The following is a 55839-nucleotide window of genomic DNA, read 5'->3' on the forward strand; positions in this document are numbered from 1 at the left end:
GGTAGGCCTCGCGGGCCGCGCGCGGGGTGAGGGCGGGGCGGCGGGCGGTGGCGGGACCGCGCGGTGCGGGGGCGGGCGTCGCGACGGCCGCCCGGGCCACCGCCCGCGCCGGTCCGTCCCGTCCGGGCCAGTCCGCCTGAGCCCGGTGCAGCCCGGCCTGACGGCTCGCGGTGTCCGTGGCGCTCGGGGCGTCCGCGGTGTCCGCCGTGTCCGCCGTGTCCACGGCATCCGGGGGGTCGGGATGCAGCACGGACCCCGGTTCGGGAAGGCGCCGTATCCACCGCCGCAGCAGGGCGAGTTCCTCCTCGGTGAAGATGCGGAACATGGGCCCCTCGGGGCCGATGAGCCGGCCCAGCAGCGGGCTGGACTCAGGCTTTCCGGGGCGGACGAGTCTGCTGCGGGCCAGCGCCGCGAGGAAGGGCGCGGGACCGGCGCCGACATCGGTGAACCACTCCGACAGCGGGCGTCCCTCCAGCCGGAAACCGGAGTGGTAGACCGCCGCCTGCCGGGCCCGGGTGTGGATCAGTCTCCAGACTCCGTAGTCGGGGTGCAGGGACAGCGCGGTCTCCTGACGCAGCCGCTCGCTCCAGGCCCGCACCTCGCGCAGCGCCCACCGGAACCCCTCCAGCAGCAGACCGGCCGTACCGTCGGGGCCCGGTACGGCACCGGGCTCGGCCGCCGCCGTCAACTGCGCCCGTACGGCGGCCCAGGACAGTTCGCGCCCGGGTGTTCCGCCGACGGCCCGCGCCGCGCCCAGGTCGAGCGTCTCGTACGTCTCGTCCTGGGCGTCCGTGGCCCGCAGCACGGCAGCGAGCGGCGGCAGCACGCCGAGGTGGCGCAGGCACAGGTCGGCTCCGAGCAAGTGGCAGCGGTAGGTGTCGGGCAGCCGGCTCATCGTCAGCAGCAGCGCGGGCAGCCGGAAGCTGAACCCGTCGACGGACTCGCTGCCCGCGAGCAGCACGCCGGGCAGCTCCTCCGCGACACCGTGGCGCCGCAGCAGCTCACGGAAGTCGCTGCCGCGATCGGCCAGCGGGAGCCCGACCCCGACGTCCGCGGCGTACAAGGTCAGGGTCCGCAGGACGGGTTCCGTCTCCGAGTTGCCGGGTGCCGACAGCCACTGCAGCCAGGCCCCGGCACTGAGCGCGAACGGGGCGCAGTTGCGCAGCACCCGGCGGACGGCCTCGTCGAGATCCTCCCCTTCGCCAGGGAGCACCGCGGCGAAGGCGTCGGTCTCCGCGGCGCTCCACCGGGCGGCTTCCGCGCACAGCGCGAGCATCTGCCGTTCAGCGGCCTCGGGGTCGGAGCGGGCGTGGACATCGGTGGACGGCAGACCCCGGCCGTCCTCCGGGGCGAGCGGATCGGGAGCGCCCGGAGACAGGGCGCGCAGGTACAGCGTGCGGTAGCGGGAGGACATGACGCAGCGGCACCTTCCCTCAGAACATCGGGTAGATGGTGTTGTCCTTGCGGCGCCGGCGGCGATTCCTGCGCTGCTTGAACAGGGCGGCGAGCTTGCGGAACACAGTGATCACCTCACGGTGGGAACGGGGGGCACCCCGATGGGAGAGTGGGCGGAGCTCGCGTTCAGGCGAGGGCGAACTCGGCGCGCAGAATGTCGGCCACGACGCGGGAACCGGTGTCCGTGTGATGCGTCTGGTCCACGAACAGCCAGGCGTCCCGCTCCGGTGAAGCCCCCAGCGCCTCGTTGACGTCGAGGAAGGGCACGCCGTGCTGCTTGCAGACGGCGGCGAGCCGCTGGGCGTAGGCGGCGTGCACGGCCGGGTCGAGGATCTGCCGGAACAGGTTCCACATCTGCGCGCGCCGGCTGTAGTTCTCCTCGATGAGCAGCCGCTCCTGCTCGGTGAGACGCTTGCCGCTCCAGGAGGCCGTGGCCTGGAGGGCGAACAGCACCCGGGCCCCGGTGGGAGCGGCGAGTTCGACGAGCCGGGCGAGATCGCGCCCGGTGGTAACGGCAGCGATGTCGATCCGCTTCTCGGGATCTGCCAGCGACCGGTCCTCCTGCCGGGTCTCCCCGCCCAGCCGCCGGGCCGCCTGGGCCAGCCGCCCCTGGGCCCACCCCGGCTGCTTGACGCCCTGTCCGAGCGCGGGCACACCGAGTTGCCGGAAGAACTCGCCGGAGAAGAAGAACTGGCCGTATCCGCTGTCCGCGGCGGGCAGCCCGCCGACCACGAGGTCGTTGAGACCGGAGTAGACGACGATGTCCCGTACGGCGGGCAGTTCCCCCCGGTGCATCAGGAAGAGCAGGGTCTCCTGCGTGGAGTTGAAGGCGGGCGCGGCGAGGTTGAGCCAGGGCCGGGCCGCCGGTGCCTGGGAGAGCAGGGACGGAATGGTGTGCGCGTCGTCCGTCGCCCCGAGCCCGAAGGCGGGCGAGGCCCCCAGCATCAGGCTCACCGGACCGTCGGGCAGCTCGCCCTTGAGCGAGAACGCCCCCCGCGCCGAGACCGAGTGGCGGAAGCCTCCGGCGTCGGTGTTGATCACGGGGGAGCGGAAGCCGGGCCGGTTGAAGAACATGACGTACGGCGTCCAGCAGATGTCGCCGGTGGCGAACTCCTCGTAGTGGCGCATGTGCGGAGTCAGTCGTTTCTGCTGTTCCACTGGTTCCCCTCCGAGCAGACGGTGAGCCTTGACCGGCGGCCGGGCCCGGATCGCGGTCCGGCCGGCCTCCCGGGGCTCAGAGACCGTGCTCGGGCCCGCTAGAGAGGTGCTCGAAGGTCGTCGGAGAAGTGGGAACGGGTACCGGGGGCGCGGCCGGAGGCCGCGGGGCGGGGACGCGGACGACGAGGACGAACCAGCCGTCGACGCTCTCGGTGCGCAGACTGCCGCCGAGCTGCCCGGCGCGCGCCGCCATGTGATCGAGCCCGCTGCCCCCGTGCTGCGACTCGGACGCGACATGGGGGCCGTCGGCGGAGGCCGGTCCGCTCACACCGTCGTTGGCCACGGTGAGTTCGAGCTGCCGCAGTGGTCCGTCGGAAGTCGTCGCCAGGCTGATCCGGCACCGGGTGGCCCGGCTGTGCCGCAGCATGTTGGTGACCGCTTCGCGCAGCACCACCGCGAGCACTTTGCCGACCCGTGGTTCGATGTGCTGGAAGTCGCCCTCGGTCGTCATCTCGATGCCCGCCGAGTCGAGCACGCGCATGCTGAGCTCGAACTCGTCGAGCAGGCGCAGGGAACGTCTGCCGTGCACCACGGTGCGTACGTCGGCGAGGGCGGCGCGGGTGATCGCCAGTGATTCGGAGAGTTCCTGGCGTGCCTGGGCGTCGTCCTTGCCGATCAGCCGGTTCGCCAGCTCGGTCTTGAGCGTGATGGCGGACAGGCTGTAGCTGAACAGGTCGTGCAGGTCCTGGGTGAACCGCACACGTTCCCGGGACACCGCCACCCAGGCGGACTCCTCGCGCCTCCAGTGCAGTTCGGTGACGAGATCGACCAGCCGGCTCAGCGCGGTGGTGATCAGACCGATGGACGCGCAGGACAGCACCATGAAGGCGGCGGTGAAGAGGTCGTCCCCGGTGGCCAGCGCGGTGACGAGGACGGCCGTGTTGATCGCGCCGAACAGCACGTACGACAACTTGGCGCGCAGCAGCACCGTGCAGGCCCCGGCGAGAAAGCCGGCCAGGGCGCCCGACTGGTGGCCGAGGAACAGCACCGGGGTGACGGAGAGCAGGGCCTGGAGGGCCAGCGTCCAGGGGAAGCGCCGGTTGACGATCTGGAGGCGGCCGCGGACCGAAGGCGAACAGTGCGCCATCTGCAGGGCGTAACAGCAGCTCACGACGGCGGAGGAGAGGATGAGCCCCTGCGGGGTGTGCGAGACCTTGATCAGGTTTGCCACGCCGATGACGGCGAATCCGGCCAGGATGACCGACATGAGGGTCACGGCGTACTTAGGGGGCATCAATGCTGTGCACCAACGCCCCGCTCCCTGGAGGGGGAGGGTCTGGACGACGCCGACTCGGCGGAGATCCCACTGGGACGTGTCTTCAGGTCTGCCGGGAGCGACGTTCCTAACACGTGGGGGGCCTCGCGTTTCTGGTGTGAGGAGTGCGGTATGAACACGCCACTTACCTTTGCCCAGCCAGAGACATGACAAAACGGAATCGAGTCCGTCTCCTCGCTGTTGCGAGGGTTTCGTAGCCGGAGTCGGGCCCAACCGGTATGCGTTCCAGGTCTCGGGTTCGCGTCCCGAGGGCGGCTCAGATCCAGGTCTCCAGCCACATCCGCGCATGCCAGTCCGCGTACGGAATCGTCTGGCCGGTGTAGATCGGGAAGAAGTAGATGAAGTTCCAGGCGATGAGCAGGACGACCACACCGGCGGCGATCGCGCCCCGGGTGCGGCGCGCCTCCGTCGACTCCGGTGGGCCCAGCAGGGCGGCCAGCATCATCGTGACGGCCAGGCACAGGTACGGGACGAGGACGACGGCGTAGAACGAGAAGACCGTGCGGTCCTGGTAGAGGAACCAGGGGAGGTACCCGGCGGCCACCCCGCAGAGGACGGCGCCGGCGCGCCAGTCGCGGCGCAGGGCCCAGCGGTGGAGCAGGTAGGCGAGGGCGGCGCAGGCCGTCCACCACAGGGCCGGGGTACCCAGGGCCAGGATCGCCTGGGAGCAGTCCGTCGCCGCGCGGCAGCCGTCCGTGCCCGGTTTCGGGGACTCGTAGTGGAACAGCACCGGGCGGCCCAGGACCAGCCAACTCCACGGGTTCGACTCGTACTTGTGGAAGGAGTCCAGGTGCACGTTGAACTGGTAGACGCCGTACTCGTAGTGCCACAGGCTGCGCAGCGGGGCCGGTATCCAGGACCAGGTGCCGCCGCGGGCGTCCGCCCAGTGGCGGCCGTAGCCGGCGGAGGAGCGGAACCAGCCGGTCCAGGTGGCCAGGTAGGTCACCGCGGCCACCGGGACCAGGGACAGCAGTGACCAGCCCGCATCCTTGCGCAGGACCGCCCGGTAGGGGCGGGGCGCTCCCGCGATCCGGCGGGCGCCGACGTCCCACAGCAGGGTCAGGGCCACGAAGAAGGCCAGGAAGTACAGGCCGTTCCACTTGGCAGAGGACGCCAGCCCCAGGCAGACGCCTGCCCCGAGGCGCCAGGGGCGCAGCCCTGCTCCCGCGCGGGCGGCGGTGCGGGCGTCCGGGCGTACGCCGCCGTCCCGGTCGTCGGGCGGCAGGGCTGACGCGAGCCGGGACCGGGTCGTGTCCCGGTCGATGAGCAGGCAGCCGAACGCCGCCAGGGCGAAGAACATGACGACCAGGTCGAGCAGCGCGGTGCGGCTCATGACGTAGTGCAGGCCGTCCAGCGCCATCAGCGTGCCCGCCAGGCAGCCCAGCAGCGTCGAGCGGAACAGGCGGCGGCCGATGCGGCACAGCATCAGCACCGACAGCGTGCCCAGGACCGCCGTCATGAAGCGCCAGCCGAACGGGTCGAGGCCGAACATCCATTCACCGGCCGCGATCACCCACTTGCCCGCGGGCGGGTGGGCGACGAACACCCCCGGGTCGGAGAGCGGGATCACCTGCGGGTCGGCCAGGATCTGCGGGTCGGCGATCTTGCGGTCCGGCCAGGTGCCCTCGTATCCGAGGCGCAGCAGCGACCAGGCGTCCTTGGCGTAGTACGTCTCGTCGAAGACGACCGCGTGCGGACTGCCCAGGCGCCAGAAACGCAGCACTCCGGCCAGGGCCGCCACCAGCAGGGGGCCGGCCCAGCCCGACCAGCGGGCGAAGGGGGTGGGGAAGGGGGCGGTCAGGCGGTCTCGCAGGGAGGCCACGGGGCGGGGCGCGTAGCCGAAGCGGCGCAGGTGCTGCTGCCAGGGAACCGGTGCGGGGGCGGGGGCGTCGCGTCGTGCCGCCACGAGCGCGTTCTCGTCGGTCACGTGGTGCGTTTTCCGTCGGTGGCGGGATGGTGCGGTGACGCGACCGGGACCGTGCCCGACGTGAACCCCGGCCGCGGGGCCCCGTCGGCGGCGGAGCGGCTCGGGAGCGGCTCGGCGGAGGTGGCGGGGCGGCGGTCGGGTGCCGTGGGGCCGCTCTGGGCGAAGGAGTTCGGCAGGGTCATCAGGACGGCACCGAGTCCGGCGATCGTCAGCGCCGAGGCGGTGGCCATCCAGGCCCTGCGGGTCCGCTGCCGGGCGCGGACGGCCGCGTACAGGCGCCGGCGGTGCCGGTCCTCGTACCCCGTCCCCTCCTGGCCGTGGCCCTCGCGCATCATGCTCGCCAGCTCCTGCTCGAAGTGCTCCATGGCTCCTTCTCCACCCGCCCTTCACTCCGCCGACGAGACCGATGTCGGCACCGGTTCCGCCGCCTCCGCCATCAGCCGCCGCAGCCGTGCGACCCCCCGCGCCGTGAGCGAGCGCGCGGTGCCCAGCGGGCAGCCCAGCACCTCCGCCACCTGCTGCTCGGGCAGGTCCTGGTAGTAGCGCAGCACCACCGCGGCCCGCTGCCGTGCCGGGAGCTGCGCCAGCATGGCCTCCAGCCGGGTCCGTTCGTCCACGGCGGCGGTCTCGTCCGCCGGCTCGGGGGCGTCGGGCAGCCGGTCGAGCGGGTCCGTGGGCTGCTCGCCCCACCAGCGACGCCGTGCCGAGCGGGCCGCGGCACGGGCCAGGATCCTGCGGACGTAGGCCTCGGGCGCCTGATCGGCCACCTTCGGCCAGGCGAACCAGAGCTTGACCAGCGCCTCCTGCAACAGGTCCTCGGCCCGGTGCCGGTCCCCGGCGGTGAGCAGCCGCGACAGGTGCAGCAGCGCCGGCCACCGGTTCGCCACGAACCGGTCGAACGCGTCGGACCGCCCCTGCCTCACCGGCGTCGCCCCTCCCTCACACCCTCAACGTCGTTTCTCCCTCACACCCTTGATAAGGACGTCGGGCCCGGCCCCGCTATGCACCCGGCTGGTGTGGTGTGAGTCACAGGGGCGGGTTGTCGAGGCCGTGGTCGTACATGAAGGGTCTTTGAGAAGTCCGCACCGTGAACCACTAGCATCGCGGCGGTAGCAGCGAGCCGGGATGAGGTGAGGGCATGGGGAAGACAGCGCAGCCGCCGCGTGTCGCCGTGGCCGTGGTGACCATGGGGAACCGGCCCGCAGAGGTCGACGCCCTGCTGGAGTCCGTGGCCAAGCAGGACCTCCCGCCCACCCGGATCGTGATCGTCGGCAACGGCTGCCGGCTGCCGGAGTTCGCCGAGCGGCTGTCGCTGCCCGGTGAGGTCACCGTCGTGGAGCTGGAGGAGAACCTCGGCTGTCCCGGCGGGCGCAATGCCGGGCTCGCCCGGCTGCGGGAGTTCGGGGACGTCGACGTCGTCGTCGAGCTGGACGACGACGGGCTGCTCGTCGACGCCGATGTACTGCGGCGCGTCGGGGAGTTGTTCGCGGCCGACGACCGGCTCGGCATCGTCGGCTTCCGGATCGCCGACGAGCACGGCGAGACCCAGCGGCGGCACGTGCCCCGTCTCGGTGCCGCCGATCCGCTGCGCGGCGGGTACGTCACCGGCTTCCTCGGCGGCGGACACGGCTTCCGCATGGCGATGCTCGACGAGATCGGGGACTGGCCCGCGCGGTTCTTCTTCGCGCACGAGGAGTCCGACCTGGCCTGGCGGGCGGCCGACGCGGGCTGGCGCATCCTGTACGCCCCCGAGCTGCTGCTCCGGCACCCGAAGACCTCGCCCGCCCGGCACGCCGTCTACTTCCGCGTCAACGCCCGCAACCGGGTCTGGCTGGCCCGGCGGCGACTGCCGCTGCCGCTCATCCCCGTCCATCTCGGGGTGTGGGTGCTGCTCACCCTCGTACGGAACCGGTCCGGGGCCGGGCTGCGCGCCTGGTTCGGCGGTTTCGCGGAGGGGCTGCGGGAGCCGGCCGGGGAGCGGCGGCCGATGCGGTGGCGCACGGTGTGGCGGCTGACCCGGCTGGGGCGACCGCCCATCATCTGACCAGGGCGTCCGGCACATGGACGAGGACCCCGGTCGATCACCTCCGCCGACCGGGGCCCTGTCACATCCCCGGATCCGGCCGCGACGGCGACACTCCCCCGAGTAACGCGATTGACGCGCGCACCCTCGGGCCAGATCCGATGAAGTGATCACATCAGGTGGCACCAACGGATCGCTAACATGTGGCCAACGGTGGGATGTCGCCAGGCACAGCGCGTGGGAAGGCAGTGGGTCGGTGTGAAGCGGTGCGAGCTGCGCTTCGGACTCCTCGGTCCGCCGGTCCTGTACGACGTCGAGCGGGCCGCCGACAGGGCAGCTGACAGGGCAGCTGACGGTGCCGCCGGGCGCTCGGTCGCCCGCGTCGTGGGCAGCCCCAAGGTGCGGGCGCTGCTGGCCGCGCTGCTGCTGGAGGCCGGCCGCACCGTCTCCGTCGACGCGCTCAAGGACGCCCTGTGGGGCGGGACACCGCCCGCCTCCGCGCAGGCCTCCCTGCACAACCACGTCACCCGGCTGCGCCGGCTGCTCGACGACCCCGACCGGCTGCGGGCCGTGCCGCCCGGCTATCTGCTCCGGGTCGAGCAGGGCGAGCTGGACGTCCATGTCTTCGACTCCCTGACCGCCGAGACCCGTGCCGCGCACGCCGGGCGGGACTGGGAGCGCACGGTGCGCGCGAGCGCCGCGGCCCTCGCCCTGTGGCGCGGCACCCCGCTCGCCGGGCTGCCGCCCGAGCTGGGCGGGTACGCCTTCGTGCAACGGCTGGGGGAGGCCCGGCTGCTGCTCCTGGAGTGGCGGTACGACGCCGAGCTCGCCCTCGGCGGCGCCCGACTGGACGCCGTCGTACCGGAGTTGACCGCGCTCGCCGCCGAGCACCCGCTGCGCGAGACCTTCCACCGCCAGCTGATGCTGGCCCTGCACCGCACCGGCCGCCAGGCCGAGGCCCTCGCCGTCCATCGCGATCTGCGCACCCGCCTCATCGAGGAGCTCGGCGTGGAGCCGGGGGCGGGGGTGCGGGAGGCGCATGTCGAGGTGTTGCGGGGCACCCCGGAGACGGAGGACGCCGGCACGGCGACAGAGACGGCAGCCGGCAGCGACCCCGGCGGGGCGGAGAATACCGGCGCCCTCTCCGGCGGCACCCCCTCCGCCGGCGCCGCGAGCACGCCCGGCCCCGCCCCCCGCCCCGACCCCGCCACCGACGCCGATCCCGCACCGCCCCCCACCACCAGCCAGCCGCCCCGCCCCGCCCAGCTCCCCCCACCCCCACCCCACTTCACCGGCCGCACCACCCACCTGCGCGACCTGCGCGCCACCCTCGATGTCCTCGACCCCCTCGCCCCCCACGACCCGCACGCCCCCCGCCCCGCCGACCACCACACCCCCGTCGCCGTCATCAGCGGCATGGCCGGTGTCGGCAAGAGCGCGCTCGCGCTGCACACGGCGCACGCCCTGCGGGACCGCTTCCCCGACGGGCAGCTGTACGTCAACCTGCACGGCGCCACCCCGGGCATGACCCCCCTCACGTCGGCCCAGGCCCTCACCGCGCTGCTCCGCGACCTCGGGGCCGACCCCCGCTCCATCCCCGAACACCCTGACGCGGCGGCCGCGTTGCTGCGCTCGATGCTCGCGCCGACGCGCACGCTGATGGTGCTGGACGACGCCGAGAACGCCGCGCAGGTACGGCAGTTGCTGCCGGCCGGCCCCGGCTGCGCGGTGATCGTCACCAGCCGCTCCCCGCTGACCGCGCTCGACGGAGCCCGCCGCTTCCCGCTCGAACCGCTGTCGGCGGAGGAGAGCGCGGCCCTGCTGCGCGCGGCCTCGGGCCGCGGCCCCGCCCCCGGTGACGGCGCGGCCGACGACGACAGCGACCGCATCGACGCCACCCACCCCCTCGTCGAACTCACCGGCCGCCTCCCCCTCGCCCTGCGCATCGTCGGCGCCCGCCTGGCCGCCCGCCGCGCCCTCACCCCGGACGTGCTCGCCGACCAACTGGCGGCGACCGAAGGCCGGTTGCAGCGGCTGGAGTACGACGACCTGTCCGTACGCCGCTCGCTGGCCGTCGCCCACGACGCGCTCGCCGCCTCGGGCCGCCGCTCCGACCGCGACGCCGCCCTCGCACTGCGCCGACTGGGCGCCCTGCACCTGCCCACCTACAGCGCCCCGCTCGTCGCCCGGCTCCTCGGCACCGACACCGACCGCGCGGAGGAGGCGCTGGACCGGCTCGTCGACGTGGCCCTGCTGGAGGAGACGTCGTACGGCCGCTACACCCCGCACGACCTGGTCCGCGACTTCGCCCGCGAACTCGCCGAGGACGGACAGGCCGTCGACGTCGCCCGGACCGGCGTGCGCTGGTACACGGCCGTCGCCGAACGCGTCCTCACCGAGACCGTCGTGCCCGGCTTCGACCAGGAGGACCGGCGCCGCCCGACCCCGGCGCAACCGCCCGAGCACACGGCGCACGTCCTGTCCGTACCGCCCTTCACCGGCCCCGAGGCGGCCTTCGCCTGGAGCACCGCGGAGCTGGACAACATCGTCGCGCTCGCCGAGCGGTACGCGGACGCCGCCGACGAGCGCACCGCCGCCCATGTCTCCACCATGCTGCGGCTCGTCTTCCCCTGCCTCCAACGCGGCGGCCGCATCGCCGAGATGGAGGTGCTCGGGCAGGTGGCGCTCCGGCTGGCCCGGCGCCTGGGCGACGAGGTGGCCGAGGCGTACGCGGTGACCGACCTCGCCGGCATGCACTTCCTCGCCGGCCACCACGGCGAGGCCCTCGCCTTCACGGAACGGGCCACGGCGCTGTGGCGGCGGCTCGGCATGATCTCCCGGGTCCGGCGCTGCCTCGGCAACCAGGGCCTGCTGCTGGAGAGCCTCGGCCGGTACGCCGAGTGCGAGCGGGCGCTGCTGGAGTGCCTCGACCTGTCACCGCAGTTGGACGACCCCTGGGGCGACGCGGTGGCCTACGGCCATCTCGGCAACCTGTACGAGCACACCGACCCCCGCACCGCGATCGAGTACCACCGGCGCTCGCTGGCGATCGGTCTGGAGATCGGCAACGTCATCGTGGCGCACTCGGCGCACTGCAACATCGGTTACGCCCACCTCACCCTGGGCGAACCGGCCGCCGCCGTAACGCACTTCGAGGAGAGCCTGAGCATGCTCGGCGGCCAGAGCGACTGGCACGGGGAGTCCCAGTCCCGGCTCGGCCTGGTGCGCGCGCTGCGGCTGCTCGGCCGGACCGAGGCGTGCGAGAGCGAGTGCGCCGAGCTGCTGCGCCGCGCGGACGCCCGCGCCGACGGCTACACGGGCGGTCTCGCCCGCCACCAGTACGGGCTGCTGCTGCGGGCGTCGGGGCGGACCGAGGAGGCGTACCAGCAGTGGCGCACCGCGCTGGCCGCGCTGGACGGCACGGACAAGAAGGAGGTCCTGGCCGAGCTCCGGGAGCTGCTCGACAGCTGACCCGGCGGAACACCGGGCTCCCTACTTGGCGTCGGCATAGCACTGCACCACCGACGTCGTGAACGGGAACCGCACCGGCGTCTCCCCGAACGTCAGCCGGGCCGCCAGCGCCGCCGCCTCCCGGATCGCGGCGACGACCTGCTCGGCCTCCTCCTCGGGGCAGTGCACGATCACCTCGTCGTGCTGGAAGAAGACCAGCTCGGCCGCCATGTCCGCGCAGCTCCGCCGCAGTGCCGCGAGCAGCAGCAGGGTCCAGTCGGCGGCGCTGCCCTGGACCACGAAGTTACGGGCGAAACGGCCGCGGGCGCGGGCGTTGGTGGAGGTGTGGCCCGGCACCCACCCGTCGTCCTCCTGGGGAATGCCGGCCTCGTCGGCGGCGTCCTCGCCCGACCCGGCCGCGGGCGGGCAGGTGCGGCCGAGCCAGGTCCGGACGAGCCGGCCCTCCTCGCCCGCGCGGGCCGCCTCGTCGACGTAGGCCACCGCCTTGGGGAAGCGGCGTCTGAGCGCGGCGAGGTTCTTCAGGCCGTCGCCGGAGGTCTGGCCGTAGACCGCGCCGAGCACGGCGAGCTTGGCCTGGTCGCGGTCGCCGGAGAAGGCCCGGTCGGAGACGGACTGGTAGAGGTCGCTCTCGCGGCCGGCCACCTCCATCAGGCCGGGGTCGCGGGAGATCGCGGCGAGCACCCGCGGTTCCATCTGGTCGGCGTCGGCGACGACGAGCCGCCAGCCGGGGTCGGCGACGACGGCACGGCGTATCACCTTGGGGATCTGCAGGGCGCCCCCGCCGTTGGTGACCCAGCGGCCGGTGACGGTCCCGTGGCAGAGGAACTCCGGGCGGAACCGTCCGTCGCGCACCCAGTCCTGGAGCCAGGACCAGCCGTGGGCGACCCAGATCCGGTACAGCTTCTTGTACTCGATGAGGGGCTTCACGGCCGGGTGGTCGACGGACTCCAGCTCCCAGCGGCGGGTCGAGGAGACCTTGACGCCGGCCTGCGCGAAGGCCTTGACCACGTCGGCGGGCAGGTCGGGCCGGACCCGGCGCCCGAACGCGGCGGACACCTCGTCGGCCAGCTCGGCGAGCCGCCGGGGCTCACCGCCGCCGGCGTACCGCTCGCCGAGCAGTTCGTGCAGCACGGCGCGATGGACGTCGGCGCGCCACGGCAGCCCGGCGCGGTTCATCTCGGCGGCCACCAGCATCCCGGCCGACTCGGCGGTGATCAGCAGCCGCATCCGGTCGGGGTGCGCGGTGGCGTCCTGGCGGCGCAGCTGGTCGGCGTAGACCTCCACGAGGTCGGTCAGGGGGAGGTGGACGGCCTGGGGCTCGAACAGGGAGGACTGCGAACCGGGGGCGGCGGAGCGCAGCGGCGGATCGGGCGGTACGGGGCCGCCGCGCAGCCGGGCGAGCGCGGCGGCGGCCGACCGGGGTTCGCCGGACCGTCCGGCGTGGCCGAGCAGCAGGGTCTCGGCGTCCTCGATGTCGTAGCACCGCTCGACTCGCACCCCCGTGGCGAGCAGCCGCGGGTACATCTCGGCGGTGGAGCGCCACACCCACCGCGTGACCTCCGGCCGCCCCCGCACGGCCGCCGCGAGGTCGGCCTCCCGCACCACCGCTCCGACGGGCAGCCCGTCGTCACCGAGGGGGGCGACCTGCACGCCACCGTCCTCGGCCGGAGCGAGCGCCCAGCGGTCGGTCATGGTTGCGAGTGTCGCAGGAGGGTCTGACAACGGCTCCGGTCACGACGCGCCGCTGCCGCACTGCCCCGTGGACTCCGACAGCGCCGCCGCGATGTTCGCCTCCGTCGCCTTCTTGGTGATGCCGAGGCCGGACAGGAGGCCGTGGCCGTTCTCGAATTCGAGGAGGGCCAGCAGCATGTGCTCGGTGCCGACGTAGTTGTGGCCCAGGCGCAGGGCCTCGCGGAAGGTGAGTTCCAGGACCTTCTTGGCGTCGGAGCCGTAGGGCACCAGCTCCGGCGCGTTCTCGGCGGCGGGCGGGAGGGCGGCGCCGGCGGCCTGGCGGACGGTGTCGAGGAGGACGTCCTGCGCGACGATCGCCTTGGCGGCCAGCCCCTCCGGTTCCGCCAGCAGGCCGAGGACCAGGTGCTCGGGCCGGCCCTCGGCGCTGCGGGCGGCGACGGCCTCGTTGTGGGCGGCCATCACCACGTTGCGGGCGCGCGGCGTGTAGCGGCTGAAGTCCTGGTTCGCGCCGAGGTCACCGCCCTCCTTGGGCACGAACCGCTTCTGCGCCGCCTGCCGGGTCACGCCCATGCTCTTGCCGATGTCGGTCCAGGAGGCGCCGGAGCGGCGGGCCTGGTCCACGAAGTGGCCGATCAGGTGGTCGGCCACGTCACCGAGGTGATCGGCGGCGATCACGGCGTCCTCGAGCTGTTCGAGGGGTTCGGCGTGGACCTTCTTGATGGCCGCGATGAGGTCGTCGAGGCGTACGGATGACGTGATGCTGGGGTTCGTCGTCATGTGTCAACCATAGGTTGACACCTTCAGAGCGTCAACCCGGAGTTGACACTCGCCTCGCTACTTCGGCGCGGAGGCCACCAGTCGCACCGCCAGCCCCGTGAACACCGTCCCGCTGAAGATGTTCAGCCCCCGCGCCACCCGCCGGCTGCGCCGCAGCAGCTCCGCCAGCTTCCCGGACAGCAGCCCGATCGAACCGTCCACCGCGAACCCCATGACCGTGATCGAGAGCCCGAGCAGCAGGAACTGCTCCCACACGTGCCCGAGCTCCGGCGCCACGAACTGGGGCAGGAACGCCACGTTGAAGAGGATCACCTTGGGGTTGAGCAGATTGGTCACCGCGCCCTGCCAGAAGGCCCGCCGCAACCCGGGCCCGGCCACGGCCCCCGCGCCGACCGGCGAACGGTCCCGGAACGCCTTCACCGCGAGGTACAGCAGATAGGCGGCCCCCGCCCAGCGCAGCACGTGATACAGCGTCGGCAGCGCCAGGAACAGCGCCGACAGGCCGAGCGCCGCGGCGACCGTGTGCACGAACATCGCGCAGGCCACCCCGAACGCCGCCATCACCCCCGCCGACGGGCCGCCCCGGCCGCCCATCGCCACGATGAACATCATGTCGGGGCCGGGAGTCACACAGAGCGCGAAAGCGGCCACGAGGAAGGCCGCGTAGAGAGACATGTCCATCATGCGGCCCATGCTCGAAGCGCCCATGGGCCGCGGCACCCGATTTTCGGGGAGTGAGACGATCGCCCCGTGACCAGCAGCAGTACCTCCAGCGGAGAAAACCCCGGCACCCCCGGCACCGTCGACCGCGCCTTCGAGGCCGCCCTCTACGCGGACACCGACGCCGCCCTCGACACGGCCGCCTCCCTCCTCGCCGCCGCCCCCGACGCCGACCCCGAACTCGAACGCCGGGGGCGGGAGTTCGTCGCCGCCGCCTGGCGCCGCGGCTGGCAGCCCGCCGACGTCGTCCGGGTGGCACGGCGCGAGCTGGACGACGTACACCTGCGCCTGCTGTCGGCGCTGATCCGGCGGCAGGCGCCCGACGACCGGGCGCGCGGCCCCCGCTGGGCCGCCCAGCTGGCCGACCTGCCCGCCGATCCGGCACCGCGCACCGACCGCTTCTCGCACGCGACCGCGCTCCTGGAGCTGTACCGCCTGCTGCTGCGGCTGCCCGCGCTGGAACCGGTGGACGAGCCCGTCACCCGGCACGCGCACGCCACGGCCGAGCCGCGCATGCTCACCCGTATCCGCGCGCTGCTCGCCAAGGCGGAGGCGACGGGCTACCCGGACGAGGCGGAGGCGCTCACCGCCAAGGCGCAGGAGCTGATGGCCCGGCACAGTGTCGACGAGGCGCTGCTGGACGCCCAGGCGCCCACGCACGACATCCCCGGCGCCTGCCGGATCGGGGTCGAGCCGCCGTACGAGCAGGCCAAGGCGGTGCTGCTGGACGCGGTCGCGACCGCCAACCACTGCCGGGCGGTGTGGAACGAGCCGTTCGCCTTCTCCACGGTCGTCGGCTTCGGCCCCGACCTGGAGGCCGTCGAACTCCTCTACACCTCGCTCCTGGTGCAGGCCACGGCCGCGATGACGAAGGCGGAGGCCGCCCAGCGGGCCGGCGGGCGGAAGCGGACCAAGACCTTCCGGCAGTCCTTCCTCGCGGCCTACGCCCACCGCGTCGGCACCCGCCTGCGCGCCGCCGCCGAGACCCAGGTCGGCGACGACCTGCTCCCGGTCCTCGCCACCCGCGAGGTCGCCGTCACCGACCGCGTGGACCGCATGTTCCCGGAGACCACCACCACCCGCCTGCGCGGCGTCAACGACGAGGCGGGCTGGGTGGAGGGCGCCGAGGCGGCGGACCGGGCGCAGGTGAAGTCCCGCAGGCCCCTGGGGTGACGGGGATCAGTCGCTGGACTCCTGGAATCCGGACACCGTGGCGTCGGGGGTCTTCCCGTCCTTCTTCAGCGCGACATCGCCGTACGACCACGTGAAGTCGTGCGTGTCCGGGGCGCCCGGCAGGCTGAACTTCGCGCTCGTCGCGGCGAGACTGCCCTGGCCGCCCGTCTCACCCCGCACGTAGGTGAGGGTGAAGGAGATCGAGGCGCCCTTGGCGAGGGTCGTCTTCTGCGCCTCGGCGGCGGGGTCGGGCGCGACGGTCGCCGCGGTGCCGCCCGCGGAGAGCTCGACGCCGGGCATGCCGTCCAGGGTGCACTTGACGCCGGTCTTGTTGGTGATCGTCACGGGCACGTTGCCGGTGTCGCCGGCGGCCGGGGCGGCGTTGGCGGGACCGACCCGCACGCCCATCTCGCCGATCGCGCAGGGGGCGCCGGCCTTGGCGGAGGTGCCGGTGCCGGTGTCCTTGCCGCCGCCGTCACCGCCGTCGTCGGAACAGGCGGTCAACAGGAAGGCCGCGGCGAGGGCGGTGGCGGCGAGGGGAAGGGCGCGCATGATGGGTCCTTGAGTGCTGTGGGCGGCCTGGTGCCGCTGAGTCGCGTGCATGGATCATCACGCACGGGCCCGGGGAACGGTTGCCCGCCCCCGCCTGTCCCGAACGGTCCCGCCGTCTGACCGTCAGCCCAGGCTCGCCGTCGGCAGGCCGGACGGCAGCTTGCCGCCCTCGGCCTTGGTGTACGTCTCCGTGCCGAGGCCGCCCTCCCACGTCACCTTGAGGGTGGTCCTGCCGACGGAGTCGACCATCCCGGTGGCCCGGTCCTTGCTGCCGTCCGTGCACTTGAGGCGGATCATCTGCATGCCGGACTCCTCGCCCGCGGTCCCGCTGCACACCGTCCCGCCGGTCGCGAACAGCCCGGCCTCGGTGCCGTTGACCATCAGCACGACGGCCTTGCCCTTGGTGGTGGCGAGCCAGCTGCCGGCCAGCTCGCCGGAGGCGGCGGCCGACGAGGAGGCCGACCCGCTGGGCGCGGCGCCCGTGGAGGCGCTCGCGCTCGGCGTGGAGTCGTCGGAGTCGGACCCGCCGTCCGAGCTGCACGCGCCCAGGGCGAGGACACCCGCCAGGGCCATGGCCGCGGCCGTCGCGGTACGCGAGAAGTTCACCGAAGCCGAAGTCATGGAAGCTCCCTGGCGGATGGCGGGCGACGCGGAGACCGCAGCAAGCTACCAGGAGGACTTGCGGACCCCCGGAAGGTACCCGGCGTGCGCCTGCTCCCGCAGGGAGACCCGGGAGAGTCCGAACGCCCGGAAGTAGCCGCGCGGCCGGCCGTCCACCTGGTCCCGGTTGCGGACCCGGGTGGCGCTGGCGTCCCGCGGCTGGCGGCCCAACTCCCGCTGGGCCGCGGCCCGTTCGGCATCCGTCGAGGACGGGCGCCGGATGATCTCCTTCAGCTCCGCGCGCCGCTCGGCGTACCGGGCGACGATCTCCTGCCGCTTCCCGTTCTTCGCGATCTTGCTCTTCTTGGCCATCAGATCCGCACTCCCCGGGCCCGGATGCGCGCCACGGCCGCCTCGACGCCGATCGTGTCGACGGTCTTGATCCCCTTCGTGCTCAGCCGTAGCCGGACGTACCGCCCCTCGCTGGGCAGCCAGTACCGCTTGGACTGGATGTTGGGGTCGAAGCGCCGCGAGGTGCGCCGGTGGGAGTGGGAGATGCGGTTGCCGAAGCCGGGCCGGGCGCCGGTCAGCATGCAGTGGGCGGACACGGGTGATGCACCTCTCTCGAAGCAGTTGTGTAAATGGAATTCATTTTCAGTAAGATACACGCCATGGCTCGCAACGAACTCCGCCCGGTCATCAAGCTCCGGTCCACCGCCGGGACCGGCTTCACCTATGTCACCCGCAAGAACCGCCGCAACGACCCGGACCGTATGACGCTGCGCAAGTACGACCCGGTCGCCGGCCGTCACGTCGACTTCCGAGAGGAGCGCTGAGCACCGCCATGCGCAAGGGAATCCACCCCGCCTACGGGCCCGTCGTCTTCCGTGACCGGGCCGCCGGCTACGCCTTCCTGACCCGCTCGACGATGACGAGCGAGAGGACGATCGAGTGGGAGGACGGCGCCACCTACCCGGTGGTGGACGTCGAGATCTCGAACGTCAGCCACCCCTTCTACACCGGCACGGCCCGCGTCCTGGACACCGCCGGCCGCGTCGAGCGCTTCGAGCGCCGGTACGGGAAGAAGGGCTGATGCTCTCCGTCGTGATCGTCGGCGGGCTGCACGCCGACGCCCGTAAGGCGGCCGTCGGGCAGCTGCTCGCCGACGTCCCCGGCAGCGTCGTACTCCACCACGACCTGGCGACGGCCGCGGCGGGCACCGTGGTCCGGACGATCCGGGACGCCTCCGGGATCGTGTCGGCGGGGGAGGCCCCGCTGGTCAACGACTGTGCGTGCTGTGCGCTGCGGGAGGACCTGGTGCCGGAGCTGCGACGGCTCGCGGACGACCGGACGACCCGCCTCGCGGTCGTCGAGCTGTGGGACTCCGTCGAGCCCAAGGCCATGGCGGAGGTGGTGACCGCCGGCGGCCTCACCGTCACGGGCGTGATCACCGCCGTCGACCCCGCGCTGGTCCTGCCCTGCCTGGGCAACGGCGACGACCTGGCGGAACGCGGCCTCGCCGCGGCCGCCACCGACCAGCGCACGGTCGCCGACACCTTCGCCCGCCAGCTGGAGTACGCCCCCGTCCTCGCCGTGGCCGACTCGGAGGAGGCCGACGACGAGGACCGCGAGCTGCTGGCCCAGCTCCACCCGACGGCCCGCCAGGTCCCGATCGGCCCCGGTGACCTGGCGGGCGCACCCGGCGGTGCCACGGCGTCCGCGTCCTCGCCGCTGGCGCGCGCCGCCTTCGCCGGGTTCGACGTCGAAGCCGCGGCCGCCGCCCAGCACCCCGCCTGCGCGCTCCTCCCCGCCGACGCCGACGCGCACGGCGTCTCCACCCTCGTCTGGCACCGGAACCGCCCCTTCCATCCGGAGCGGCTCTACGAGGCGCTGGAGGACATCACCTGCGCGGCGGCCCGCAGCCGGGGCCGGTTCTGGCTCGCCGACCGGCCCGACGTGCTGCTGCACTGGGACGCGGCCGGCGGCGCGCTGTGCGTCGAGAGCGCGGGCCCCTGGCTCGCCTCCCTCCCCGACGCCGCCTGGGACATGGTCCCGCCGGTGCGCCGGGCCGCCGCCGCGCTGGACTGGCACCCCGAGCACGGCGACTGCTGCCAGCACCTCGTCTTCACGTCCCCCGCCCTCGACCGCGACGGACTCGAACGGCTGCTGGAGTCCTGCCTGCTGACCGACGCCGAGTACGCCGCGGGCCGCGACGCCTGGAAGCGGCTGCCGCCCGCCTTCGACACCCTCCTGGAGGTCTGACCCCCCATGCCCCGCAAGCCCGAGCGCAAGCCCGCCAAGAACCGGCCCAACCCGCTGGACGCGGCCGGGATCACCTACATCGACTACAAGGACACCGACCTGCTGCGGAAGTTCGTCTCCGACCGCGGCAAGATCCGCAGCCGCCGCGTCACCCGCGTCACGGCCCAGCAGCAGCGGCAGCTGGCCCGCGCGATCAAGAACGCCCGGGAGATGGCGCTGCTGCCGTACTCCAGCGCCAGGTGAGCGGCTATAGGTAGGAGATTCCCTACGTTTGACGCGTAGGGAATCTCCTACCTATTGTGTCCGCATGACCATCACCCACGCCTCCTTCGTCACCCTCCCCGTCTCCGACCAGGACCGCGCCCTGCGCTTCTACCGGGACGTCCTCGGCTTCGAGGTCACCGCCGACCGGGAGCTGCCGCCGGGCCGCTGGCTCCAGGTGGCGCCCGCCGGTGCGCAGACCGTCCTCACCCTCGCCGGGCCGGGGATGGGTGGTTTCCGGCCCGGTGAAGCCCGGGGGATCATGTTGGTGACGACCGATGTCGACGCCGACTGCGTGCGCCTCGCCGGGGCCGGGGTGGCCGTGCAGGGCCCCGACGAGCTCCCCTGGGGCCGCATGGCCTCCTTCACGGACCCCGACGGCAACGGTCTGATGCTGCTGACGGAGAAGGAAGGCTTCTGACCTCGCCATGAACGGGACGGGTACCGCCGCCGCGAACGACCGTGTCTTCGCCGCGCTCGCCAACGCCACCCGCCGTGACGTGCTGCGGCTGCTGCGCGACGGCGGTCCCCAGCCCGTGCAGGCCCTCGCCGACCACTTCGACATGGCCCGCCCCAGCCTCTCCGAGCACCTGAAGGTGCTGCGCGAGGCCGGCCTCGTCTCCGAGCAGCGCTCCGGCCGGCAGCGCATCTACCGCCTGGAGGCGGCCCCGCTCGCCGAGGTGCAGGACTGGCTCCACCCGTACGAGCGGTTCTGGCGCGACCGGCTGAAGGGGCTCGGTGCACTGCTGGACCGGATGCCCGACGATGACGCGCCATGAACGCCCTGCCTGACGACGGCCTCACCGTCATCCGCGTCGACCAGTTCTTCCCGCACCCGCCCGCCAAGGTGTGGCGCGCCCTCACCGAGCCCGGGTTGCTCGTGCAGTGGCAGATGCAAGGGGCCGAGGCGTTCCGCCTCCAGGTCGGTCACCGGTACACGATGACCGCCGTCCCGCGGCCGAACTCCCGCTTCTCCGGCACCGTCGACGTGGAGGTTCTCGGCTGGGAACCGGAGCGGATGCTGAGCGTCCGCTGGACCGACGCCGATCCGGCCAACTCCGCGGACTGGACCATCACGTGGAGATTGGAACAGGAAGGGCGTGGAACGCGTCTCTTCCTAGTGCACGAGGGATTCGACCCCGACGACCCCGCGCAGCAGATGGCCCGGACGATCATGGACGGGGGCTGGAGGTCGCATGTGATGCGGGCTCTGGGGCATGCGCTGGAACGGATGTAGCGCCACGGACGTCACATCTGTAACCACGGGAGCACCCCGCGTGCACGTGCATCTGCTCATGCATCTGCACGTGAACAGAGCTATGATCCGGAACAGTTGACCACTGCATCATTGGCCCCAAGGCCACCGCACCACCGGGGAGCGACCTGTGGACCACGACGTGTACAACGGCATGGACGTGTACAACGGCATGGCGGCCACGGATCTGAGCGGGGTGGCCTGGCAGAAGAGCCGGCACAGCAACTCGCAGGGTTCTTGTGTCGAGTTCGCGCGACTGCCCGACGGCGGCGTCGCCATGCGCAACTCGCGCTTCCCGGACGGTCCGGCGCTCGTCTACACGCGCGCGGAGATCGAGGCGATGCTCCTCGGGGTCAAGGACGGCGAGTTCGACCACCTGATAGCGAGCTGAGGGCGCACGGCGCCCCGGTCAGCCCGGGGTGACCGGTTCCCTACGGGCGGTGACGCGCGTAGAACCGCGGCGTCGAAAAACGCCGCGGCGGCTCACTCGGCGGTCTCCCGGGGCTGGAGCCGGAACAGGGCCCAGACGACCTTGCCGCTGAGGGTGCCCGCGAGCGGGTGCCAGCCCCAGCTGTCGGCGAAGGAGTCGACGAGGAACAGGCCACGGCCGGACTCCGCGGAGAAGTCGTCCGAGTCGCGGGCCACCGGGCTGTCATGGCTGGGATCGCGCACCGCGCACACCAACCGGTCCGTCCAGCGCATCAGATGCAGCCGTACCGGCGGAATCCGGTCGGGAGCCTGGCCGTTGCCCGACGGCAGTCCGTGGCGCAGGGCGTTGGTGACCAGTTCGGAGACCACGAGGCAGACGTCGTCGAAACGGTCGCCGGTGTCCCACTGGTCGAGCGTTCTGCGGGTGAACTGCCGTGCCTCGCGCACCGCTTCGTAGCGGGCGGGCAGGGCACAGGAGGCGGCATTGGACACGGCCGTGGGGTCCAGTGGCGGAAGGCCCTGCCGTAACGGCTCGAGCATGGTCGATCCATTCATCCCCATGCGAGGCACTCCCGGGAACTCGCGGTCGTTGCGATGCAGCGGTTGCGCGGGACCATGGTTTCGGATGTGTGGTGCAGATGCAAGGTGCAGATGCACGTGCACGTGACCGACTTGGACGTTCCCGTACCGCTTGTTGGGCATTTTTTCCGCCAACTTCCTTCTCTCTCTTGCCTTCTCGCCACCACCTCCTGTGTGGAATCTTTGGCTTCTTTCCATCTCTGTAATCGGACGAGTACAGCTCGAAGTGTTTTAGTGGCAGACTTCGGCCCCGGAAGACGGTTGGGGAGGCTGGCGAACGTGAGCGCGGGAGAGCCGGGATCGGTGGTGCGGCGCATGCTGCTCGGATCACAACTCAGGCGACTGCGTGAGGCCCGGGGGATCACGCGCGAGGCCGCGGGCTACTCCATCCGCGCCTCCGAGTCGAAGATCAGCCGGATGGAGTTGGGCCGGGTGAGCTTCAAGACCAGGGACGTCGAGGACCTCCTGACGCTGTACGGCATCACGGACGAGGCCGAGCGCATGTCGCTGCTCTCCCTCGCCCGCGAGGCCAACGTGGCGGGCTGGTGGCACAGTTACTCCGACGTCCTGCCGAGCTGGTTCCCCACCTATGTGGGTCTGGAGGGCGCCGCCTCCCTCATCCGCGCCTACGAGGTGCAGTTCGTGCACGGACTGCTCCAGACCGAGGCGTATGCACGTGCAGTCGTGCGGCGCGGCATGAAGGGCGCGAGCGAGGCCGACGTCGAGCGGCGGGTGGCGCTGCGTCTGGAGCGGCAGAAGTACCTCGTCGCCGAGAACGCCCCCGACTTCCACATCGTCCTCGACGAGGCCGCCCTGCGCCGCCCCTACGGCGACCGCGAGGTGATGCGGGGCCAGCTCCAGCACCTCATCGAGATCTCCGAGCACCCCAACGTGCGGCTCCAGATCATGCCGTTCAGCTTCGGCGGGCACTCGGGGGAGAGCGGCGCGTTCACGATCCTGAGCTTCTCGGAGTCCGACCTCACCGACGTGGTCTACCTGGAGCAGCTCACCAGCGCCCTCTACCTGGACAAGCGCGAGGACGTCGCCCAGTACGAGAACGCCCTCAAGGAGCTCCAGCAGGACAGCCCGGGGCCGGCCGAGAGCCGGGATCTTCTGCGGGGTCTCCTCCAACTCTCCTAGGGTTCTCCCCAGAAGTTAGCTGTCTGTCCCCAACTCGCTTGCGTCACACGTACGATGACGTGTGATCAGACCGTGATGCAGATCGCGCGTCCGCTAGTGATTTGGGGATCACATGTCGTCGTACTTCACTGACCTGGCCCAGCAGTACATCGACGGTGAGTGGCGCCCGGGCACCGGCTCCTGGGACATCATCGACTTCAACCCGTACGACGGCGAGAAGCTGGCGTCGATCACCATAGCCACGGTCGACGAGGTCGACGAGGCCTACAAGTCGGCCGCGCGTGCCCAGAAGGAGTGGGCCGCGACCAACCCGTACGCCCGCCGCGCGGTCTTCGAGAAGGCCCTGAAGCTGATCGAGGAGCGCGAGCAGGAGATCACCGAGGTGATCATCGCCGAGCTCGGCGGCACCCACCTCAAGGCCGGCTTCGAGCTCCACCTCGCCAAGGAGTTCCTGCGCGAGGCGATCCACCTCGCCCTGCGCCCCGAGGGCCGGATCATCCCCTCGCCGATCGACGGCAAGGAGAACCGCGTCTACCGCGTCCCGGTCGGCGTCGTCGGCGTCATCAGCCCCTTCAACTTCCCCTTCCTGCTGTCGATCAAGTCGGTCGCCCCGGCGCTCGCGCTCGGCAACGGCGTGGTCCTCAAGCCGCACCAGAACACCCCGATCACCGGCGGCTCCCTGGTCGCGAAGATCTTCGAGGACGCGGGCGTCCCCAAGGGCCTGCTGAACGTCGTCATCACCGACATCGCGGAGATCGGCGACGCCTTCCTGGAGCACCCGGTCCCGAAGGTCATCTCCTTCACCGGCTCCGACAAGGTCGGCCGCCACGTCGCCACCGTCTGCGCCTCGCACTTCAAGCGCTCGGTCCTCGAACTCGGCGGCAACAGCGCCATCGTGGTCCTCGACGACGCCGACCTCGACTACGCCGTCGACGCCGCGGTCTTCAGCCGGTACGTCCACCAGGGCCAGGTCTGCATGGCCGCCAACCGCGTGCTGGTCGACCGCTCGATCGCCGACGAGTTCACCGAGAAGTTCGTCGCCAAGGTGAAGTCGCTGAAGGTCGGCGACCCGCGCGACCCGCAGACCGTCATCGGCCCGGTCATCAACTCCTCGCAGGCGGACGCCGTCTCGGGCACCGTCGAGCAGGCGATCGCCGAGGGCGCGACGGCCCTGCTGCGCGGCGAGACGAACGAGAACCTGGTGTCGCCGTCGGTCCTGACCGACGTACCCGCCGACTCCGCCCTGCTCCGGCAGGAGGTCTTCGGCCCGGTCGCCTTCCTCATCCCGGTCGACGGCGAGGAGGAGGCGGTCCGGATCGTCAACGACACCCCGTACGGCCTCAGCGGCGCCGTGCACACCGGCAACATCGAGCGCGGCGTGAACTTCGCCAAGCAGATCGACACCGGCATGTTCCACGTCAACGACGGCACCGTCCACGACGAGCCGATCGTGCCCTTCGGCGGCGAGAAGAGCTCGGGCGTGGGCCGGCTGAACGGCGAGACCATGCTGGACGCGTTCACCACCCTGAAGTGGATCTCGGTGCAGCACGGCCGGAGCGGCTTCCCGTTCTAGGGCTTCCCGCCCCGCCGGGCCCTTGCGGACAGAACCTGACCGCAAGGGCCCGTAGCTTCGTCGGTGTCAGGGGGAGAGCCCCCCGGGCCTCGACGAAAGGCGGCCGGCCATGGTCACCCACGTTCCCGCGGAAGCGCACGGCGACGAGCGCGGCGCACTGCTCGGCTATCTGGCCGCGGAGCGCGGCGCGATCCGGCGGTCGCTGCTCGGGCTGACGGACGCGCAGGCGGGCAGCAGGCCCAGCGCGAGCGAGCTGTCCCTCGCCGGGCTGCTCAAGCACGTGGCCGAGGTCGAGCAGGGCTGGGTCGCACGGGCCAAGGGCGAGCCGCCGGCCGTACAGCGGACCGAGGCGGACTGGCACGAGTGCTTCGCCCTCGTCGACGGCGAGACCGTCGAGGCGCAGCTCGCGTACTGGGAGAAGATCGCCGCCGAGACGGAGGCGTACGCCCGCGCGGTGCCGAGCCTCGACGACACCTTCGCGCTGCCGAACGACCCCTGGTTCCCGCCGGACAGCCGGGTCTCCGTCCGCTGGATGCTGCTCAACCTGATCCGCGAGATGGCCCGGCACGCCGGCCACGCCGACATCATCCGCGAGTCCCTGGACGGCGCCACCGCCTTCGAGCTGGTGGCCCAGGAGCAGGGCACGAGCTGGAGCTGACGTCAAGGGTCCTACGCTGGCCCCATGTCAGCGATCCGTCTCCTCGTGCTCGGCGCGGTCCGTCAGCACGGGCGGGCCCACGGCTACCAGGTGCGCAACGACCTGGAGTACTGGGGCGCGCACGAGTGGTCCAACGCCAAGCCCGGCTCGATCTACCACGCCCTGAAGCAGATGGCGAAGCAGGGGCTGCTGCACGCCCACGAGATCGCGCCCTCCACCGCCGGTGGCCCGCCCCGTACCGAGTACGAGATCACGGAGGCGGGCACCGAGGAGTTCCTGCGGCTGCTGCGCGAGGCGCTGACCTCCTACGACCAGAAGATGGACGTCAAGTCGTCCGCGATCGGCTTCATGGTCGACCTTCCGCGCGCCGAGGTGGTCACGCTGCTGAAGGAGCGGATCCGGCGCATCGAGCAGTGGCGCGGCGCCGTCACCGAGCACTACGTCCCCGAGGAGGGCCCCGAGCAGCTCGGTCACATCGGCGAGATCATGAACCTCTGGATCCACACGGCCGACGGTGAACTCGCCTGGGTCCAGAGCCTGATCGGGCGCATCGAGGACGGGGCGTACACCTTCGCGGGGGAGGGCGAGCCGTTCGTCGGCGTGCTCGGCGAGGGGGAGGAGAACCCGTATGCGACGGGTGAGCGGCATCCGGAGGATGCAAGCTAATCAAGTTTGACCAATGCCGTGCGCCGCGTTACCTTCGCTCATGTAGTCAACTTTGACTAGCGAGGGAGTGGCAGTGACCGACGCGGCGATCACCGTCGACGGAGCACGCAAGAAGTACGGCACGAAACAGGCGCTCGACGGGCTCGACCTCACGGTCGCCCGCGGCACGGTGCACGGGGTGCTCGGGCCGAACGGCGCGGGCAAGACGACCCTGGTCCGCATCCTCTCCACCCTTCTGCGGCCGGACGCCGGCCGCATCGAGGTCGCCGGCCACGACGTCGTACGCCAGGCCTACGAGGTCCGTCTGCGCATCGGCCTGCTCGGCCAGCACGCGGCGCTCGACGAGGAACTCGGCGGCCGGCAGAACCTGGAGATGTTCGGCCGCCTCCACCACCTGGGCGCCCGCCGGGCACGCGCGCGGGCCGGCGAACTCCTGGAGCGCTTCGGACTCACCGACACCGGCCGCAAGGCGGTCCGGCACTACAGCGGAGGCATGCGCCGCCGCCTGGACCTCGCGGCCTCCCTGATCACCGACCCGCAGGTGCTGTTCCTGGACGAGCCGACCACCGGCCTCGACCCGCGCGGCCGCACCGAGGTGTGGTCGGCCGTCCGCTCCCTCGTCGACGGCGGCACGACGGTCCTGCTCACCACGCAGTACCTGGAGGAGGCCGACCAGCTCGCCCACCGCGTCTCGGTCGTCGACACGGGCCGGATCGTCGCCGACGGCACCCCGGAGGAACTGAAGAAGGCGACCGGCGGCGACCGCATCGACGTCGTACTGCGGGACGCGGGTCAACTGGGGGCGGCGGTGGCGTTGCTGCCGGCCGACCGGTCCGCGGTCCGCGTCGACACCGACCGCCGGCTGCTCAGCGCCCCGGTCACCGACCGGATGGCGGCGCTCTCCGGGGTCGTACGGGCACTGGAGGCGGCGGGCATCGAGGCGGAGGACGTGGCGCTGCGGCGCCCGACGCTGGACGAGGTGTTCCTGCACCTCACGAAGGAGGCCGCATGAACACGTACGCGCTGACCGACTCCTGGACCATGACCCGGCGCGAACTCGCCCACTGGGCACGGCAGCCGGTGCAGGTGCTCGTCGGCCTGGTCTTCCCGGTGATGCTGCTGCTGATGTTCGGCTATCTCGTCGGCGGCGGCCGGGGAGTGGCGGGCGACTACATCGACTACCTGGTCCCCGGCATGCTCGCCCTCACCATGGCCTTCGGCCTGGAGGGCACGATGATCGCCGTCACCCAGGACCTCAACAAGGGGGTGATCGACCGCTTCCGGTCGCTGCCCATGTCCAACGCGGCCGTGCTGGTGGGCCGTTCGGTCGCCGACATGCTCCAGTCGGTGGTGGGGCTCGGGGTGCTCATCGGGGTGTCGTACGCCATCGGCTGGCGGGCGCACGGCGGGTTCGGGGCCTTCCTGGGGGCCGTCGGGCTGCTGCTGCTGTTCCGCTTCGCGATGCTGTGGATCGGCATCCACCTGGCGCTGGTCGCCGGGAGGCCGGAGCTGGTGCAGGCCGTGCAGATCCTCGTCTGGCCGGTCGGCTTCCTGTCCAACGCGTTCGCGGCACCGGAGTCGATGCCGGGGTGGCTGGGCACCGTCGTCGAGTGGAACCCGATGTCCCGCACCGCGACGGCGGTACGGGACCTGACCGGCGGCCTCGGCACGGACCACGTCTGGGCCGCCGTCGCCTGGCCGCTCGCGCTGCTCGCGGTGTTCTTCCCGCTGGCGGTACGGAAGTTCGGGGCGCTGAGCAAGTAGCCGCTCAGTGGTGGAAGCCGGTCGCCGCCCCCTTGTCCCGGGTCAACGGGTGCGGCTGGCGGCGCAGTTCGGGCAGCAGGCGGCGAAGGTCGTCCACGAACAGCTCGGCGAGGTCGGCGGAGAAGCCGTTGCGGCACACCACCCGCAGCACGGACAGGTCCTCGCGATGCGGCGGGAAGGTGTACGCCGGGACCAGCCAGCCGCTCTCGCGCAGCCGCCGGGACACGTCGAAGACGTCGTACGCCGTCACGTCGTGCCCGGTGGTGAAGGCGAACACCGGCAGCTGGTCGCCGCGGGTCAGGAGCCGGAAGTCGCCGAGGGCCTCGACGCGTTCGGCGAGGTGCCGGGCGACGTCCCGGGTGGTCTGCTGCACGGCCCGGTAGCCCTCCCGGCCCAGCCGCAGGAAGGTGTAGTACTGCGCGACGACCTGCGCGCCGGGCCGGGAGAAGTTGAGGGCGAAGGTCGGCATGTCGCCGCCCAGGTAGTTGACGCGGAAGACCAGCTCCTCGGGCAGGGCCGCGTGGTCGCGCCACAGCGCCCAGCCGACGCCCGGGTAGACCAGGCCGTACTTGTGTCCCGAGGTGTTGATGGAGGCCACCCGCGGCAGCCGGAAGTCCCAGGCCAGGTCCGGGTCCAGGAAGGGCGCGATCATGCCGCCGGACGCGGCGTCGACGTGGACGGGGATGTCGAGGCCGGTGCGTTCCTGCACCTCGTCGAGGGCGGCGCAGAGTTCGGCGACGGGCTCGTAGGAGCCGTCGAAGGTGGAGCCGAGGATGCCGACGACACCGATGGTGTTCTCGTCGCAGAGGGCGGCGGCGGCCTGCGGATCGAGGTGGAAACGGTCGCCCTCCATCGGGATCAGCCGGGGTTCCACCTCCCAGAAGTTGCAGAACTTGTCCCAGCAGACCTGGACGTTGATGCCCATGACGAGGTTGGGGCGGGCGCCGGGAGTCGTGTTCCGCCTGCTCCAGCGCCGCTTCAGCGCCATCCCGGCGAGCATGCAGGCCTCACTCGATCCGGTCGTCGAACACCCCACGGCGGTCGCTGGATCGGGTGCGTTCCACAGGTCCGCGAGCATCGCCACACAACGCCGCTCCAGCTCGGCGGTGCGCGGGTACTCGTCCTTGTCGATCATGTTCTTGTCCCGGCACTCGCCCATCAGGACGCCGGCCTGCGGCTCCATCCAGGTGGTGACGAACGTGGCGAGGTTGAGCCGGGAGTTGCCGTCCAGCATCAGCTCGTCGTGCACCACCTGGTACGCCGTCGAGGGCGGCAGCGGCGCGTCCGGGAGCCGGTGCTTGGGCGGGGCCTCGGTCATGCCGCCGACCGGATCGGCCTCCCCGTAGAAGGGGTTGACGGACAGCGGGCGTTCGTCGGGCTTCTCGGGCCCTTTGTGGAGCGGCATCGATCGACTCCTCGAAACGGGGTTCAGCGGACCGGTGTTCCGTCGTCGCGCAACTGCATCTGGGGGCGTCCGGTCACCAGCAGCCAGGCGGGCAGCGAGGCGATGCACAGCAGGGCCAGGACGGCCGGCGAGGCCACCAGCACGGCGGCCGTGAACAGGCTCACCCAGCCCTGCCGGGTGATGGCGAGGAGCATGCCCAGCACACCGGCGGCGACACCGACGGAGGGATGGACGCCGGGGACCAGGGCATGGGCGCACAGCCCGAACGCGGCGCCGACGAACACCGCCGGGAAGATCCGCCCGCCGCGGAAGCCGCAGGACGCGGCGACCAGCAGCGCGGCCAGCTTGACCACCGTCATCGTGGCGAACTCCCTGGCCGACCAGCCCTCCGGGTCGGCGGCGATCTCCCCGACCTCCTCCAGCCCCTTGAAGAGCGTGAGATGGCCGCCCAGGGCGGCGAGGAGCCCGAGCACCAGACCGCCGGCCGGCAGCATCAGCATCGGATGCCGCAGCCTCGCGAAAGCGCCGTAGACGTACGGGAAGGCGCGGACGGCGGCCATGCCGAGCACGGCCGCCGCGGACGCGACCACCAGCGCGGCCAGCAGATCGCCCCAGCCGGGCCGCCCGAACGCGGGCAGATGCAGATCGAAGGTGGGATGGGCCACCAGGGTGGTCGTCAGGGCGCCCGCCGCGGCGGCGACCAGCGGCGCGAAGACGTTGTCCCACAGCGCCCCCTTCACCTGCCGCCCGGCCAGCGCCTCGGAGATGACCAGCGCCGCCGCCACCGGCGTACCGAACAGCGCGCCGATCGTCGCCGCCTCCGCCAGCGCCGGCCACAGCCCGCCCGGCATCCGGGGCAGCAGCCGCCGGCCGAGCCAGAAGGCGATGCCGACGTTCACGGCGATGATCGGGTTCTCGGGGCCGAGGCTCGGCCCGCCCGCCAGCATCAGCGCGGTCGCCAGCACCAGGCCGGGCAGCACCACGGGCGGCAGAGCGGGCGCGTCCAGGCCCATGGTGGCCGGGTCGGGCCCGGCGTGCCCCGGTGCCTTCCAGACCACCAGGCCGACCGCCACCCCGGTCGCGGTGAGCATGATCAGCATCCACGGCACCGAGTACCGGCCCACGCCCAGCGCGTCCGGCAGGTCCTGCCACAGCACGTCCTGGAACGCCTCGGCCGCCGCGCTCACCCCGAGGAAGATCAGACTCGCCCCCACGCCCACGGCGAGAGCGGGGAGGATCAGGGGCAGCAGTGCGCGGGCCGGGGTCGCCGGGGCTGCGGGTGCCTGCTGCGCGGTGTCCTGGGCCACGGGCTCACGATAAACGGGCAAAACGGGCGTCACATCCGGAGGCGCCCCCAGGGGCTTGCACCTCACGCGACGTGAGGACGCACCGTGGACGGCGTACCGAGAAGGGAAGGAGCGGACGAAGTGAGCTACTCCGTGGGACAGGTCGCCGGTTTCGCCGGAGTGACGGTGCGCACGCTGCACCACTACGACGACATCGGCCTGCTCGCCCCCAGCGAGCGCAGCCACGCGGGCCACCGGCGCTACAGCGACGCCGACCTCGACCGGCTGCAGCAGATCCTGTTCTACCGGGAGCTCGGCTTCCCGCTCGACGAGGTCGCCGCCCTGCTCGACGATCCGGCCACGGACCCGCGCGCCCACCTGCGCCGCCAGCACGAACTGCTGACCGCCCGGATCGAGAAGCTGCAGAAGATGGCGGCGGCCGTGGAGCAGGCCATGGAGGCACGCAAGATGGGCATCAACCTGACACCGCAGGAGCGCTTCGAGGTCTTCGGCGACAAGGACCCCGAGCAGTACGCCGAGGAGGCCGAACAGCGCTGGGGCGGCACCGAGGCGTACGCCGAGTCCCAGCGCCGCGCCGCGACGTACACCAAGGAGGACTGGAAGCGCATCCAGACCGAGGTGGCCGACTGGGGCGAGCGGTACGCGGCCCTCGTGGCGGCCGGCGAGCAGCCGTCCGGCGAGGCGGCCATGGACCTCGCCGAGGAACACCGGCAGCACATCAGCCGGTACTACTTCGAGGTCCCCTACGAGATGCACCTGTGCTTCGGCGACATGTACGTCTCCGACGAGCGCTTCAAGGCGTTCTACGACGCGATGCACGACGGGCTGGCGGAGCACCTGAGGGGCGCGATCAAGGCGAACGCGGCCCGCCGTACCGCGTGATCCGGCTCCGGCGACGGTTCCCGGCCGTCGCCGGAGTCACCCATACTCGTGGGGCGCACAGCTCTCTCCCGGAGAGCGCACAGCCGGTCCTCGGCGCCCCCATGGAACCTGGGCTCAGAGGCTTGCGTTGTACGTTTGGGCAGCCAGCCCCAGCCCGTCCCCCAGCACCAGGAGTCACAGACCCGTGACCACGCTCGCGCTAGGCCCTGAGTGGCTCAGCCCCGATTATCTGATCGAGACGTTCAGCCTGCCCGGCATCCTCCTGATCGTCTTCGCCGAGTCGGGTCTCTTCGCCTTCCTGCCCGGCGACTCCCTGCTGTTCACGGCAGGTCTGTTCGTGGCGCAGGGCGACTACATCAGCCAGCCGCTGTGGCTGGTCTGCCTCCTGATCGTGCTGGCCGCCGTCCTCGGCGACCAAGTGGGCTACATGATCGGCAAGTTCTTCGGCCCCAAGCTCTTCAGCCGTCCCAACTCCCGGCTCTTCAAACAGGAGAACCTGGAGAAGGCGCACGAGTTCATGGAGAAGTACGGCCCCAAGGCGATCGTCCTGGCGCGCTTCGTGCCGATCGTCCGCACCTTCGCCCCCATCGTGGCGGGCGCCGGCCGCATGAAGTACCGCACGTTCCTGACGTACAACGTCATCGGCGGCGTCGCCTGGGGCACCGGTGTCACGCTCGCCGGTTACTGGCTCGGCCAGATCGACGTCATCCACAAGAACGTCGAGGCGATCCTCGTCCTCATCGTCTTCGTCTCGGTGGTCCCGATCATCATCGAGTACCTGCGCGAACGCGGAAAGAAGAAGCGGGCGGCAGCCGAGCAGCCCGCGGCCCCTCAGCCCCAGGCCTACCAGCCCCCGCCGATGGACGACGCGACGACGCAGCTCCGCCGCATCCCGTCCCACGACGACCCGCAGCAGCCTCCGCAGTCCTACGGCGACCAGCAGCAGTACGGCTACAACGACCAGTACTACGCCCCGCAGCAGCCGTACGCCCAGCAGTACCCGCAGCAGCAGGGCCACGACAACCAGCAGAACCAGCAGTACCCGTACAACCAGGGCTACTAGAAGCGCCCCGAAGGGGCGCGGGGAACCGCGCGATCGACCACGAACAAGCCGCGGCCGCCGTCAGACATCAGACATCAGACACCGAGCTCGTAGGCACCCGGCGTCAGAATCCCCGCGTCCGCTTCGCGGCACGCCGCCCCGCCGCCGAAGCCCCGCCGGGAACCCGCAGGAACAACCGCGAGATCTCCGACCCCAGATTCACCCCGATGGCGATGGCCATGGCAAGGGAAGCAGCCGTGGCCAACGACACCAGGCCCTTGTCGACATCGTCCCGCGCGATCGACAACAGCCCGAAGTACGTCGCGGAACCCGGCAGCAGCGGCCCGATCGCCGCGGTCGTGTACGGCAGCGCGGACGCGAACCGGTACCGCGACATCATCTGCCCGAACAGCCCCACCAGCCCCGCCGCCACCGCCGTGGAGGCGACCGGCGAGATCTCGCCGACGTAGTGCAGCGCGCCGTACACCGACCACGCGACACCCCCGTTGAGCGTCACCACCAGCACCGTCGACCGCTCCTGCTGCAACAGCACCGCGAACGTCAGCGACAGCAGCATCGACGCCCCGATCTGCCACAGCGGCCGCTCGTCGATGATCAGCGCGACGTCCGGGTTGAGGTCGGCGCCCAGCTGCACCCCGAAGTACAGGACCACCAGCACACCCACGACGATGCCGACGAAGAGGTACATCACCTCAAGGAGCCGTGCCGACGCGGTGATGTAGAACCCGGTCAGCCCGTCCTGCACCCCCGCCACCAGCGCCCGCCCCGGCAGCAGCGCGAACAGCCCACCGGTGATGACCGCGGACGCCTTGACGTCCACGTGGGCCACCGTCAGCGCCACCCCTATCGCCGCCGGAGGCATCGCGGCGACCGTGAACTGGTAGAACTCCGGCAGCCCGCGCCCCGCGCACAGCCACGCCAGCCGGTCGCCCAGCATCGCGCCCAGCGCCGCCGCCACGAACACGACCAGCGCACCGCCGACCAGCACCGAGGCCGCGCCCGCGAGCAGCCCGCTCGCCAGGGTGAGCACCCAGCCGGGATAGGGATGCCGGTTACGGCGGATCTCGGCGAGCCGCCGGTACGCCTCCTCCAGGGAGAACGCCGTCTCGGGGTAGCTGAGGTCGTCCACCAGCTGGTAGACGGCCGCGAGCCGGGTGTAGTCCGTCCCGCGCCGCCGGACCGTCCGGGAGGCCGTCACGGGGTCCTCGACGAGGGACGGCTGGTAGGAGATCGACAGCAGCGTGAAGGTGACGTTCGGCTCGCAGCGGTCCAGGCCGTACGACCGGCACACGGCGAACATCGCCGCCTCCACGTCCTCCGCGCCCTCACCGCCCGCGAGCAGCAGCTCCCCGATACGCAGCGTCAGGTCGAGCACGCGCGGCACGGCGGGCCCGGTCTCGTCCTCCTTGTGCAGCGGTTCCGGCGCGGGCCGCTCGGCGACCGGCATCCGCAGCATCGTGCGCATCCGGTCCTGCCAGGGCACGTCCTTGGTCAGCGAGACCAGGGGAACGCCGGTCGGCGGGGTGAACGCGGGCGGGGCGTCCTTGGCGCTGTAGGTGCGCGGCGTGCTGAACGCCGACCCTTCCGGCTCCGCGGCCGGCCCCTCGGGCGCCTGGAGGCCCCGCGGCACGGCGAACTCCGAGGACGTCTCCGACTCGCCGCCGACCCCCTTGGGGACGGCCAGGCCGTCGGGAATGGCGAATTCGGACGTGATCTCGGGGTCGTAGACGCTCCTCGCCTCGTCCGACTGCGGCTTGCGGTCCTCCGCCGACGTCACTTGCGTATCGCTCCCTGTACGGCACCATCAGTCGCCATCCGTCGCCTCAGTATGCGCACAGACACGTTCCCCGCAGATGCGCGGATACGCGAACGGGCCGCACGCGTGCGCGTGCGGCCCGTTCGACGTCAGGGGCGTCAGGGACCTCAGTGGCCGCCGGACTCCTTGAAGCGCTTGTAGGACCGCTCGATCTCGGCCTCGGCGTCGACGCGGCCGACCCAGTTGGCGCCCTCGACGGACTTGCCGGGCTCCAGGTCCTTGTAGACCTCGAAGAAGTGCTGGATCTCCAGGCGGTCGAACTCCGAGACGTGGTGGATGTCACGCAGGTGCTCCACGCGCGGGTCCGTCGCCGGGACGCACAGCAGCTTGTCGTCGCCGCCGGCCTCGTCCGTCATCCGGAACATGCCGATCGCACGGCACTTGATGAGACAGCCCGGGAACGTCGGCTCGTCAAGAATGACCAGCGCGTCCAGCGGGTCGCCGTCCTCGCCGAGGGTGTTCTCGACGAAGCCGTAGTCGGTCGGGTAGGCGGTCGAGGTGAAGAGTCGACGGTCCAGGCGGATCCGACCGGTCTCGTGGTCCACCTCGTACTTGTTCCGCGAACCCTTCGGGATCTCGATCGTGACGTCGAACTCCACCGGTGGCTCCTCCATGATCAGCACATAGTTCTGGTGGTTAAGTGTCCCTCACGCAGGTGGGTGATCGCGAAAGGGGCTGGTGGTCGTGCCTGAACTGAGGCCTTGGCAGGCCGCGAGACCGCATGTGGCGCGGCTCGCGAACGCCGTACGACCCCGACTGGCAGCCGCCCGCCCTCCGCTGGCACGCGCCGCGAACGCAATGAAACCGCAGGTCAAGCGTCTGACGACGGTCAAGACCTGGCAGTACACCGCGGGCGCCGCCACCGCCGGCCTCGCCCTGACGGCCGTCGTGGTGACCGCCGCGGGCCCCTGGGACTCCACCGGTCAGCGTACGGCCGAGCGGGACCGGGCAGTCGCCCTGGAGCACACGGGTGGCGCAGATCACGGTGGCGATTCCGGTACGACGGGAGCGACGCCCGAGCCCGCCCCGAGCGCCTCCTCCGTCCTCGCCGGCCTCGGCGGCGCCACGAACACCGTGAAGCCCGCGCCCAGCGCCGAGGCCCTCGCCGCCGTCCTCGCACCGCTCCTGAAGGACCAGGCGCTCGGCAGCCGTCGTACCGCCGCGGTCGTCGACGTGGCCACCGGCAAGCGCCTGTACGGCGCCGGCGCCGACGACGCCCTCACCCCCGCCTCCACCACCAAGATCGCCACCGCGGTCGCCGCCCTGTCGGCGATGGGCCCCGACCACCGCCTCACCACCCGCACCGCCATGGAACCGGGCACCGGGGAGCTCGTCCTGGTCGGCGGCGGCGACCCCACCCTGACCGCCCGCAAGGACGCCGAGGGCTGGGCAAGCCTGCGCGACCTGGCGACGAAGACGGCGAAGGCCCTGAAGAAGGACGGCGTCAGCAAGGTGACGCTGTCGTACGACACCACCCTCTACGCCGGTTCCGGACTGCACCCCATCGGCGTCGACGCCAACCTTGCCCTCGTCAGCGCCCTGATGGCCGACGAGGCCCGCACGAACGACTCCACGAGCGGCACCGCCGACCGGGCGCCGGACCCGGCCGCCGACGCGGCCCGCAAGTTCGCCGGCTTCCTGGCGGACGACGGCATCCGGACGACGTCCCCGGGCCCCTCCAAGGCGACGGGACGCGCACAGACGCTGGCGGAGGTCTCCTCGCCGCCGCTGTCCGCGCTGGTCGAACGCATGCTGACCAACAGCGACAACGACATCGCCGAGGCCCTCGCCCGCCAGACGGCCGTGGCGACGAAGGTGCGCGCCGACTTCGACGGCGGCGGCAAGGCGATCCGGGACCGGCTGAAGAGGCTCGGACTCCCCGTGTCCGGCGTCTCCTTCAAGGACGGCAGCGGCCTGAACCGGGACGACCGGCTCACCGCCGGCCTCCTGACCGCCCTCCTGGCGAAGGCGGGCGACCCGGAACACCCCGAGCTCCGGTCGGTCCTGACGGGCCTTCCGGTGGCCGGGTTCACCGGCACGCTGACCACCCGCTACACGCCCGACGGCGCGGCCGGCGTCGTACGCGCGAAGACGGGCACGCTGACGGGCGTGAACACGCTGGCGGGAACCGTCGTCGACCAGGACGGCCGCCTGCTCGCCTTCGCGTTCCTGGCGTCCGACACGACGAGCAAGGACGCGGCCCAGGCGGCCCTGGACAAGGCGGCGACGGCCCTGGCGGCCTGCGGCTGCGGCTGACGGGCCGCCATGGCGCCCGCCTCCGCGCCCTGCCCTCGGCGGGAACGCTCACGTACGGTTGACGCATGACGAGCATCGGCGGTGCTGCTTCTTCTCAGATGGTCGACTGGAACCTCGCGGTGGCGACCGCGACCCGGCTCGTGCGGCCGGGACCGGAGGTGAGCCGCGACGAGGCCCGTGCCGTCGTCGCGGAACTCCGCAGGCACGCCAAGGCCTCGGAGGGACATGTCCGCGGCTTCACCCGGATGGGCACGGAGGAGACCCACGACACCCCGGTCCTCGTCGTCGACCGCCCCGGCTGGGTCCGGGCGAACGTCGCCGGCTTCCGGGAGATCCTCAAGCCCCTCCTGGAGAAGATGCAGGAACGGCGCGGCAACACCCCCGGCGGCGCGGTCCTCGGCGCCGTCGGCGGCAAGGTCACTGGCGTCGAACTCGGCATGCTGCTGTCCTTCCTGGCCTCCCGCGTCCTCGGCCAGTACGAGACCTTCGCCCCGGCCACCCGCGAGCTTCCGGCGGGGGAGAACGGCGGCGGCCGGCTGCTGCTCGTCGCGCCGAACATCGTGCACGTGGAGCGCGAACTCGACGTCCAGCCCCACGACTTCCGCCTGTGGGTGACCCTGCACGAGGAGACGCACCGCACGCAGTTCACCGCGGTGCCCTGGCTGCGGGACCACCTGGAGGGCGAAATCCAGTCGTTCTTGGGAGAGACCGACGTCGACCCCATGACCGTCCTGGAACGCATCCGGGAAGCCGCCCAGTCGCTCGCCGGCGGGCGTCCCGAGGGGGAGGAGGACGACGGCGGGCGCTCGCTCGTGGAGATCGTGCAGACCCCAGCCCAGCGCGAGATCCTCGGCCGCCTCACCGCGGTGATGTCCCTCCTGGAGGGCCACGCCGACTTCGTGATGGACGGCGTGGGCCCGGACGTCGTGCCGAGCGTCCAGGAGATCCGCGAGAAGTTCCAGCAGCGGCGGGCCAAGGGCGCCTCCCGGCTCGACATGGCCCTGCGCAAGCTGCTCGGTCTGGACGCCAAGCTCCGGCAGTACCGCGACGGCGAACGCTTCGTACGGGCCGTCGTCAACGAGGTCGGCATGGACGGCTTCAACCGCGTGTGGACCTCCCCCAACACCCTCCCCACCAAGGCGGAGATCGCCAAACCGGCGGACTGGATCGCGCGGGTGCACCGCAAGGCGGATCCGGGCGACTCCGGGACCGGGTCGTGAACCGGTCGGAAAGGTCGTGAAAGAAAACCGGCCGACGGCAGGCGAACGCCCCTCCAATCACCCGTCCGAGGGACCGTGAGGCCTGGGTAGGCGTGCAATGCTCGGGGAACGGCCCGGCTCTGTCACCATCTACACACTCTGAGTGACCGAACCTCGGGCTCACCCCCCGAAAACTTCATGAAGGGAACCGGACATGGGTCCCCATCCTGCGGTCGCGGCGATACGCCTGGCGGTCCGCCGCGTCCTCCACGACATCCTCAACGACCTCACCAGCCCCACCGATGACCCCTCGCACGAGCGCCCGCCGTCCCCGCTCGTGCTCGTGGCCTGCTCCGGCGGCGCCGACTCCATGGCCCTCGCCTCCGCCCTCGCCTTCGAGGCCCCCAAACTCGGCATCCGCGCCGGCGGCGTCACCGTCGACCACGGCCTCCAGCCCGGCTCCGACCTCCGCGCCGAGGAAGTCGCCCTGCGCCTGCGCGGCCTCGGCCTCGACCCCGTCGAGTCCATCGCCGTCACCGTCGGCCGCGAAGGCGGCCCCGAGGCAGCCGCCCGCGACGCCCGCTACGCCGCCCTCGACGCCGCCGCCGAACGCCACGGCGCCACCGCCGTCCTGCTCGGCCACACCCGCGACGACCAGGCCGAAACCGTCCTGCTCGGCCTCGCCCGCGGCTCCGGCATCCGCTCCCTGTCCGGAATGGCCGCGGTCTCGGGGGCCGACGGCCGTTACCGCCGCCCCTTCCTCCAGCTCGACCGGCAGACCGCCCGCAAGGCCTGCATGGTCCAGGCGCTCCCCGTCTGGGACGACCCCCACAACGCGGACCCCGCCTACACCCGCTCCCGGCTGCGCCACGAAGGCCTGCCCGCCCTGGAGAAGGCCCTCGGCAAGGGCGTCGTCGAGGCACTCGCCCGGACGGCCCAGCTCTCCCGGGACGATGCCGACGCCCTCGACGCCTGGGCGAGCCAGGCCGCCGGCGCCGTACGCGACGCGGCCGGCCTCCTGGAATGCGCCAAGCTCTACGCCCTGCCGCCCGCCGTGCGCCGCCGTGTACTGCGCCGCGCCGCCATCGAGGCCGGCGCCCCGGCAGGCTCGCTGTTCGCCCGCCACATCGAGGAAGTCGACCGGCTGATCACCGGCTGGCGCGGCCAGGGGGCCATCAATCTCCCCGGCAAGGTCGTCGCCCAGCGCCAGGGTGGCAGACTGGTGATTCGGCAAGGCTGAATCCCTGCCCCTCCGCGAGGGGTGACGGGGCAGGCCGGTGGGACGACCGAAAGTGATGCGGGTGGACGCGAAAGACATGGGCACCGACCTCAAAGAGGTGCTCATCACCAAGGAACAGATCGACGCCAAGCTGGCCGAGCTGGCCGCGAAGATCGACGCGGAGTACGCGGGCAAGGACCTGCTCATCGTCGGCGTCCTCAAGGGCGCGGTGATGGTCATGGCCGACCTCGCGCGGGCGCTGTCCACCCCCGTCACCATGGACTGGATGGCCGTGTCGTCGTACGGCGCGGGCACCCAGTCCTCCGGTGTCGTGCGGATCCTCAAGGACCTCGACACCGACATCAAGGGCAAGCACGTCCTGATCGTCGAGGACATCATCGACTCCGGCCTGACCCTGTCGTGGCTGCTGTCCAACCTCGGCTCGCGCGAGCCGGAGTCGCTGAAGGTGTGCACCCTGCTGCGCAAGCCGGACGCCGCCAAGGTCGCCATCGACGTCGAGTGGGTGGGCTTCGACATCCCCAACGAGTTCGTCGTCGGCTACGGCCTCGACTACGCCGAGAAGTACCGCAACCTCCCGTTCGTCGGTACGCTCGCGCCCCACGTCTACGGCGGCTGACAGCCGGGTCGACGACCTGGCTGACCCGAAGGGCCCAGCCGGGCAAGAAGATCGGGAACCCCGGCGGACACCGCACCGTTGGAGCATGCAGACGGGTTCGTCAGCCGTCCCGTGCGGCTTCGGGCGACAATGCTGGGGTACCGTCAGAAGAACTGTCTTATCAAACTCACTATGGCAGGAGGGACGGGGCGACACCGCTCCGTATGGATGGACGTGAAGCGATACTTCCGTGGGCCGGTCATGTGGATCGTGCTGGCCGTCCTTGCCGTGGTCGTGTTGATGCAGGTCGTCGGCTCGTCCGGTGGCTACAAGACGGTGGACACCGGCCAGGTCGTCCAGGCGATCAATGACAACAAGGTCCAGCAGGCCAAACTGACCACCGGCGACGAGCAGACCATCAAGGTCGAGCTCAAGGACGGCGAGAAGGTCGACGGCAGCTCGAAGATCCAGGCGAGCTACATCGGCGACCAGGGCCAGAACCTCGCCGCGACACTGCAGACCAAGTTCGAGCAGAAGCAGATCCCCGACGGCTACACCGTCTCGCCGACCAAGCAGAACGCGTTCGTCGGCATCCTGCTCTCCCTGCTTCCCTTCGTCCTCATCGTCGTCGTGTTCCTGTTCCTGATGAATCAGATGCAGGGCGGCGGCTCCCGGGTCATGAACTTCGGCAAGTCCAAGGCCAAGCTCATCACCAAGGACACCCCCAAGACGACCTTCGCGGACGTCGCCGGGTCGGACGAGGCCGTCGAGGAGCTCCACGAGATCAAGGAGTTCCTCCAGGAGCCGGCCAAGTTCCAGGCCGTCGGCGCCAAGATCCCCAAGGGCGTCCTGCTCTACGGTCCTCCCGGCACCGGCAAGACCCTGCTCGCGCGTGCCGTCGCGGGCGAGGCGGGCGTCCCGTTCTACTCGATCTCCGGTTCCGACTTCGTCGAGATGTTCGTCGGTGTCGGTGCCTCCCGAGTCCGTGACCTGTTCGAGCAGGCCAAGGCGAACGCCCCGGCGATCGTCTTCGTCGACGAGATCGACGCGGTCGGCCGCCACCGCGGCGCCGGCCTCGGCGGCGGTCACGACGAGCGCGAGCAGACCCTGAACCAGCTGCTCGTCGAGATGGACGGCTTCGACGTGAAGGGCGGCGTCATCCTGATCGCCGCCACGAACCGCCCCGACATCCTCGACCCGGCGCTGCTGCGTCCCGGCCGCTTCGACCGCCAGATCGCGGTCGACCGCCCCGACATGCAGGGCCGTCTGGAGATCCTCAAGGTCCACCAGAAGGGCAAGCCGGTCGCCCCGGACGTCGACCTGGCGGCCGTCGCCCGCCGCACGCCGGGCTTCACCGGCGCGGACCTGTCGAACGTGCTGAACGAAGCGGCGCTCCTCACCGCGCGCAGCGACAAGAAGCTGATCGACAACCAGATGCTGGACGAGGCCATCGACCGCGTCGTGGCGGGCCCGCAGAAGCGGACCCGGATCATGTCCGACAAGGAGAAGAAGATCACCGCGTACCACGAGGGCGGACACGCCCTGGTCGCGGCGGCCTCACCCAACTCCGACCCGGTCCACAAGATCACCATCCTGTCCCGAGGCCGTGCCCTGGGCTACACGATGGTCCTGCCGGACGAGGACAAGTACTCCACCACGCGCAACGAGATGCTCGACCAGCTCGCCTACATGCTGGGCGGCCGGGCGGCCGAGGAACTGGTCTTCCACGACCCGACCACGGGCGCCGCGAACGACATCGAGAAGGCCACGGCGACGGCCCGCGCGATGGTCACCCAGTACGGCATGACCGAGCGTCTCGGCGCCATCAAGTTCGGCGGCGACAACACCGAGCCGTTCCTCGGCCGTGAGATGGCCCACCAGCGCGACTACTCGGAAGAGGTCGCCGCCCTGGTGGACGAGGAAGTCAAGAAGCTCATCGAGAACGCGCACAACGAGGCCTGGGAGATCCTGGTCGAGAACCGCGACGTCCTCGACAACCTCGTCCTGCAGCTGCTGGAGAAGGAGACGCTGGGCAAGGAGGAGATCGCCGAGATCTTCTCCGCGATCGTCAAGCGTCCGGCCCGGCCCGCCTGGACCGGCTCCTCCCGCCGTACGCCGTCCACCCGTCCGCCGGTGCTCTCCCCGAAGGAGCTCGCACTGACGAACGGCGCCAACGGTGCCACCCCGGCGATCTCGACCGCCAAGGCCACGGCGGTGGAGTCCGCCCCCGTGACCGAACCGGCCCCCGAGGACCGTCCGGAGAGCTGACCCCTCTTCCTGCCTCGGTGTCCTCACCAGGCCCGGAATGGATGCCGCGCCCCCCAGGATCTAGCCTGGGGGCGCGGCGTTTTTCAGCCGCGCCCGCAGGGACGACGAGGAACGAGGCACCAGATGACCGACCCCGTGACGTTGGACGGCGAAGGCGCCATCGGCGAGTTCGACGAGAAGCGTGCCGAGAACGCCGTCCGTGAACTGCTGATCGCGGTCGGAGAGGACCCGGACCGGGAAGGGCTGAAGGAGACGCCGGGGCGGGTGGCCCGGGCGTACAAGGAGATCTTCGCGGGCCTGTGGCAGAAGCCCGAGGACGTGCTGACGACCACGTTCGACCTGGGGCACGACGAGATGGTGCTCGTGAAGGACATCGAGGTGTACTCGACATGCGAGCACCACCTGGTGCCGTTCCGGGGCGTCGCCCACGTCGGTTACATCCCGGCCACCACCGGCAAGATCACCGGCCTGTCCAAGCTGGCCAGGCTCGTGGACGTCTATGCCCGTCGTCCGCAGGTGCAGGAGCGGCTCACCACGCAGGTCGCCGACTCCCTGATGGAGATCCTTGAACCGCGCGGCGTGATCGTCGTCGTGGAGTGCGAGCACATGTGCATGTCGATGCGGGGCATTCGCAAGCCCGGCGCGAAGACCATAACGTCGGCGGTGCGGGGGCAGCTGCGGGACGCGGCGACGCGTAACGAGGCGATGAGCCTCATCATGGCGCGCCGCTGACGCCGCTGACGCCGCTGACGCCGCTGACGCCGCTGACGCCGCCGAGTCGCTGACGCCGCCGAGTCGCTGACGCGGCTGAGCCGCTCACGCCTGCTGAGCCGCCGGCGGCTGCGTGTCACGCCGCCGAGGTCGCCCCCGAGTTCCGGTCGTCGTCCTCCGGGAGCTTGCAGACCCGCTCCAGGAAGATGGCGGCCGCTATGACCGCGATGCCCGCCACCACCGAGAAGCCGGCGTAGATGGCCTGGTCGCGGCGGGCGGGGATGTCCAGGGACTCCAGGAGGAAGACACCGGTGCCGCCGTACATGCCGGCGACCAGGGCGGCCACCAGGGCGCTGGCCTGCCCGAAGACGACGGCGCGGGCGGCCATCAGGGGGTCGACGCCCTTGGCCTCGGGGCGGCGCTCGCGCTGGGCCTTGAGACGGGCGCGGATCGAGAGCGCGGTGGACAGCAGGACCACGCCGATCAGGGCGAGGACGATGGGGGCGGCCAGGGGCACGCTGGGGAGGGTCCCGATCGAGGCCCACAGGCGGGCACCCGCCCAGGACAGGACTCCGGCGACGACGAACACGCCGGCCAGCAGCCTGATGCGCAGCTCTCTCACGGTGACCCTTCAGCTCCCCCGGATCGGATGGACAGGTGGTGTCCCAGGACGGACAGGAGTCGTCCGTTGTCCTGATCCTTCTGTCCCACGCTCGTGCGTTGACCTTAACGACTACTCGGGCAGCCGGAGTTCCAGGTCCTTGCGGGGTTCGACGCCGTCCCGGGTGACGTCGGCCAGCAGGCCGGAGACGGGGCCGCGGCCGGGGAGCTGCGCCTGCGGCTCCACGTCGTTCCACGGCGCCAGGACGAAGGCGCGCTCGTGGGCCCGGGGGTGGGGGAGGGTGAGCGTCGGGTCGTCGGAGACGACGTCGGCGTACGCCACGATGTCGACGTCCAGCGTGCGGGCGCCCCAGCGCTCGTCCCGGACCCGGTGGAAGGCCTCCTCGACCGCGTGGGCCCGCTCCAGGAGGGAGGACGGGGGAAGTGTCGTCTTCACGACGACCACCGCGTTGAAGTACGAGGGCTGGCTGCCCGGCTCGACGCCCCACGGCTCGGTCTCGTACACGGGCGAGACGGCCTTCACCCGGACGCCGGGGGTGTCCTCCAGGGCGTCGATGGCGCCCTGGAGGGTCTCCAGGCGGTTGCCCAGGTTGGAGCCGAGGGAGATCACGGCGCGTTTGGGGTTGTGCAGGGTCGTGTCGGCGGCGTCCACCTGCTGGACGACGGAGGCCGGCACCGGCTGCACGGTCGGGTCGCTCGGACCCGTGGCGAAGGACGCGCTCATACTCGGCTCCGGGTGATCGTGATCGTCACGTCGTCGAAGGGGACCGTGATCGGCGCGTCCGGCTTGTGGACGGTGACCTCGACCTCCTCCACCCCCTCGTGCTTCAGGCAGGCCTGGGCGATGCGCTCGGCGAGGGTCTCGATGAGGTTGACGGGCTCGCCCTCGACGATGGCCACGACCTCCTCCGCCACGATGCCGTAGTGCGCGGTCTTCGCCAGGTCGTCGTCGGCGGCGGCCGGCCGGGTGTCCAGGCCCAGGACGAGGTCCACGATGAAGGTCTGACCCTCCTCGCGTTCCTTGGGGAACACACCGTGGTGCCCGCGGGCCTTCAGGCCGCGCAGCGCGACACGATCCACGCGAATCACTCCTGCAGTCGTCGGTAATGGCCGGTTCGTACCGGGTGCGGGCGGCACACCGGCCTCGAACGAATCTACCCGCGGGCACTGACAGCACCGGGCCACGGGGGTGCGGAGCCGGGCCGGGGCCAGGAGCATTCACCGGGTGTTTTCCCTGGGGAACCCGGCGGCTCACGGGTTGGTAGCCGCCCCTACCCAGGGGCTCGTGATCCGAACCACTTCTTGGGCCGTTCGGTTCGCGACGCGGTCCGAGCGGCCGGTTCGCGACTCGGACCGCGGGGGGCTCAGGTGCGCCTACCCACTCAGGACGGGGTGTCGTCCCCTTCGTCCTCGTCGTTTTCGGCCAGAACCGGGGAGGCGTGGTGGGACCAGAGCTTCCAGCCGTCGGGCGTGCGCCGGAACACGTTGGTGGCGACCACCAGCTGGCCGACGAGCGGGCCGAGCTCGCCGTCCTCGCCGTCCGGCGCGGGTCCACCGCTGAGGATGTTCTCGGTGCAGGTCACGATGGCCGTGTCGCCGGTGACGGAGACATGCACGTCGGTGAGGAAGAACTGGATGTAGTCGGTGTTCGCCATGATCAGCGCGTACGACCTGAGAACCTCGCCGCGGCCGGTGAGCACGGGCCAGCCGGGGTGGACGCAGGAGATCACGCCGGTCTCGGCCGGGTCGTGGTACTCCTCGTCGACGCCGAGGTCGGCGGGGGTGAGCCAGAGCGAGGACAGCGCGTCGAAGTCGCCGCGTTCGAGTGTCTCGTAGAAGGCGGTGTTGGCGGCTTCCACCTGCTCGACGTCGGTGTGCGGGGCGCTCACGAGGCGCCTTCGGGGGAGCTTTCGGCGGTGTTCGCGCCGGGCGTGCGGGCGGTGCCGGGGGCGCCGGGGGTGCGGGTGGTGCCGGGCGTGCGGGCAGTGGCTTGCGCCCCGCTCGCGTCGGTGGAGACCGGCGTGCGCGTCGCCTCGCGCGCCCCTTCCACGGCGCGCGCGACGCGCACCGCGTCCGCCGTCGCGTGGACCTCGTGCACGCGTACCGCCCATGCGCCCGCGTACGCGGCGAGTGCGGAGACGGCGGCCGTGGCGGCGTCGCGCTCGCGGGCGGGCGGCGGTGCCGCCTCCGGACCGGCGGCGAGGACGCGGCCGAGGAAGCGTTTCCGGGAGGCGGCGACGAGAAGGGGGTGGCCGAGGGCGAGCAGGCGGTCGAGGTGGGCCAGGAGCACGAGGTCGTGCTCGGCGTCCTTGGAGAAGCCGAGGCCCGGGTCGACGACGATGCGGTCGGGGGAGACGCCACCGGCGAGGACGGCCTCCACGCGCGCGCGCAGTTCCTCGACGACTTCGGTGACGACGTCGTCGTAGACGCCCTTGACGTTGCCGCCCTCCAGGAAGCCGCGCCAGTGCATCACGACGAAGGGGGCGCCCGCGTCGGCGACGACCGGGATCATCGCGGGGTCGGCCAGGCCGCCGCTGACGTCGTTGACGAGGGCGGCGCCGGCGGCGAGGGACTGGGCGGCGACGGAGGCGCGCATGGTGTCCACGGAGACGGTGACGCCTTCGGAGGCGAGACCCCGGACGACGGGGATGACCCGCTTGAGCTCCTCGGCCTCGTCGACGCGGGTGGCACCCGGGCGGGTGGACTCGCCGCCGACGTCGACCAGGTCGGCACCCTCGGCGACCAGGGCCAGGCCGTGCTTGACGGCGGCGGTGGTGTCGAACCAGCGGCCGCCGTCGGAGAAGGAGTCGGGCGTGACGTTCACGACTCCCATGACCGCGCAGCGGTCCCATGCCGGTAGGCCGGCGACGCGCCCGCGTCCGCTCTGCTTGCTCATATGTTCAGCGTAGGCCCCATGGGGGCCCGTATCGGCGCGCGGCCCAGGCGGAGGCCCCCGGGCTGGAGGAGGGGTGGGGCTTCCGCTAGGGCCTGTCAGAGGCGCCGGGCGCCGGGCGCCGGGTGCAGGGTGCCGGTGGGGGTGCCTGGTGTCACGCCGCGCGGACGTCTCTTTCCGCCACCGAGTGCGCGCACGCGCGCGGTGCGGTCCTGCGGCGGCGCAGGAATCGCGGCAGGGGGAGGGCGAGGTTCACGAAGCCCTCGGCCTGCATGGCGGCGAAGCCGATGCGGGGCAGGTCGCCGGAGGCGCGGTAGACGACGAAGCGCGGCTCCCAGCGGGGCTGGAACTTGGCGTTGAACTTGTACAGGGACTCGATCTGGAACCAGCGGGACAGGAAGACCAGCAGCCCGCGCCAGGCGCGCAGCACCGGGCCGGCGCCGATCTTCTCGCCGCGCGCCAGGGCGGAGCGGAACATGGCGAAGTTGAGGGACACGCGCGTGATGCCGAACTTCGGGGCCGCCTGGAGGGCGGCGACGATGAGGAGCTCGTTCATGCCGGGGTCCGCCGAGCGGTCGCGGCGCATCAGGTCCAGGGAGGCGCCGTCGCGGCCCCAGGGCACGAAGTGCAGGATCGCCTTCAGGTCGCCGTACTCGCCGGGCTGTTCGTCGGCCTTGTGGGCGGTGGCGATCAGGCAGTCGCCGTCGGTGGGATCGCCGATGCGGCCCAGCGCCATGGAGAAGCCGCGCTCGGTGTCGGTGCCGCGCCAGTCGTCGGCGGCCCGGCGGATGCGCTCGAGCTCGGCGTCGCCGAGGTCACGGACGCGCCGTACGCGGGTCTCGTAACCCGCGCGCTCGATGCGCTTGACCATCTGGCGCACGTTGCGCATCGCGCGCCCGGCGAGGGAGAAATCCGCGACGTCCACCACCGCCTCGTCGCCCAGTTCGAGGCAGTCCAGGCCGGTCTCGCGGGTCCACACCTCGCCGCCCGTCTCCGAGCAGCCCATGACGGCGGGCGTCCAGGAGTGGGCCTTGGCCTCGTCCATGAAGCGTTCGATGGCGCCGGGCCAGGCCTCGACGTCGCCGATCGGGTCGCCGCTGGCCAGCATCACGCCGGAGACGACGCGGTAGGTCACCGCGGCCTTGCCGCTGGGGGAGAAGACGACCGCCTTGTCGCGGCGCAGGGCGAAGTGGCCGAGCGAGTCGCGGGCGCCGTGCTTCTCCAGCAGGGCCCGCAGCCGGGCCTCGTCGTCCTCGGTGAGGCGCGCGGCGGGGTGTTCGGGGCGGAAGGCCAGGTAGATCGTCGTGATCGCGGTGAGCAGGCCCAGGGCGCCGAGGGAGAAGGCGACCGTCCAGGAGGTGTTGCCCTGGTAGTCGACCGGCCCCTCGAAGCCGAAGAGGCCGTACAGGACGTGCGTAATGCGATCGGCCAGGCTCGGGTCGCCGACCAGCGTCTTGGGGTGGACGCTGACGATGACCAGTCCGAGGAAGAGGGAACCGGCGCCCATGAGGACGAAGTTGGCGAGCGCGCGCCAGCGGCTGCGCGGGTCGGGCAGTGCCTTGAACTGGTCGCGGTGGATCAGCAGCGGCGCGAGGAGGGCGAGCGAGATGAGCACGCCGACCGGGGAGTGCCGGTACGTGAACTGTGCGACCGCGCCGGCCGGCAGCAGGGCCACGGCGGCGCGCCAGGCCCGCCGCTTGCGCCGCCTGAGGCCGTGCGCGAGCAGGAGCAGCAGGATGCCCACGCTCATGGACAGCGCCGCGGCGAACGGGCCGAGCGCGCCCGGCAGCACCTCGGCGAGGGTGTGCATACGGCTGTGACGGAAGCGCGGGAACACGCCCGCGGCGATGTCCAGCAGCCCCACCACCGCGCAGGCTCTGGCGACCAGGACCGGGGCGGCCTCGGGGCGCGGGCCGCGCAGTACGCGCCGCACGCGCGGTGATCGGCTCGGAACCCCGCCCGACATTTCCTCATCTGTCCTGACAGACATCGCATCCCGTAGTTCTGCGAGAGACCTTGGATCCGGGCCCGATTCGGGCATCCGGCGACATTGCGCCCTCTAGGACGGTGTCTCGGGGAGAGAGGTTCACTCACTTCCCCAAAGCCGGTTCAAAGGCCGGGAAAAGGGCCGGGCAAGCCCTCGCGAAGATCCGCGGGAGACGAGCCGGCACGGGGAGAAAGCGCAGGCAGGAAGCAAACCATGGGTCTCACGAGCAACAACGTGCTGGTGCTGGCGATCGCGTCGGCCGTGGCTCTGTTCGGCGGCACGGTATGGCTGTGGCCACGGCTGGCCCGGCGGAGCTGGCGGGCGGTCAGCGGGCGCGTCGGCCTGCTGCTCGCGACCCAGCTGGCGCTGTTCGCGGCGCTCGGTCTCGCCGCCAACCAGTCCTTCGGGTTCTACGCGAGCTGGGCCGACCTGTTCGGGCAGGAGGACGAGCAGGGCGTGGTCGTGGACCACACGGCGGGCGGCGGCTCGGGCGGCCCGCTCCAGGTGACGGACGTCCGGCGGGTCAAGGAGACCGGCAGCGGGCGGCCGCAGCGCGCCGGGCAGATCCAGAAGGTCGACATAGTCGGCCGTACGACGCACATCGCGACGTCCGCCTTCGTGTACCTGCCGCCGGAGTACTTCCAGCCGCAGTACCGCACGCGCACGTTTCCCGCGGCGGTGGTCCTCACCGGATATCCGGGCACCGCGCAGGCGCTGGTCGACAAACTGCACTACCCGAGCACGGCGTTGGAGCTCGCCAAGGACGGCCGTATGCAGCCGATGATCCTGGTGATGCTGCGACCGACCGTGGCGCCGCCGCGGGACACGGAGTGCGTCGACATTCCGAACGGACCGCAGACGGAGTCGTTCTTCGCCAAAGATCTGCCGGACGCCGTACTCGCGCACTACCGCGTGGGCAAGAAGCCGGGCAGCTGGGGCGTCATCGGCGACTCCACGGGTGGTTACTGCGCGCTGAAGCTCGCCATGCACCACCCGGAGGTGTACGCCGCGGGGGCCGGCCTTTCGCCGTACTACAAGGCGCCGATCGACCCCACCACGGGCGATCTCTTCCAGGGGGACAAGGGGCTGCGCGATCGCGCCGACCTGTGGTGGTACCTCAAGCACATGCCCGCCCCCGACACTTCACTGCTCGTCAGCAGCAGCAAGGTGGGCGAGTCGAACTACAAGGACACCTTGAAGTTCATAGAGCGCGTCAAGGCGACCCATCGGACCCGCATCTCCTCGGTCATCCTCGAAAGCGGGGGCCACAACTTCAACACCTGGCGGCGGGAGATTCCGGCGACCCTGCAGTGGATCAGCGGGCGGTTGAGCGATCGGTGAGACCGGAAACGATCTTGTGCTCCGCGAGCCCGGAGATGTGCCCCTTGTCGAATTCGGTGACCGGTCTGATTCCTGATGTCGTGTGAAGGCTTCGGTATGGCTGTGTTTTTACGGGCCGGGGCACCACGATTCGCCTACGCGCGGTAAGTTTCTGGCCATGCCACGTGGACGTCACCGCCATTCACCGCCCTTGCACAGGCTGCTTCCCCCGTCGGCGATCGCAGGCGTCTCGCTCGTCTGCGCCTTCGGCCCCTGGGTGTTCTCGCAACAGGCCGTGCTGCGTGTCATCGCCGCGAGCGCCGCGGCGACGGCGGTGGTCGGTGCCGCCGTCATGCGCCGCTGGGACGCGCAGGCCGGCAAGCAGGTCGCCGATCTCACGCGCGCGCGTGCCGGCGACGAGTGGCGGTTCGAGGAGCGGGTCGCCGAACTGGAGTCCGACCTGGAGGAGTCGCGCGAACTGCGCGCCAAGCTGGAGCAGCGGCTGCGGGCCAAGCGCGCGGAACTGGCGGGCCTGCGCAACGAGCATGCCGCCCTGCTGCGCCGGTACGCCACGGCGGAGACCGAGCGTGCGAGCGCCCTGGAGGGCCGCCGCCTGCTCGAGATAGAGACCACGGTTCCGGCGCGCGCGCTGCCGCCGGTGCCGGTTCCGGCGGCCGTCGTCGAGGAGACCGAGGCTGTGGCTGCCCCGGTCGAGGACGAGGGCGACGAGAGTGTGGAGAGCGCGCAGGCAGCGGAGGCCGTGAAGGCCGCCGATGCCGCCGACGACAACGACGAGCCGGAGACGCCCGCGATCTTCTCGCCGGAGGGGTCTCAGCTGTTCCTGCGGGCCAAGGTGGCACTGGCGCGGCTCGACGCGGACGGGGCGGATGCCGCCGGCAAGGGTGACGCGGTTTCCGGCGACTCTGCCGACGCGGGCGATTCCGGGGACTCCGCCGACGCGGACGGCTCCGCCGACGCGGGCGACTCCCGTGACGCCGGTGACTCGCTGAAGGACGACGAGGCCGCCAAGGCCGTCCGCGAGGACGCCTCCAAGGACGGCTCCAGGGACGCTCCCAAGGGCGCGGGTTCGCCCGGCGACGCCGGTTCCCCGAAGGGGGACGGCACGCCTGACGGCGACGGCGGTCCGAAGGGCGACGGCCCCGCGAAGGACGTGCCGGCCCAGGCCGGCCCCGTCGCCGCCGAGGTCCACACCTCCGGCGACGCCGCGGCGGACGCCGCACCTGCCGCGCAGGAGGACGAGGCGCAGGGGCAGCCCGCGGCGGCCGACGGGCACGAGCGCGCGGCCGCCGTCACCAGCACCGCGGCCACCTCGGCCCAGCCCGCTCACCAGCCCGCCGGGCACTTCGTCGCGCCGACCGCGGTGGCCGTCGTACCGGCCGCGCCCGTGCGGCGTCCGGCGGTGCAGGGCGGCTTCGACTTCTTCGGCACGCAGAAGGCGTCCGCCGCCCTGGAGTCCGTGCAGAACGAGGATCTCGCCGACGTGGTCGGCCAGGAGGCGCTCGCCCTGCACAAGGCCGAGGCCGAGGCGGAGTTCAAGCCGGCCGACGCGGAGTCGCGCGGTGTCGGCCAGGTCATCGACCTGACGGCCCACGACGAGACGGAACAGATCGACGTGCAGACGCTGCGGAGCGCGGTGTCCTGAGCGAGTGACGTGACGGCGAGGCCGCGCGGAACCCGAACCGGGTTCCGCGCGGCCTCGCCGTTTGCCCTCGGGGCGCGCCGTCAGGCCATCCACCGGTCCGGCGGCGCGTCGCGGCGTCCCGTGCGGGAGCGCTCGGCCTGCGCCCGCAGCAGCCGCGCGGCCTCCTCCGCGTCCCGCAGACGGGCCGTGACGGTCTTGTCGGCACCCGTGTCCACATGGACGTCGGCGAGCCGCCACAGGCGCTGCCAGGGGCCTTGCGCGAGCCGTACGCTCTGCACCTTGGCGTGCGGGACCAGGGCGAGGCTGCGCCTGAGGAGTCCGTGCCGGGCCGCGAACACCGCGTCGGTGACGGCGAGTCCGTGCCCGCGCCACCAGACCGGCACGCACCGCCCCGCGCGCCGCGGCGGCCGGGACAGGGCGGACCGGGGCGGCACCGTCACCCCGGGCAGCACGCGTGCGACGACCGCTTCGGCGACCTCGCGCGGAGCGACCGGCACCAGCACCGAGTTGGCCGACCCGGCCACGTCCAGCTCCACCCGCACCCAGCCGCGCCGCCGCCACAGCAGCGGCTCCACGATCCGCACGGTCTGCACGCGCCCCGGCGGAACCGTCTCGTGCGTGCGGTCCAGGAGCCCGTGGTCGATCCGCAGCCCGTCGGGCGACTCGCCCACGGTCCAGTCGTACTCGCCGACGAACCGCCCCACGCTGCTCGCGCCCGCCGCGCCGAGCAGGGGGACGCCGGTGGCGAGGACCGTCCACAGGCTGTGGGTGGCCAACCACAGGACGGGCGGTACGACGAGGGCGGCGGCCAGGGCGCCCCAGGTGGCGCCTGTCAGGAGGAGGGCGATCGCGAGGTCGCGCGGGGGCGTGCGCAGCAGCTCGCGCGCCGGCGCCTCGCCTACTTCGTGCGCGGTCTCGGGCGCGAACCCGGCGGCGCGCGCGAGGAGTTCCGCGCGCAGCGCACGCGCCTCGCGCTCCCCCAGGAAGGAGAGCTCGTCCTTCTTGTCGGTGCCTATGACGTCGAGTTTCAGCTTGGCGACGCCCGCTACGCGCGCGAGGAGCGGCTGGGTGACGTCGACGGCCTGGATGCGTTCCAGCCGGATGTGCACGGTGCGCCGGAACACCAGGCCGGTACGGATGCGCAGTTCGGACTCGGTGACCGCGAAGTGCGTGTACCACCAGGTGAGGAAGCCGTAGAGAGCGGCGGCCGGGACCAGGACGGCGAGGGCGATCAGCAGCGTCGTGGTCGTCAGCCGGGTCAGCTGGCGCTGCGTCTGGTCGGGGTCGTGCACCGCCCACCCGATGAGCACCGCCACGGGCGCCCACGCCCGCCTCAGGGGCGTCACGGGGTGCAGGCGCCGCTCGGTCACCGGTGGCTTGGCCTGCGCCTCGTGGACGCCGTCGTCGAGGCCGGGCGTCGTCACAGCCCCGCCGATCGGGCCTCGCCGAGCTCGGTGAGCCGGTCACGCAGCCGTTCCGCCTCCGCCGGTTCGAGGCCGGGGATGGTCGCGTCGGTCGCGGCGGCGGCCGTGTGGAGCTGGACGCTGGCCAGCCCGAAGTGCCGCTCGACGGGACCGGAGGTGACCTCGACGAGCTGCATCCGCCCGTACGGCACGACGGTCTCCTCGCGCCACAGCACACCCCGGCTGATCAGCAGGTCGTCGGCGCGCTCGGCGTAGCGCCAGGAGCGCCAGTTGCGGCCGAGCATCACCCAGCCCCAGGCCATGAGGGCGAGCGGCAGCAGCGCGAACGCGGCCCAGGCGGGACCGGCGAACAGCCCGAGCAGCAGCCCCAGGGCGAGCGCGATCAACCCCAGCCACACCACCGTCAACAGCCGTCGCATCCGCAGCAGCCCAGGGGGCAGTCCGATCCACACCGGCTCACCCGCCGCCGACTCCGTGTCCTGCCCGCTCCCCGTCTCCATAGGGCCAGCGTACGTAGGAGAGACTGTGTCCATGACTCCCACGACGGAGACCACGGTCGGTATCGGCGGCGCCGCGGAGAGCACCGACATGGTGCTCAACATCGGGCCGCAGCACCCGTCCACGCACGGCGTGCTGCGCCTCAGGCTGGTCCTGGACGGCGAGCGCATCACGAGCGCGGAGCCGGTGATCGGGTACATGCACCGCGGCGCGGAGAAGCTCTTCGAGGCGCGCGACTACCGCCAGATCATCATGCTCGCCAACCGCCACGACTGGCTGTCGGCCTTCTCCAACGAGCTGGGCGTGGTCCTCGCCGTCGAACGCATGCTGGGCATGGAGGTCCCCACGCGCGCGGTGTGGACGCGCACGCTGCTCGCGGAGCTCAACCGGGTCCTCAACCATCTGATGTTCCTCGGCTCCTACCCGCTGGAGCTGGGCGGCATCACGCCGGTGTTCTACGCGTTCCGGGAGCGCGAGGTGCTCCAGAACGTCATGGAGGAGGTCTCCGGCGGGCGGATGCACTACATGTTCAACCGCGTCGGCGGCCTCAAGGAGGACCTGCCCGCCGGCTGGGCCGGACGCGCGCGTGCCGCCGTCGCCGCCGTGCGCTCGCGCATGGACGTGTACGACGACCTGGTGCTCGGCAACGAGATCTTCCGGGGACGCACGCGGGGCGTGGGCGCCCTCGCGCCGGAGATCGTGCACGCCTACGGCGTGAGCGGCCCCATCGCGCGCGCTTCCGGCGTCGACTTCGACCTGCGCCGCGACGAGCCCTACCTCGCCTACGGGGAGCTCCAGGACACCCTGAAGGTGGCCACCCGGACGGAGGGCGACTGTCTCGCCCGCTTCGAGGTCCTCCTGGAGCAGACCCGCAACGCCCTCGACCTCGCCGACGCCTGCCTCGACCGGCTCGCCGAGCTGGAGCCCGGTCCGATCAACCAGCGGCTCCCCAAGGTCCTGAAGGCGCCCGAGGGCCACACCTACGCCTGGACCGAGAACCCGCTCGGCATCAACGGCTACTACCTCGTCAGCAAGGGCGAGAAGACTCCGTACCGCCTCAAGCTCCGCTCGGCCTCGTACAACAACATCCAGGCACTGGTGGAGCTGCTGCCGGGGACGCTGGTCGCGGACATGGTGGCGATTCTCGGGTCACTGTTCTTCGTGGTCGGGGACATCGACAAGTAGCCCTCCCAGGGACGCGTGCCCGATCCCCACCGGCTGGAGCAGCCAGCCGAAGTCGCCCAGGCCCCCGGGTGCCGTGAGCTCGGCGGCTTCACCGGCGCTCGCGAGGGCGCGTACGTAGGCCGCCGGTTGTGTGGTCGCGAGCGCGAGCGGGGGGCGTGCGCCGTTGATCTCCAAGGCGCGCAGGGCGGCGCGTTGCGTCAGGACGCGCCCTCCGGGCACGGCGCACGCCTCCCGCGCGGTCTCCAGCGCCGCGTCCAGCGCGACGTGCGCCGTGAGGTCGCACGACCCGTCCGGCACGGGCGCCGTCTCGCGCCCCGCGCGAAATCCCGTGAGCGTCCCGAACGGGGGGCGGGTGTCCGCGGCGTGCGCGTAGTCGACCGCCACCGCGAGCCCCTGCCGCACCGACGCGACCGCATCGGCCCACGCCTCGTCCCGCGGCAGCCCGATCTCCGCCCGCAGCCCCTCCTCGGCCGGCAGCGGCCACCACCGGGCGAGCCAGCGGGCCTCCGCGCCGGCCAGGGGCTCCCCGAGCCGTTCGGTCCCGTCCCGCCGTACGAGCACCCGGCGCGCCACCCCCGCGGGGTCCACCTCGGCGACCTCCACGGGCACGTTGTCCAGCCACTCGTTGGCGAACAGCAGCCCGGTGATCCCGCGCGGGGGCGTGGGCAGCCACTCGATCCGGTCGTCGAGGCCGGGCGGGCGGCCGGCGATCTCGACGGCGTATGCGCGCGTGCGGGCCGCGACGTCCGCGGGCAGCGCCGCGAGGACGCCGGTGACCAGCTCGCCCCGGCCCGCCGCCATGTCGACGAAGTCGAGCGCCGCGGGCCGCTCCAGCGCCTCGTCGACCCGGCACAACAGCCGGGCCACCGCCTCGGCGAACAGCGGCGAGGCGTGCACGGACGTACGGAAGTGACCGGCCGGGCCCTCAGGGCGGCGGTAGAAGCCTTCCGGGCCGTACAGGGCGGCCTCGGCCGCCTCCCGCCAGCCGCGCCACTCGCCCGCCGTCCCGTCCGTCACGGCGCCAGACTATGCGTACAGGGGAGCGGGGCCTCCACCTTGGGGAGTATGCCGGGGGCGCATGGATCGATCCTCCGGTTGACCCCTGCACACATCACGCTTCCCTACGCTGGGTTACGTGCAGCGCCTCTATGACTTCCTCCGCAGGCACCCGACATGGGTCGACGGCTTCTGGGCCGTCTTCCTGTTCGGGATCTCGGTCTTGTTCGAAGTCTCCGCGCGGGCCGACCACGGCACCGACGCGCAGGCCGCGGTCGTCCCGATCATCCTCCTGCTGTGCCTGGTGATCGCGCTGCGCCGACGCATGCCGGAGAAGATGCTGCTCCTGGCCATCGGCATCGGCGTCGCCCAACTGGTGGTGGACGTCCCGACCACGCCGGGCGACTTCGCGTTCCTCGTCATCGTCTACACCGTCGCCGCCACCGGCGCCCGCTGGGCGTCCCGGCTCGCCCTCGCCATGGGCCTGGGCGCGGCGTGCGTGGCGCATCTGCGGTGGTGGAACCACGACGCGACCGCCCTGGCCAACGCGGCGCTGATCGTCTTCCAGACGGTGCCGTTCGCGCTGGCCTGGGTGCTCGGCGACTCGATCCGCACCCGGCGCGCCTACTTCGCGCAGCTGGAGGAGCGCGCGAGCCGGCTGGAGAAGGAGCGCGAGGCGCAGGCGAAGGTCGCGGTCGCCGCCGAGCGCGCCCGCATCGCGCGCGAGCTCCATGACGTGGTCGCGCACAACGTCTCGGTGATGGTGGTGCAGGCCGACGGCGCCGCCTACGTCCTCGACGCCGCGCCCGACCAGGCCAAGAAGGCCCTGGAGACGATCTCCTCCACCGGCCGCCAGGCCCTCGCCGAGATGCGCCGCCTGCTGGGCGTGCTGCGCACCGGCGAGCACCAGGAGGGCGGTGAGTACGTCCCGCAGCCCGACGTCGAGCAGATCGACGACCTGGTGGAGCAGTGCCGCACCTCCGGGCTGCCGGTCGACTTCAAGATCGAGGGCACCCCCCGCCCGCTGCCCAGCGGCGTC

56 protein-coding genes (2 of these 56 running past the window's edge) are annotated in these 55839 nt (G+C 71.9%); 29 read left to right on the forward strand and 27 right to left on the reverse strand.

Features of this window, described 5'->3' with window-relative positions; genetic code table 11:
- From DI272_RS25400 to DI272_RS25425, 6 genes are all read right to left on the reverse strand, one after another.
- Positions 1 to 1414 carry the 5' portion of an iron-containing redox enzyme family protein gene (locus DI272_RS25400; RefSeq protein ID WP_258314671.1) on the reverse strand. Its footprint begins 896 nt before the window's first position, so 1414 of the gene's 2310 nt are visible here — the first part of the coding sequence; its start codon is at positions 1412 to 1414; the stop codon falls past the left edge of the window.
- A gap of 167 nt (positions 1415 to 1581) precedes the next feature.
- On the reverse strand, positions 1582 to 2613 hold the full coding sequence (locus DI272_RS25405) for a GDSL-type esterase/lipase family protein (RefSeq protein ID WP_219933858.1): 1032 nt from the start codon (positions 2611 to 2613) through the stop codon (positions 1582 to 1584).
- Between the two features lie 76 nt (positions 2614 to 2689).
- Positions 2690 to 3907, reverse strand: a complete 1218-nt coding sequence (locus DI272_RS25410) for a sensor histidine kinase (RefSeq protein WP_181387312.1) — start codon at positions 3905 to 3907, stop codon at positions 2690 to 2692.
- Between the two features lie 298 nt (positions 3908 to 4205).
- Positions 4206 to 5855 carry a dolichyl-phosphate-mannose--protein mannosyltransferase gene (locus tag DI272_RS25415; RefSeq protein ID WP_109501031.1) on the reverse strand — a complete coding sequence of 550 codons (1650 nt, stop codon included), beginning with the start codon at positions 5853 to 5855 and terminating at the stop codon, positions 4206 to 4208.
- A gap of 17 nt (positions 5856 to 5872) precedes the next feature.
- Positions 5873 to 6241: a hypothetical protein gene (locus DI272_RS25420; protein ID WP_109497579.1), complete on the reverse strand. Its 369-nt coding sequence runs from the start codon at positions 6239 to 6241 to the stop codon at positions 5873 to 5875.
- Positions 6242 to 6262: 21 nt separating this feature from the next.
- Positions 6263 to 6799, reverse strand: a complete 537-nt coding sequence (locus DI272_RS25425; protein WP_109497580.1) for a SigE family RNA polymerase sigma factor — start codon at positions 6797 to 6799, stop codon at positions 6263 to 6265.
- A 215-nt stretch (positions 6800 to 7014) separates the two neighbouring features.
- On the opposite strand from DI272_RS25425, the gene DI272_RS25430 reads away from it, so the two are divergent.
- Positions 7015 to 7920, forward strand: coding sequence for a glycosyltransferase family 2 protein (locus DI272_RS25430; protein ID WP_109497581.1), 906 nt, complete (start codon positions 7015 to 7017; stop codon positions 7918 to 7920).
- 216 nt (positions 7921 to 8136) lie between these two features.
- Positions 8137 to 11370 (forward strand): BTAD domain-containing putative transcriptional regulator, encoded by a 3234-nt coding sequence (locus DI272_RS25435; RefSeq protein WP_258314672.1) that lies wholly within the window; start codon positions 8137 to 8139, stop codon positions 11368 to 11370.
- A gap of 21 nt (positions 11371 to 11391) precedes the next feature.
- Here the strand turns inward: DI272_RS25435 and DI272_RS25440 are convergent, their stop codons facing one another.
- From DI272_RS25440 to DI272_RS25450, 3 genes are read right to left on the reverse strand one after another with little or no spacing between them, the layout of a single operon-like run.
- Positions 11392 to 13062: a bifunctional 3'-5' exonuclease/DNA polymerase gene (locus tag DI272_RS25440; protein ID WP_109497583.1), complete on the reverse strand. Its 1671-nt coding sequence runs from the start codon at positions 13060 to 13062 to the stop codon at positions 11392 to 11394.
- 39 nt (positions 13063 to 13101) lie between these two features.
- Positions 13102 to 13839 (reverse strand): Clp protease N-terminal domain-containing protein, encoded by a 738-nt coding sequence (locus DI272_RS25445; RefSeq protein ID WP_109497584.1) that lies wholly within the window; start codon positions 13837 to 13839, stop codon positions 13102 to 13104.
- A gap of 57 nt (positions 13840 to 13896) precedes the next feature.
- Positions 13897 to 14523: a LysE family translocator gene (locus DI272_RS25450; RefSeq protein ID WP_109501032.1), complete on the reverse strand. Its 627-nt coding sequence runs from the start codon at positions 14521 to 14523 to the stop codon at positions 13897 to 13899.
- Between the two features lie 66 nt (positions 14524 to 14589).
- Here DI272_RS25450 and DI272_RS25455 point away from each other — a divergent pair, with 66 nt between their 5' ends.
- Entirely contained in the window at positions 14590 to 15732 is a 1143-nt protein-coding gene (locus tag DI272_RS25455) for a DUF2786 domain-containing protein (protein ID WP_109497585.1), read from the forward strand.
- A 6-nt stretch (positions 15733 to 15738) separates the two neighbouring features.
- On the opposite strand, the gene DI272_RS25460 is transcribed toward DI272_RS25455, so the two are convergent.
- The 4 genes from DI272_RS25460 to rpmB form a co-directional block, all read right to left on the reverse strand.
- The gene (locus DI272_RS25460; protein ID WP_109497586.1) at positions 15739 to 16284 is read right to left on the reverse strand and encodes a DUF4232 domain-containing protein; all 546 of its coding nucleotides are present in this window, start codon (positions 16282 to 16284) and stop codon (positions 15739 to 15741) included.
- A gap of 123 nt (positions 16285 to 16407) precedes the next feature.
- A complete protein-coding gene (locus DI272_RS25465) occupies positions 16408 to 16905 on the reverse strand; it encodes a hypothetical protein (protein ID WP_109497587.1) in 498 nt (165 codons plus the stop codon).
- 45 nt (positions 16906 to 16950) lie between these two features.
- The gene (gene rpsN / locus DI272_RS25470; RefSeq protein ID WP_109497588.1) at positions 16951 to 17256 is read right to left on the reverse strand and encodes a 30S ribosomal protein S14; all 306 of its coding nucleotides are present in this window, start codon (positions 17254 to 17256) and stop codon (positions 16951 to 16953) included.
- Entirely contained in the window at positions 17256 to 17492 is a 237-nt protein-coding gene (gene rpmB, locus DI272_RS25475; RefSeq protein WP_109497589.1) for a 50S ribosomal protein L28, read from the reverse strand. Before rpmB ends, rpsN begins: the two co-directional genes overlap by 1 nt.
- A 63-nt stretch (positions 17493 to 17555) precedes the next feature.
- On the opposite strand from rpmB, the gene rpmG reads away from it, so the two are divergent.
- From rpmG to DI272_RS25520, 8 genes are all read left to right on the forward strand, one after another.
- Complete coding sequence (gene rpmG, locus DI272_RS25480; RefSeq protein ID WP_015658813.1) at positions 17556 to 17720, forward strand: 50S ribosomal protein L33; 165 nt, start codon at positions 17556 to 17558, stop codon at positions 17718 to 17720.
- 8 nt (positions 17721 to 17728) lie between these two features.
- Positions 17729 to 17977, forward strand: coding sequence for a type B 50S ribosomal protein L31 (locus DI272_RS25485; RefSeq protein ID WP_109497590.1), 249 nt, complete (start codon positions 17729 to 17731; stop codon positions 17975 to 17977).
- Complete coding sequence (locus DI272_RS25490; RefSeq protein WP_109497591.1) at positions 17977 to 19146, forward strand: GTP-binding protein; 1170 nt, start codon at positions 17977 to 17979, stop codon at positions 19144 to 19146. Before DI272_RS25485 ends, DI272_RS25490 begins: the two co-directional genes overlap by 1 nt.
- Before the next feature lie 6 nt (positions 19147 to 19152).
- The gene (rpsR, locus tag DI272_RS25495; protein WP_109497592.1) at positions 19153 to 19389 is read left to right on the forward strand and encodes a 30S ribosomal protein S18; all 237 of its coding nucleotides are present in this window, start codon (positions 19153 to 19155) and stop codon (positions 19387 to 19389) included.
- Positions 19390 to 19453: 64 nt separating this feature from the next.
- Positions 19454 to 19828 (forward strand): VOC family protein, encoded by a 375-nt coding sequence (locus DI272_RS25500; protein ID WP_109497593.1) that lies wholly within the window; start codon positions 19454 to 19456, stop codon positions 19826 to 19828.
- Between the two features lie 7 nt (positions 19829 to 19835).
- Complete coding sequence (locus DI272_RS25505) at positions 19836 to 20186, forward strand: helix-turn-helix transcriptional regulator (RefSeq protein WP_109497594.1); 351 nt, start codon at positions 19836 to 19838, stop codon at positions 20184 to 20186.
- Positions 20183 to 20644, forward strand: a complete 462-nt coding sequence (locus tag DI272_RS25510) for an SRPBCC domain-containing protein (protein ID WP_109497595.1) — start codon at positions 20183 to 20185, stop codon at positions 20642 to 20644. Before DI272_RS25505 ends, DI272_RS25510 begins: the two co-directional genes overlap by 4 nt.
- 148 nt (positions 20645 to 20792) lie before the next feature.
- A complete protein-coding gene (locus DI272_RS25520; RefSeq protein ID WP_109497597.1) occupies positions 20793 to 21053 on the forward strand; it encodes a DUF397 domain-containing protein in 261 nt (86 codons plus the stop codon).
- 92 nt (positions 21054 to 21145) lie between these two features.
- On the opposite strand, the gene DI272_RS25525 is transcribed toward DI272_RS25520, so the two are convergent.
- Positions 21146 to 21631, reverse strand: a complete 486-nt coding sequence (locus tag DI272_RS25525; RefSeq protein WP_258314673.1) for an ATP-binding protein — start codon at positions 21629 to 21631, stop codon at positions 21146 to 21148.
- Positions 21632 to 21985: 354 nt separating this feature from the next.
- On the opposite strand from DI272_RS25525, the gene DI272_RS25530 reads away from it, so the two are divergent.
- From DI272_RS25530 to DI272_RS25555, 6 genes are all read left to right on the forward strand, one after another.
- Positions 21986 to 22810 carry a helix-turn-helix transcriptional regulator gene (locus DI272_RS25530; RefSeq protein WP_109497599.1) on the forward strand — a complete coding sequence of 275 codons (825 nt, stop codon included), beginning with the start codon at positions 21986 to 21988 and terminating at the stop codon, positions 22808 to 22810.
- A gap of 112 nt (positions 22811 to 22922) precedes the next feature.
- Positions 22923 to 24383, forward strand: coding sequence for an aldehyde dehydrogenase family protein (locus DI272_RS25535; protein ID WP_109497600.1), 1461 nt, complete (start codon positions 22923 to 22925; stop codon positions 24381 to 24383).
- Between the two features lie 109 nt (positions 24384 to 24492).
- Complete coding sequence (locus tag DI272_RS25540; RefSeq protein ID WP_109497601.1) at positions 24493 to 25041, forward strand: DinB family protein; 549 nt, start codon at positions 24493 to 24495, stop codon at positions 25039 to 25041.
- Between the two features lie 24 nt (positions 25042 to 25065).
- Entirely contained in the window at positions 25066 to 25707 is a 642-nt protein-coding gene (locus tag DI272_RS25545; protein ID WP_109497602.1) for a PadR family transcriptional regulator, read from the forward strand.
- 73 nt (positions 25708 to 25780) lie between these two features.
- Positions 25781 to 26719: an ATP-binding cassette domain-containing protein gene (locus DI272_RS25550; protein WP_309221671.1), complete on the forward strand. Its 939-nt coding sequence runs from the start codon at positions 25781 to 25783 to the stop codon at positions 26717 to 26719.
- A complete protein-coding gene (locus DI272_RS25555) occupies positions 26716 to 27471 on the forward strand; it encodes an ABC transporter permease (RefSeq protein WP_109497604.1) in 756 nt (251 codons plus the stop codon). The genes DI272_RS25550 and DI272_RS25555 overlap by 4 nt, the downstream gene beginning before the upstream one ends.
- Before the next feature lie 4 nt (positions 27472 to 27475).
- Here the strand turns inward: DI272_RS25555 and DI272_RS25560 are convergent, their stop codons facing one another.
- Together DI272_RS25560 and DI272_RS25565 are read right to left on the reverse strand one after the other, a co-directional pair.
- Positions 27476 to 28876, reverse strand: coding sequence for a glutamate decarboxylase (locus DI272_RS25560; RefSeq protein WP_109497605.1), 1401 nt, complete (start codon positions 28874 to 28876; stop codon positions 27476 to 27478).
- Positions 28877 to 28899: 23 nt separating this feature from the next.
- On the reverse strand, positions 28900 to 30183 hold the full coding sequence (locus DI272_RS25565; protein WP_109497606.1) for an ion channel protein: 1284 nt from the start codon (positions 30181 to 30183) through the stop codon (positions 28900 to 28902).
- 120 nt (positions 30184 to 30303) lie between these two features.
- Between DI272_RS25565 and DI272_RS25570 the strand changes: the two genes are divergently transcribed.
- Both DI272_RS25570 and DI272_RS25575 read left to right on the forward strand, forming a co-directional pair.
- Positions 30304 to 31065 carry a MerR family transcriptional regulator gene (locus DI272_RS25570; RefSeq protein ID WP_109497607.1) on the forward strand — a complete coding sequence of 254 codons (762 nt, stop codon included), beginning with the start codon at positions 30304 to 30306 and terminating at the stop codon, positions 31063 to 31065.
- A 184-nt stretch (positions 31066 to 31249) separates the two neighbouring features.
- Entirely contained in the window at positions 31250 to 32128 is an 879-nt protein-coding gene (locus tag DI272_RS25575; protein ID WP_109497608.1) for a DedA family protein, read from the forward strand.
- Between the two features lie 103 nt (positions 32129 to 32231).
- Here DI272_RS25575 and DI272_RS25580 read toward each other — a convergent pair whose 3' ends face one another.
- Both DI272_RS25580 and DI272_RS25585 read right to left on the reverse strand, forming a co-directional pair.
- Positions 32232 to 33905: a threonine/serine exporter ThrE family protein gene (locus DI272_RS25580; protein WP_109497609.1), complete on the reverse strand. Its 1674-nt coding sequence runs from the start codon at positions 33903 to 33905 to the stop codon at positions 32232 to 32234.
- 146 nt (positions 33906 to 34051) lie between these two features.
- Positions 34052 to 34543: an inorganic diphosphatase gene (locus tag DI272_RS25585; RefSeq protein WP_079311408.1), complete on the reverse strand. Its 492-nt coding sequence runs from the start codon at positions 34541 to 34543 to the stop codon at positions 34052 to 34054.
- 79 nt (positions 34544 to 34622) lie between these two features.
- On the opposite strand from DI272_RS25585, the gene dacB reads away from it, so the two are divergent.
- The 6 genes from dacB to folE all read left to right on the forward strand — a co-directional run bounded on the left by dacB (position 34623) and on the right by folE (position 42234).
- The gene (gene dacB, locus DI272_RS25590) at positions 34623 to 36200 is read left to right on the forward strand and encodes a D-alanyl-D-alanine carboxypeptidase/D-alanyl-D-alanine-endopeptidase (protein WP_109497610.1); all 1578 of its coding nucleotides are present in this window, start codon (positions 34623 to 34625) and stop codon (positions 36198 to 36200) included.
- 65 nt (positions 36201 to 36265) lie between these two features.
- Positions 36266 to 37420 (forward strand): zinc-dependent metalloprotease, encoded by a 1155-nt coding sequence (locus DI272_RS25595; RefSeq protein WP_109497611.1) that lies wholly within the window; start codon positions 36266 to 36268, stop codon positions 37418 to 37420.
- A 193-nt stretch (positions 37421 to 37613) separates the two neighbouring features.
- Positions 37614 to 38639 (forward strand): tRNA lysidine(34) synthetase TilS, encoded by a 1026-nt coding sequence (gene tilS / locus DI272_RS25600; protein ID WP_109497612.1) that lies wholly within the window; start codon positions 37614 to 37616, stop codon positions 38637 to 38639.
- Between the two features lie 55 nt (positions 38640 to 38694).
- Positions 38695 to 39255: a hypoxanthine phosphoribosyltransferase gene (hpt, locus tag DI272_RS25605; RefSeq protein WP_097267229.1), complete on the forward strand. Its 561-nt coding sequence runs from the start codon at positions 38695 to 38697 to the stop codon at positions 39253 to 39255.
- A gap of 207 nt (positions 39256 to 39462) precedes the next feature.
- Complete coding sequence (gene ftsH, locus DI272_RS25610; RefSeq protein WP_109497613.1) at positions 39463 to 41502, forward strand: ATP-dependent zinc metalloprotease FtsH; 2040 nt, start codon at positions 39463 to 39465, stop codon at positions 41500 to 41502.
- 123 nt (positions 41503 to 41625) lie between these two features.
- Positions 41626 to 42234 (forward strand): GTP cyclohydrolase I FolE, encoded by a 609-nt coding sequence (gene folE, locus DI272_RS25615; protein ID WP_109497614.1) that lies wholly within the window; start codon positions 41626 to 41628, stop codon positions 42232 to 42234.
- Between the two features lie 115 nt (positions 42235 to 42349).
- Here the strand turns inward: folE and DI272_RS25620 are convergent, their stop codons facing one another.
- The 6 genes from DI272_RS25620 to DI272_RS25645 all read right to left on the reverse strand — a co-directional run bounded on the left by DI272_RS25620 (position 42350) and on the right by DI272_RS25645 (position 47693).
- Positions 42350 to 42835, reverse strand: a complete 486-nt coding sequence (locus DI272_RS25620; RefSeq protein ID WP_109497615.1) for a DUF3180 domain-containing protein — start codon at positions 42833 to 42835, stop codon at positions 42350 to 42352.
- Between the two features lie 111 nt (positions 42836 to 42946).
- Complete coding sequence (folK, locus tag DI272_RS25625; RefSeq protein ID WP_109497616.1) at positions 42947 to 43558, reverse strand: 2-amino-4-hydroxy-6-hydroxymethyldihydropteridine diphosphokinase; 612 nt, start codon at positions 43556 to 43558, stop codon at positions 42947 to 42949.
- Complete coding sequence (gene folB, locus DI272_RS25630) at positions 43555 to 43914, reverse strand: dihydroneopterin aldolase (RefSeq protein ID WP_109497617.1); 360 nt, start codon at positions 43912 to 43914, stop codon at positions 43555 to 43557. Before folB ends, folK begins: the two co-directional genes overlap by 4 nt.
- Positions 43915 to 44216: 302 nt before the next feature.
- Positions 44217 to 44723 (reverse strand): nuclear transport factor 2 family protein, encoded by a 507-nt coding sequence (locus tag DI272_RS25635; RefSeq protein ID WP_109497618.1) that lies wholly within the window; start codon positions 44721 to 44723, stop codon positions 44217 to 44219.
- Positions 44720 to 45730 carry a dihydropteroate synthase gene (gene folP / locus DI272_RS25640; protein ID WP_258314674.1) on the reverse strand — a complete coding sequence of 337 codons (1011 nt, stop codon included), beginning with the start codon at positions 45728 to 45730 and terminating at the stop codon, positions 44720 to 44722. Before folP ends, DI272_RS25635 begins: the two co-directional genes overlap by 4 nt.
- A gap of 151 nt (positions 45731 to 45881) precedes the next feature.
- Complete coding sequence (locus tag DI272_RS25645; protein WP_109497619.1) at positions 45882 to 47693, reverse strand: phosphatidylglycerol lysyltransferase domain-containing protein; 1812 nt, start codon at positions 47691 to 47693, stop codon at positions 45882 to 45884.
- Between the two features lie 234 nt (positions 47694 to 47927).
- Between DI272_RS25645 and DI272_RS25650 the strand changes: the two genes are divergently transcribed.
- Together DI272_RS25650 and DI272_RS25655 are read left to right on the forward strand one after the other, a co-directional pair.
- Positions 47928 to 49055 carry an esterase family protein gene (locus tag DI272_RS25650; protein WP_109497620.1) on the forward strand — a complete coding sequence of 376 codons (1128 nt, stop codon included), beginning with the start codon at positions 47928 to 47930 and terminating at the stop codon, positions 49053 to 49055.
- Between the two features lie 190 nt (positions 49056 to 49245).
- The gene (locus DI272_RS25655) at positions 49246 to 50697 is read left to right on the forward strand and encodes a hypothetical protein (protein ID WP_375138066.1); all 1452 of its coding nucleotides are present in this window, start codon (positions 49246 to 49248) and stop codon (positions 50695 to 50697) included.
- An 80-nt stretch (positions 50698 to 50777) separates the two neighbouring features.
- Here the strand turns inward: DI272_RS25655 and DI272_RS25660 are convergent, their stop codons facing one another.
- Complete coding sequence (locus DI272_RS25660) at positions 50778 to 52121, reverse strand: PH domain-containing protein (protein ID WP_109497622.1); 1344 nt, start codon at positions 52119 to 52121, stop codon at positions 50778 to 50780.
- Complete coding sequence (locus tag DI272_RS25665) at positions 52118 to 52621, reverse strand: PH domain-containing protein (RefSeq protein WP_109497623.1); 504 nt, start codon at positions 52619 to 52621, stop codon at positions 52118 to 52120. The genes DI272_RS25660 and DI272_RS25665 overlap by 4 nt, the downstream gene beginning before the upstream one ends.
- A gap of 31 nt (positions 52622 to 52652) precedes the next feature.
- On the opposite strand from DI272_RS25665, the gene DI272_RS25670 reads away from it, so the two are divergent.
- Entirely contained in the window at positions 52653 to 53804 is a 1152-nt protein-coding gene (locus DI272_RS25670) for an NADH-quinone oxidoreductase subunit D (protein WP_109497624.1), read from the forward strand.
- On the opposite strand, the gene DI272_RS25675 is transcribed toward DI272_RS25670, so the two are convergent.
- Positions 53769 to 54821 carry an SAM-dependent methyltransferase gene (locus tag DI272_RS25675; RefSeq protein ID WP_109497625.1) on the reverse strand — a complete coding sequence of 351 codons (1053 nt, stop codon included), beginning with the start codon at positions 54819 to 54821 and terminating at the stop codon, positions 53769 to 53771. The genes DI272_RS25670 and DI272_RS25675 overlap by 36 nt on opposite strands.
- A 118-nt stretch (positions 54822 to 54939) precedes the next feature.
- Between DI272_RS25675 and DI272_RS25680 the strand changes: the two genes are divergently transcribed.
- Positions 54940 to 55839 carry the 5' portion of a sensor histidine kinase gene (locus DI272_RS25680; protein WP_109497626.1) on the forward strand. The gene runs 303 nt beyond the window's last position, so the window shows 900 of its 1203 coding nt (coding positions 1-900); its start codon is at positions 54940 to 54942; its stop codon lies off the right edge, out of view.

The sequence above is a fragment of the Streptomyces sp. Act143 genome, assembly GCF_003143935.1.
Lineage (GTDB): Bacteria > Actinomycetota > Actinomycetes > Streptomycetales > Streptomycetaceae > Streptomyces.

Excerpts from the sequence above, each read along its gene's own strand:
- DI272_RS25410 (WP_181387312.1), bottom strand. The coding sequence starts at position 3,907 with ATGCCCCCTAAGTACGCCGTGACCCTCATGTCGGTCATCCTGGCCGGA.
- DI272_RS25420 (WP_109497579.1), bottom strand. The coding sequence starts at position 6,241 with ATGGAGCACTTCGAGCAGGAGCTGGCGAGCATGATGCGCGAGGGCCAC.
- DI272_RS25430 (WP_109497581.1), top strand. The coding sequence starts at position 7,015 with ATGGGGAAGACAGCGCAGCCGCCGCGTGTCGCCGTGGCCGTGGTGACC.
- DI272_RS25440 (WP_109497583.1), bottom strand. The coding sequence starts at position 13,062 with ATGACCGACCGCTGGGCGCTCGCTCCGGCCGAGGACGGTGGCGTGCAG.
- DI272_RS25445 (WP_109497584.1), bottom strand. The coding sequence starts at position 13,839 with ATGACGACGAACCCCAGCATCACGTCATCCGTACGCCTCGACGACCTC.
- DI272_RS25450 (WP_109501032.1), bottom strand. The coding sequence starts at position 14,523 with ATGATGGACATGTCTCTCTACGCGGCCTTCCTCGTGGCCGCTTTCGCG.
- DI272_RS25460 (WP_109497586.1), bottom strand. The coding sequence starts at position 16,284 with ATGCGCGCCCTTCCCCTCGCCGCCACCGCCCTCGCCGCGGCCTTCCTG.
- DI272_RS25465 (WP_109497587.1), bottom strand. The coding sequence starts at position 16,905 with ATGACTTCGGCTTCGGTGAACTTCTCGCGTACCGCGACGGCCGCGGCC.
- rpsN (WP_109497588.1), bottom strand. The coding sequence starts at position 17,256 with ATGGCCAAGAAGAGCAAGATCGCGAAGAACGGGAAGCGGCAGGAGATC.
- rpmG (WP_015658813.1), top strand. The coding sequence starts at position 17,556 with ATGGCTCGCAACGAACTCCGCCCGGTCATCAAGCTCCGGTCCACCGCC.
- DI272_RS25485 (WP_109497590.1), top strand. The coding sequence starts at position 17,729 with ATGCGCAAGGGAATCCACCCCGCCTACGGGCCCGTCGTCTTCCGTGAC.
- DI272_RS25490 (WP_109497591.1), top strand. The coding sequence starts at position 17,977 with ATGCTCTCCGTCGTGATCGTCGGCGGGCTGCACGCCGACGCCCGTAAG.
- rpsR (WP_109497592.1), top strand. The coding sequence starts at position 19,153 with ATGCCCCGCAAGCCCGAGCGCAAGCCCGCCAAGAACCGGCCCAACCCG.
- DI272_RS25500 (WP_109497593.1), top strand. The coding sequence starts at position 19,454 with ATGACCATCACCCACGCCTCCTTCGTCACCCTCCCCGTCTCCGACCAG.
- DI272_RS25505 (WP_109497594.1), top strand. The coding sequence starts at position 19,836 with ATGAACGGGACGGGTACCGCCGCCGCGAACGACCGTGTCTTCGCCGCG.
- DI272_RS25510 (WP_109497595.1), top strand. The coding sequence starts at position 20,183 with ATGAACGCCCTGCCTGACGACGGCCTCACCGTCATCCGCGTCGACCAG.
- DI272_RS25525 (WP_258314673.1), bottom strand. The coding sequence starts at position 21,631 with ATGCTCGAGCCGTTACGGCAGGGCCTTCCGCCACTGGACCCCACGGCC.
- DI272_RS25530 (WP_109497599.1), top strand. The coding sequence starts at position 21,986 with ATGCTGCTCGGATCACAACTCAGGCGACTGCGTGAGGCCCGGGGGATC.
- DI272_RS25535 (WP_109497600.1), top strand. The coding sequence starts at position 22,923 with ATGTCGTCGTACTTCACTGACCTGGCCCAGCAGTACATCGACGGTGAG.
- DI272_RS25540 (WP_109497601.1), top strand. The coding sequence starts at position 24,493 with ATGGTCACCCACGTTCCCGCGGAAGCGCACGGCGACGAGCGCGGCGCA.
- DI272_RS25545 (WP_109497602.1), top strand. The coding sequence starts at position 25,066 with ATGTCAGCGATCCGTCTCCTCGTGCTCGGCGCGGTCCGTCAGCACGGG.
- DI272_RS25555 (WP_109497604.1), top strand. The coding sequence starts at position 26,716 with ATGAACACGTACGCGCTGACCGACTCCTGGACCATGACCCGGCGCGAA.
- DI272_RS25560 (WP_109497605.1), bottom strand. The coding sequence starts at position 28,876 with ATGCCGCTCCACAAAGGGCCCGAGAAGCCCGACGAACGCCCGCTGTCC.
- DI272_RS25595 (WP_109497611.1), top strand. The coding sequence starts at position 36,266 with ATGACGAGCATCGGCGGTGCTGCTTCTTCTCAGATGGTCGACTGGAAC.
- tilS (WP_109497612.1), top strand. The coding sequence starts at position 37,614 with ATGGGTCCCCATCCTGCGGTCGCGGCGATACGCCTGGCGGTCCGCCGC.
- hpt (WP_097267229.1), top strand. The coding sequence starts at position 38,695 with ATGCGGGTGGACGCGAAAGACATGGGCACCGACCTCAAAGAGGTGCTC.
- ftsH (WP_109497613.1), top strand. The coding sequence starts at position 39,463 with ATGGACGTGAAGCGATACTTCCGTGGGCCGGTCATGTGGATCGTGCTG.
- folE (WP_109497614.1), top strand. The coding sequence starts at position 41,626 with ATGACCGACCCCGTGACGTTGGACGGCGAAGGCGCCATCGGCGAGTTC.
- folK (WP_109497616.1), bottom strand. The coding sequence starts at position 43,558 with ATGAGCGCGTCCTTCGCCACGGGTCCGAGCGACCCGACCGTGCAGCCG.
- folP (WP_258314674.1), bottom strand. The coding sequence starts at position 45,730 with ATGAGCAAGCAGAGCGGACGCGGGCGCGTCGCCGGCCTACCGGCATGG.
- DI272_RS25645 (WP_109497619.1), bottom strand. The coding sequence starts at position 47,693 with ATGTCGGGCGGGGTTCCGAGCCGATCACCGCGCGTGCGGCGCGTACTG.
- DI272_RS25650 (WP_109497620.1), top strand. The coding sequence starts at position 47,928 with ATGGGTCTCACGAGCAACAACGTGCTGGTGCTGGCGATCGCGTCGGCC.
- DI272_RS25665 (WP_109497623.1), bottom strand. The coding sequence starts at position 52,621 with ATGGAGACGGGGAGCGGGCAGGACACGGAGTCGGCGGCGGGTGAGCCG.
- DI272_RS25670 (WP_109497624.1), top strand. The coding sequence starts at position 52,653 with ATGACTCCCACGACGGAGACCACGGTCGGTATCGGCGGCGCCGCGGAG.